The sequence below is a fragment of the Chitinophaga sp. YR573 genome, from assembly GCF_900110995.1.
Classification (GTDB): domain Bacteria; phylum Bacteroidota; class Bacteroidia; order Chitinophagales; family Chitinophagaceae; genus Chitinophaga.
Window position 1 is genome coordinate 1,614,800 of sequence record NZ_FOJF01000002.1, and the last position, 57,671, is coordinate 1,672,470.

A 57,671-nucleotide genomic window follows, 5' to 3' on the forward strand; every position below is an offset into this window, starting at 1 on the left:
TACCAGACATGGCAGCTATAATTCAAAAGCAAAACTGAATGTGGATGTTTCCGGTGGTGCTGCCTGGGCACCTAAATTATGGGACCTTACCACTGGCCCGCAACATGCGGAACTGGTGAATGAGTTTTATACAAACTCACTGGCAGATGCTACTGCGGCAGGTGACGCTGTCGGAGTTACAAAGTATACGAACAAGCCGTTCAGGGCACTGACTGATAACCCAACAGGATCTCCTGCTCCCAGGGGGTTGCCGCAGGACCAGAAAACCTATGACCGCCTGCATGAGATCTTTCATACTGCTCCTTTACAGAATTATAACGTGTCACTTTCGGGTGGTAATAAAGAAACCAGGTATTACCTGGGTGGTGGTTATTCTAAACAGGAATCCACTTTACGCCCTATCAATTTTGAGCGTAACAGTTTTAAGCTAAACCTGGACCAAAAGGTAAACGACCGCATCACAGTGGGTACCAGCAACAGTTTCTCCCGCACATTCCGTAAACAGGGACGTTCCGGGGATGGCCCGCAGGGTGGCCTCTTACAGGCGGCATTACATACACCTACCTATCTGCCGGAAGTGAACGCAGATGGCACACCCGCCCGCTGGGCCGGGTTTGACAATGTACAGGTACTGATCAATAACTATGATGTACATACGACCAGTTTACGTTATATCGGTAACCTGTATGTAGACGCAACTATATTACCTGATTTAAAATTCCGGAGTACTGTCAGTATAGACTACAACAACTATAATGAATCTGAATACTGGAATAATAAAACACAGCTGGGAGCATCTCCTACGAACGGACTGGCTACTTCTGCTATTACACAGAACACGTCATGGATCAATGAGCAAACGCTTTCTTACCGTAAGCATATAGGGGAGAAACATTTCTTTGGGATACTGGTGGGTAATACGGTACAAAGTAATACAGAGATACTGACCTCTGCTCAGGGTACAGGCTTCCCTAATAACTCATATAAAGATATTTCTTCTGCGGCTATACGTACTTCCGGTCAGACCTGGACAAAGGGAAATCTGGCCTCTTTCTTTTCCAGGGTTGATTACAATTATGCGGGTAAGTATTACCTGGAAGGAAGTATCAGGGTGGATGGCTCTTCTAAATTCGGGGAAAATAACAAGTGGGGATATTTCCCTGCTGTAAGTGCTTCCTGGAAAATTAAGGAAGAGAATTTCCTGAAAGATGTGGACAAGCTGAGTGATCTGAAATTCAGGGCGAGTTATGGGCTGACAGGTAACCAGACGGGTATCAATGATTTTGCTGCCCGGGGCTTATGGTCCGGCAGTTACGGGTATCCTGACGGGAGTACAGGTGATCAGCCGGGTACAGGGCCACAGCAACTGGCCAATCCTGATCTGAAATGGGAGAGGACAAGTCAGGCTAATGCCGGGTTGGACCTTGGCCTGTTTAATGGCCGTATAAGCCTCAGCGCTGACATTTATTACAAATACACCAGCAATGTACTGTTACAGCTGCCGGTGCCCGGAATAACCGGTTTTAGTACTTATAACAGCAATGCAGGGGAAATCAGTAATAAAGGATATGAGATCGGGTTGAATACTACCAACATTTCTACAAAGTCATTTACCTGGAGCAGTAACCTGAGTATTTCAGGAAATACGAACAGGATAGAGAAGTTACCTACGCCGGTTTACCAGTACAACCGCGACTGGATCATTATGAAACAAGGCTCTCCTATGTACTCTTTCTGGTTGTATGAGCAGAAGGGAGTAGATCCTAAAACAGGCAGTGTCATTTTTGATGGCGAGCAGGAAGGGAAACTTCCGGTGTCTGCCCGTAAGGTGATGGGGAATGCCATGCCTAAATTTTATGGCGGGTTTAATAATACGTTCACGTATAAAGGCTTTGATCTCGGAGTACTCTTTACTTTCCAGTATGGCAATGATGTGTATAATCTCAACCGCTTCTTTGGAGAAGGAGGTGGTACACGTGATGCTAACCGCGTACTGTTTGCGCATCAGTTGAAACGCTGGCAGAAAGCGGGTGATGTAACAGATGTACCAAGATTAACCGCCTATGGCCTGAATTATACAGTAGATCAGAACAGCCGTTTCCTGGAAGATGGGTCTTTTTTAAGATTGAAGTCTTTGTCGCTGGGATATACTGTGCCTAAAGGCATTACTGAAAGATTGCATATTCAGCAGTTACGTGTGTATTTCATAGGCAGTAACCTGTGGCTGCTCACCAAATATACCGGTGCTGATCCTGAATCAAATGTTACCGGGATACAGACGGTACAGGGGCTTGACCTTGGAACACCACCACAGCCGCGTAGTGTACAGTTTGGATTAAATGTTACTCTCTAAATCATCCTAGATGAAATCATATATAGCAATATTATTAATCACTTTGTCTGTTTTGTCCTGCAAGAAATTCCTGGACGTGCAGCCAAAAGATTCTGTGGAAGATGATCAGACGATCACTGATAAAACGTCTGCGACAACAGCATTACGGGGCGTATATCGCCGTTTGGGTGCGGATAATTATTATGGCACGCTGTTCCAGACTTTTGGGTATCTGCCGGGTGATAATATACAATGGACCGGGTCTCAGTCGGTGATACAACAATTCATTACGCATAATATTTCAGCGGATAATGGCAACCTGCAGAGTGTATGGTCTGCTATTTATGCGACTGTGAACGCGGCGAATCATGTGATCACGAAAGTACCTGGTGTGCAGGATGCCACCTTTACTACGGCAGACAGGAATCAGTTAATAGGGGAAGCGTACTTTATACGTGCTCTCTGTTATTTTGATCTGGCACGTACCTGGGGAAATGTACCGGTAACGCTTACCCCTACACTCAGTGCCACAGATAAATCCGGTATAAAGAACAGTACACAGGCACAGGTGTATGCACAGGTGTTAAGAGATCTGAACAGCGCTGATTCTTTGTTAATACCACCGGCAGCACAGAACCCTGTGCGTGCCAATCAGGAGACGGTATGGGCCTTGAAAGCCAGGTATTACCTGTACCAGAACGATTGGGCACAGGCGATTACTTATGCGTCGAAGGTATTGAGTGATGTGAAGTATTATGCTTTGCAGAAACCTTACAGCGCTTTCTTTTTACCTGCCAGTACAGTGGCTACGAAAGAGTCTGTGTTTGAACTTTCCTATAGTGCTACTTATCCCAATACACATAGAAACAGCTGGCAGCCGCCTGCGAATGGGGGAACCCGTCAGTGGGCCCCTAATGATGCGTTCATTACACTGGTGAATGATGCAACGATTGGTGGTAACAGGAATGCACTTGTGGCTAAAACCTCTGCGGGGCTGTGGTATGGCAATTTGTATTACCGGAGCCCGGCTACAGATCCTGCTTATGTGATCCGTATTGCAGAGGTGTATCTGATACGTGCGGAAGCAGAGGCACAGCAGACTTTATTACCTGAGGCACTGGCTGACCTGAATCTGATTCGTGACAGGGCAGGGTTGTTGGCTTCTACGGCGGTTACACAGGCGGATATTTTGCTGGCGATAGAGAATGAAAGAAGGATAGAGTTTGGACTGGAACCCCATCGCTGGTTTGACCTGGTGCGTACAAAACGTGCAGAGGCTGTATTGGGGATTACGAATACCAATAAGTATCTGTTCCCTATACCAGCCAATGAAATTACGTTGTCTAATGGTAGTCTTACGCAAAACCCATAAGCTATGAATACAAAATATGAAAAAGCCATTTTCAGGGTGGTATTTATCTATTTCCTGTTGCAGGCATTGCCGCTAGACTGGAAGTTCTATAGCTACCTGTTTTCTGTTAACTGGCTGCATTTGCAGTACCAGGATATATTTAACCTGGCACATTATACTACACGGTTTTCTATGGGGGAAGTGGGGTATGGAGATTGGGGGATTTTATTGCTGATTGCGGTAGTGGGTGGGATTATATGGAAAACCAATATTGATGATAAGCTGTATTACTGGTTACGGGTGATATTACGATACAGGCTGGCACTGGCTCTGCTGGCCTATGGATTTATTAAGTTCTTCCCTTTACTGGCACCTTATCCTTCTATTAGCCTCTTAAATACTCCTTACGGGCATTTTAACCGCTGGAAGTTATTCTCGTTGAGTTTAGGGATTGTACCTTCTTATGAACTGTTTCTTGGGTTAGTTGAGATTGTCATTGCGTTGTTACTTATCAATAGAAGAACTGCTTCTATTGGCGCTTTTATCTTCCTGATTTTCTGTGGTAATATCTTCATGTCTAACCTGGCATATGAAGGAGGGGATCAGGTGTATAGCTTATTATTGATCACCTTTGCGCTGGTTATCTTCAGCGCAGATCTGGTACGTATCGTACGCCTGCTTATACTGCGGTTGCCCACAGCACCTCCCAGCTTTCAGCCTCTGTATAGAAATAAGGGAATACGGTATGTATTGAAAAGCCTTTTTATCCTGCTGTTTGTAGTGATATATGGCTTTAAAGCAGGAAGTGGTTCTTCTCAATATCCTGTTAAAAAAGGATTACCTGCGGTAGCAGGTTTGTATAATGTATCTGTTTTTAAAGTTAATAATGATACGATTGCTTATTCAGTCACAGATTCATTACGCTGGCAGAATGTGGTGTTTGAAGAATGGAATACGTTGAGTATAAGATCCAACAGACCGGTATCTATAGATTCCAATAATCAGCATGTGCTTTTTTCTGAAGGCTCTAAAAGACTGTATGAGCTGGAAGGTGCCAACTGGCGGCATTATTACAGTTATACTGTTGATTCTGTTAACAGGTTGTTGCTGTTGAAAAACAGGAATCCGCATGATAGCAGTGAAACATGGGTATTGCGTTATAATCGCCCGGATTGGAAACATATTGTCCTTTCTGGTGTGACTCCTCAGAAGGATTCTATATATGTGGTATTAGAAAGGTTGTCAAAGAAATACCTGCTGGAAGAAGCCGCTAAAGGACGTGATAAGAAACTCCGTTTATAATTTAAAAACTAACAGTATGTCTACAACCATACAAGCTAATCCGGAAGAGGTGATAACAGCAGATCAAATACCTGTTGTTAAAAAAGAATGGAAGCCTTATCAGCTTTTACTTTTCAGGATAGCGTTTATCTTTTTTATTGCCATCTCTGTACCTAATACCTGGGCATGGTATGAACAACTGTTTCTGCTTGATTTACGGCATTTAAATTACAGGGATTTGTATGATATTGCCCGTTTCGGATCGGGAATTAATTTTCTTGGTACAAAGATCTTTGGCAGTACATTACTGGGATATGCGAACTGGATTACCACTGCTCTCATTTCTATTGCAGGTGGTGTAATATGGACTTTACTGCAACGTGGCCGTAAGGAGTATAATACACTGTATTACTGGCTGAGGGTGGTCGTGCGTTATCGTGCCGGTATTGGTATTATTGGCTTTGGGTTTACCAAGCTGCTTCCCGTGCAGATGCCTTATCCTTCTCTTGGTATATTAAATACAAATTTCGGAGATCTTACCGCGCAAAAGATTTACTGGTTATCGGTAGGGATTGTCCCCTGGTACCAGGTATTTGCGGGAGTAGTGGAAGTAACGGCAGGTACTTTGTTGTTCTTTCGTAAAACGACTACGCTGGGTGCTATACTATTGTTTGCAGCCCTGGGAGATATTGTATATGTGAACTTTGCTTATGATGGTGGTGTACATGTGTACAGCAGTTATTTTGTATTGTTAGCTGGTTTCTTATTGATTGATGATGTTCCTGCTGTTTATCGTTTGTTAGTAGAGCAACGTTATACTATACCTGTTAATTATTATCCTGTATTTTCTAAAGGATTGCAGTATGCGCGGGTAAGTTTGAAATCTCTGACGATCTTCGTTTTTCTTATCCTGCTGTTTTATCTGCAACTGGTTAACTTCCTCTACGATCCTTACAAACAGCCTGCTGTAGCTGGGGTGAAACAGCTGCGTGGTAATTATAACGTTACTGAGTTTCGTCTTAATAATAAAGTGATTCCTTATTCTCCACAGGATTCTGTGCGTTGGCAGGAAGCTACTTTTGAGAACTGGTCTACACTTACTTTCAGGGTGAATAAACCTTTACCACTGGACTTGTCCAATGGGGGAGGAGATCCGCAACGGGATGTGAACCGTACATTTGAGATTACCGGTCTTGCCGGTGGGCAGCGTGCGTTCCATTATTATGCGGATGAGGTAAATAAAGTGTTGTATCTGGAAGATAAGTACAAACCCATTCCTGACAGGCGTAATAAAACTGCTGGTGCTGGTGGCGATGGTGGAGCAGGTACTGATGATGTTGTGCCGGAAAAGAAAACGCGTAAAGAAAAACCTTTGGACTGGATACCTGCGGAGGCGCGTAAGAATATAGGAGATGAGGCGTTGAAAATTGATGCACGCGCTTTGACTACACGTCGTGCCAGGGATTATGCGGCGGCGCCTCAGAATGAGGTGCGTAAAAGGTTTGTATTGAATTATACGACTACGGATGGTGCGCATGTTATATTGAGGGGTGTGGATGAGAATAAGGATTCTGTGTATATAGTGCTGGACAGAACCGATAAGAAGTATGCGTTAGCACCGAGTAGTTTGCAGGCAGGAAAATATTAGTATGCGGAGAGGATTTTTATTGATGATGATTTTAGCGGCATGTAATCCTGAGCCATCGCGTTTTGGTTTTGGCAGGGCGGCGACTGTGAGGGAAATAGATTCGTTGAATATTTCTATCACTCCTGATGGGAAAGGTTTACCGGTGGGGAGTGGGAATGCTGCTCTTGGACAGGTGCTATATACTTCCAAATGTGCGGCTTGCCATGGTGCGACGGGAACAGAAGTAAGTAATAACCGGTTGGTTGCTGTGTTTGGAGATACGGTGAAGGCAAAGACGATAGGTAATTACTGGCCTTATGCTACTACTGTGTTTGATTATATCCGTCGGGCGATGCCTTATAATTCACCCGGGTCATTGACGAATGAGGAAGTGTATAGCTTAACAGCTTTTCTCCTTTGGAGAAACGGGATTATTGACAGTACTAAGGAGATTAACGCACATAATCTTGCAGCGGTGGTGATGCCAGCGAAGACTTTGTATATAAATGATGATCGCAGAGGAGGGGATGAAATAAGATGAGTAATAAAATACCACGCAGAACATGGTTAAAGGCTGCTGCAGTAACGGCTGTGGCTTCGCTGGTGGGTAATACACGGGCAGAGCCACAGGATCCTACAAAAACGCAGGGCGCATCTCCGGGGAAGCTGGGTAGCCGTTCGCCTTTTGAGCAACCGGAAAAGAAGCCTTCGGATATTTCATCAAGAACGCCCTTGCAGGACCTGTATGGCACTATTACACCATCAGACCTGCACTTTGAAAGGAGTCATGCCGGTGTGCCGGTCATAGATCCTGAGAAATATGAATTACTGATCCATGGAATGGTAGAACGTCCGATGATATTTAGATTAAAGGACCTGAAACGCTTTCCAGCTTTTTCCAGGATCGCTTTTATTGAATGCTCCGGTAATTTCAGAACAGGCAAAACCACCATGACACCACAGGAAATCTGCGGGCTTACCAGTCAGAGTGAATGGACGGGTGTAATGCTCTCTACGCTGTTCCGGGAAGTGGGTGTAAGTCCCAAGGCCAGCTGGTTTCTTGCAGAGGGTTCAGATGCAGCTGTAATGACACGCAGCATTCCGGTAAGTAAAGGTTTGGAAGATGGTATGATCGCTTACGCACAGAATGGAGAGGCGATACGGCCACAGCAGGGATATCCCGCAAGATTATTCCTGCCCGGATGGGAAGGTAATACCAATGTAAAATGGATCAGAAGGATAGAGTTATCTGATCAGCCATTCATGACCAGAGAAGAAACATCAAAATATACAGAAACAGTAAAAGATGGCAAGATCAGGCAGTTTAGTTTTGATATGGATGCGAGGTCTGTCATCACTTATCCTTCTTATCCTCAGCAGGTAGAAAAAGGATGGATAGAAATAAGAGGCATTGCCTGGAGTGGGAGGGGAAAGATAGATAGCGTGGAAGTAAGTACAGATGCCGGAAAAAACTGGACAAAGGCCATTCTGCAGGAACCAGTACTGGACAAGGCCCATACTTATTTCCGTCATTTATGGCGCTGGGATGGACAAACAACAGAGATCATGAGCAGAGCCATAGATGATACCGGTTACCGGCAACCCACATTACAACAGTTAATCAATGCAAGAGGGACCGACATGGGAGGCTATCATGTAAACCCTGTTACTGCATGGGTATTACAACAGGACGGCACAGTATTATTTAAACCAGAGAAATGGAAATAGATGCGATCGTAGTAGGTGCGGGTCCTAACGGACTGGCAGCCGCTATCACTCTTCAACAGGCAGGCTTGCAGGTATTACTTGCAGAAGGTAAAGAAACTATTGGTGGTGGCATGCGCACCGCAGAACTCACATTACCGGGCTTTCATCATGATGTTTGTTCTTCCATTCATCCGATGGCCACTTTATCACCATTTTTTAAATCGCTGCCATTGGCTGTACATGGCTTGTCTCTGATACAACCAACTATAGCAGCCGCTCATCCGTTTGATAATGGACATGCCGCTGTATTAAAACACAGTATAGAAGAAACCGCCGGACTATTAGGCGAAGATGCTGCCGCTTATCTGCAACTGATAAAACCGGTAGTAAATGACTGGCCATATATGGCGGAAGATATACTGGCGCCTTTGCATTTCCCGAAAGCACCGTTCCGGATGCTGCAATTCGGATTAAAAGCTATGAGGACGGCCGATGCTATTGTTAAGCGGTTTAAAACACCGGAAGCAAGGGGATTATGGGCTGGTATGGCGGCACATTCACTGTTGCCTTTCTCTTATACTTCCAGCGCCGCTATAGGGCTTGTATTAAGCACAGCCGCCCATCTGGATGGATGGCCGCTGATACAGGGAGGTTCCCAGGGGCTGGCAGATGCACTGGCCAGTTATTTTATCTCTATTGGTGGTGAAATACGCACCGGTCTTTACGTGGAAAATGTCGATCAGTTACCACCGGCACGCGCCATTCTCTTTGATACAGGGCCTAAGCAATTGCTACAGATTGCAGGTCATCGTTTCTCCTCTTTTTACAAATCACAGCTGAGTAAATACCGCTATGGCCCGGGTGTATTTAAAATCGACTGGGCACTTGACGGCCCTATTCCTTTTACGGCGGAAGAATGCAGACTGGCGGGTACAGTGCATCTTGGTAATACCTATGAAGAAATAGCCTTAGCAGAAAAAGGTAACTGGCAGGGAAAGATTTCGGAGAAACCATATGTATTACTGGCACAGCAAAGTTTGTTTGATATTACAAGAGCGCCGGAAGGCAAACATACTGCCTGGGCTTATTGTCATGTACCGAATGGTGCTGTTGTGGATATGACAGCTATCATAGAGAACCAGGTAGAACGTTTTGCACCTGGTTTTAAGAAGATGATTATTGCGAGACATGTAATGAACCCACAACAAATGCAGGCTTATAACCCTAATTATATCGGGGGCGATATCAATGGCGGGGCGATAGATATCCGGCAATTATTTACACGACCAGCATTACGATGGTCTCCTTATCGTACATCTGCAAAAGGAATTTATTTATGTTCTGCTTCTACACCGCCAGGTGGAGGGGTACATGGAATGTGTGGTTATCATGCAGCAAGGCAGGTACTCAATGATCTTAGTACCTCAGTTTGATAACATAATCTTCGCGCCAGATGTTGTTGGTCAATAAATACACCTTATCTGACGTGAATATCAGGTGAAGTTAAATTGAAAAACAAATGCTGAACCATATTCCAAAGCTAAATCAGAGAACTAAACAGTCAGATGCAGTGTATTTATGACCAACAACATCTGCCAACCTACGCTGTCATAACAAATTTGATCACTTGCTAAGTGATAGATTTTGTTATCTTTATCAAGACTTACCTTATCCCAAATATATATGAGTCTTGCTAAAAATGCTTTCTATAGTGCTGTGCAGCTGTTACCGATAAAAATGTTGCAAAACGGAGGTTTACTACTTCCATACCATCACCTTGTCAGCAATAAGGATGTACCTCATATCAAACATCTCTATCCTTTTAAAAACATTCGTGCTTTTGAACAGGACCTGGATTATTTACTGAAACATTTCACACCGGTTACATTACAGGACGTTATTACAGCTGTTACATCCGGACAACCTTTACCAGCAAGGTCTTTCCTGATTACATTTGATGACGGGCTGCGTGAGATTACAGAAAACATCGCGCCGTTGTTATTAAAGAAAGGTGTACCTGCTGCGTTTTTCCTGAACAGCGCTTTCCTGGATAATAAAGAATTGTTTTATAAATTTAAAGTAAGCCTGATCATTGAGGCTATACAAACAGGTAACCATAGTGCTGCTGCATTGGCCAAACTCAGTACTATACTGGGAAATCAGGAAGAACTGATTCCTGCAATAAAAAGAATCTCTTATCATAACAGGCAACTGGCAGAAGAAGTGGGAGCTGCACTGGAAATATCCTTTACGGATTATCTAAAGCAACAACGTCCGTTCATGACGCTGGATGAAGTGGGAAAGCTGGTGCAGCAAGGGTTTGCGATAGGGGGGCATAGTGTGGATCATCCGTATTACAGTCAGCTTACGCTGGAAGAGCAGCTGACCCAGACAAGAGATTCCGTCAACTTTTTAACCGAACATTTTCATATACCATATCGTGCTTTTGCATTTCCTCATACCGATGCAGGCGTAAGCCGTACTTTTTTCGAAACCATATTAGAAGGACCAGATCCTATAGACGTAATTTTTGGCACAGCAAATCACAAACGGGATATTTCACCGCGCATATTACACCGCTTCAACTGCGAGCGTCCTGCAGTATCAATTGGTGCAGCAGTTAAAGGAATATTGTTATATAACCGTTTACAGGAGCTGAGAAATAAACAAGTAATAGTAAGATAATATTCGAATTATCATTTTTTAACTGGTTGTAGTATCCAACATATTTTTGGCCAGTTCAATATATATTATTAAATTCAATAGATTATTTAATACTTTATATTTGTTTTTTTTATTAAAAAAGGAATATCTATCCTATTTTTGCCACGGACGACAAGAAGACAATAAGGACAATTAGAATTACGAAAACATTAGGTTATTGTAAAACGCTACTAAATTTTAACCAGCATTGAAAAACCAAACTATTGCCAGGCTACTTATATGTGCCGGCGTCCTAATGTGTCTGCTTTGTCCATATCGAAGCAGAGCGCAGGGAGACCAAACAAAGATTACCGTAAACTTAGCCACCGGCGTAACGACCGGTGCATGGCTACACCTACCGGATGATTACAAGACCACATCTACCAGTTACCCACTCATCATTTTTATTCATGGAGTAGGAGAAGGCGGCACAGACGTTAATGCTGTACTGGCTCATGGTGTGCCTAAGATCATTGCGAAGGGTGCGAACATGCAGTTTACTGTAGGCGGAAAATTATTTAAATTCATTACCGTTTCACCTCAAATCCCAAATGGCTGGGCCAGTGAAACTATGATCCAGAATGTACTTGATGATATTAAATCCAGGTACCGTATTGATGATTCACGTATTTATCTGACCGGACTTAGTGCCGGTGGTTATGGTGTCCTGAACTATGTAGCATCAGGCACGAACTATTCAGACAATCTCGCAGCGATTGTGCCCGTATCTACAGCTGCAATTGATGCCAGCAAAGAAGCTGGCCTTTGTGATGTAGCCAGCAGCAACCTGGCCGTATGGTCACTTTGCGGTGGCTCTGATAGTTTCATTGACAATCAGACCACTTACACTACGAAGATTAACAGCTGCAATCCTAAATACAAAGCTATTACTACTACCTATGCAGGTGGAACACATAGTGATAATGTATGGGACAAGGCATATGACGCAACGCATACTTATCAGTCTCCCAATATCTATGAATGGATGCTGCAGTACAGCAGGGCTAATGCAGGTAACACAATTCCTGCACCGATAGCCGCTGCTACTGCCAGCAACATTATACTTCCGGTAAGCAGTACTATCCTGAATGGTTCCGGTTCAAGTGCATCCGGCAGTACTATTGCCAGTTATGCATGGAGCCAGGTATCAGGCCCTTCTACGGCTACTTTCAGCAGCACTTCAGCGGCAACCGTTACTGTCAGTAAACTGATTGCAGGCACTTATGTGTTTAGCCTTACAGTGAAGAATGCGGCAGGTACCAGCGCCAGCACACAGGTGAGTGTGGTCGTATCTGCTGCTGCAGTAATAATTCCTGCTCCTGTTGCAGCGATACTCAATGCCAGCATCGCTATCAAACTGCCGGTAAGCAGTACTACACTGGACGGATCGGGTTCTACCGCATCCGGCAGCACTATCGCCAGTTACACATGGAGCCAGGTTTCCGGTCCTTCTACTGCAACATTAAGCAGCACCAGTACTGCAACTATCACTGCCAGCAATCTGGTGGCTGGTACTTATGTATTCAGTCTTACCGTAAAGAATGCGGCAGGTGGCACGAGCAGCACACAGGCTACCGTAGTAGTAAGTCCGGCAGCAACCACTACACAGCCAGCTACAGGAACCACTGCGTGTGCTTTCTGTAAGTACCTGATTAAACCGGGTGCTGATGGTGGTGCATACATTAATGGTGCAACCATGACGGTGAAACCAGGTGATACTGTTTGTATACAGGCAGGTAACTATTCTTACATGCAGTTCTATAATTTTACCGGTACAGCAGCCAAACCAATTGTATTTATCAATTGTGGCGGACAGGTAAAAATAGGGAACGGCGGTAGTTATGGTTTCATCTTCAATAACGCGAAATACTTTAAGGTGAGCGGTGCCGGTAGCAGCGACAAATATGGTTTCAGTATTAACGGTGTTAGTAAGAGACTGAATGTGGGTGTTGCTATGGGTAAAGGATGTACCGATTACGAAGCAGAAAGGATGGAAATAACAGGTAGTGAAGTGGGGATGATGGCGAAGGTAAATCCTGATTGTGAAACAGCTAACCAGTATCCGTATTTTGCTATCCGCAATGTAAAATTGCATGACCTCTATATTCATGATGTATCAGGAGAAGGTATGTATATTGGGAATACTGCTCCCAATGGTACAGAAGTGACCTGTACAGATGGTACAGTGAAGAATGTACTGCCTCCCCGCATCTATGGCCTCAGAATCTACAATGTAATTACTGCCAATACCGGATGGGATGGTATACAGGTAGCTTCTGCACCACAGGATGTAGAGATTCATGATAATAAAGTCTCCAACTATGGTACTACCAACATGGGTAGCCAGCAGGCAGGGATTATCCTGGGTGGAGAATCCAATGGTAAAGTATATAACAACACTGTCATTAAAGGTACCGGTAATGGTATCGAAGTATTCGGTACCGGCCTTTGTTACGTGTATAATAATATAGTGAGCGATGCAGGATGGGATGGCACCAGTGTCAGACAGGATGCTATATTTATCGATGACAGACCTACCAAGAATAACTATGTGCCATTGCAGGTATATGGTTTCAATAACACCGTAATTAATTCAGGAAGGGATGCTATCCGTTTCCAGAACAGCTTTGGCACAGTAGCTAAAGGCAACCTGTTTTATAATAACCTGCTGGTAACACCAGGATCATTATCATCAAGAGGCACACTTTCTTATCTGTCTTTCGATGCGGGTATGGATTATATTTCTGCAAACAACCTTAATTATGGAGATGTAGCCACCGTTAAATTTGCAGATGCTGCGGGTAAGAACTTCCACCTGGCTTTGGGATCTCCTGTAATAGACAAGGGGAAGGACCTGAGCGCTTATTTCAAATACGACATCGATAATGAAGCAAGACCACAGGGAGCAGGATATGATGTAGGTGCGGATGAATATTCTTCCGGTACCGTAACGAATGTTGCTCCGGTAGCCAGCGCAGGTACTGATATCACCATCACTTTACCTGTTGCCACCGTTACGCTGGATGGTTCCAATTCTACTGATCCTGATGGAACGATTGCTTCTTATGCCTGGACACAGGTATCCGGCCCGGTGACCGCTACTATTACAACCGTTGCTGTTGCGAAACCGGTTATTACCAAACTGGCTACTGCAGGTGCTTATGTTTTTAAGCTGACAGTTACTGATAACAAGGGGGCTACCGCTACAGACCAGGTAACTGTTACTGTAAAAGCAGCTACTGTTGTTGCCAACAAAGCGCCGGTTGCGAGTGCGGGTAGTAATATCACCATTACTTTACCCACTTCCCAGACTACTTTAAACGGTTCCGCTACAGATGCAGACGGTACCATTGCTTCATACGCCTGGACGCAATTGTCTGGCCCGGTTACGTCAACGATTACTTCTGCTACTATTGCCAAACCGACCGTGAGTAAGCTGACTACAGCAGGTACTTATGTGTTCAGACTGATCGTTGCAGATGATAAAGGCGCTAAAGATACCGCACAGGTAAGTGTGATCGTAAAAGCGGCTACTGTTGTTGCCAATAAACCTCCGGTTGCGAGTGCGGGTACTAATATCACCATCACTTTACCAACATCCCAGGCTACTTTAAACGGTTCCGCTACAGATGCAGACGGTACCATTGCTTCATACGCCTGGACGCAATCTTCCGGCCCGGTGACGTCAACGATTACTACTGCTACTATTGCCAAGCCAACCGTGAGTAAGCTGACTACAGCAGGTACTTATGTGTTCAGACTGATCGTTACAGATGATAAAGGCGCTAAAGACACTGCGCAGGTAAGCGTGATTGTAAAAGCGGCGGCCGTTTCGAGCAATAAAGCGCCGGTAGCAAATGCAGGTGCTGACGTAACCATTACCCAGCCACAGAACAATTCCGATGCAACAGGAGCTGCTTCTACTGATCCTGATGGCACTATAACAAGTTACAAATGGACACAGGTATCAGGCCCTTCTACGGCTTCGATCGTAAAACCCACTGCGGTGGCTACCGACCTGAACCAGTTAACAACCGTAGGTACGTATGTGTTCCGGTTAACGGTGACAGACAATAATGGTGCTACATCTACAGATGATAAATCGATTATTGTAAAACCAAATCCGGCCAATGTACTGGTGGCAAATGCAGGTGCTGATCAGACAATCAGTTATCCCAGTACTAACATGGTAACATTGGATGGTTCTTCTTCCTATGCTACAGGTGGATACGTATCTGCCTACAACTGGGTACTGGTGAGTGGCCCTGCCGGTTCAAATATTCTGAATCCAGCAGCACAGCAACCTGTTGTTACTTTTTCCGCAACAGGCACTTATGTGTTCCGTTTAACAGTAACAGATACGTATGGTAATACAGATACAGATGATGTTACCATCATTGTAGGCAATAAAACCGGTGTTGCCGGAGTAACAGTAAGTTTACAGGTTTATCCAAATCCTGCGACTACCACCTTGCATGTAAGACTGACGCTGGCAGAAACAAGCAGGATCATTATTAATATTTACACCAGCACCGGTACTATGAGAGGTACTTATGATCTTGGTACCGTATCAACAGTTTCCAAAGATATAGATGTAAGTAGTTTTTCTTCCGGTATCTATATTATGCAAATCTCTGACGGGAAAACAATGAACCTGTCCAGTAAATTTGTGAAGGCCAATTAATAACCTATGCTACCCGAAAGATCCGCCGGGGTTACCCCGGCTGGATCACTTTCGGAATAATCAGGAGGCTGTCCCGGGTAAACGGGGCAGCCTCTTCTCTGTGACATAGGTTTGAATGGCAGAGTACTTGGTTTTTAATTTCAGGAAGTGTTTTTCATACAGTTCGTATGACAGATATGCTACACCACAGGTAGCAATCAGGCCCGTCAACGGGTACAATATTTCATATACCGCTACATTCGGCGCATGACCAAATACCTTCATGAAAACAATCAGGAGCAACTGGCAAACGGGTGCATGAAAAAGGTAGATACCATAAGAAACCTTTCCCAATACTTTGAGCAGAGGATATTCCAGGTGCAGTATACTATTGGGGGCCACCGCCATCAGCATCAGGTAGCCGAAAAGCGCTGCGTGAATAAAGTGATCGTAATAATACTTACTGAGAATAGGTACTTTGATAACAGATAACATTACAAGAACAGTAATGATCAGCATGAACCATTGTATACCCGGCTTCAGTATGGCGTCGAATAATTTGCTGTAGGATTCCCTGTTGAACAGCATGTATGCAGCAAACATTCCCATCCCGAACAATTCCAGTTTATCAAACAGCAATACGTAGTTGATACCAAACAGCTGCAGTACTGTAAATTTAGCAGGGAAGAAATAAGGCAATACCAGGCAGAGTGTCTTACACAGGAAACCTATGCTTAACATTACCACGAATAACAGCTTCAGTCTTTTCCTGAACAATATCAGTAACAAAGGCCATATCAGGTAGAATTGTTCTTCTATACAAACAGACCATGTTATTTCAAGGATCCCTTTGTTATAAGGGAAAAATGCCAGCTGGATATTTACCGCAAATAATAAAAGGAACAGCAGGTTGGTGAGGATAGTATGACTATCACCGAGTGCGGCTATTCCCAGTTTATGCATGATAAAAGGAGAGAGTACGGTCAGTATAATACCATAGGCAAGATACAAAGGCCATATCCTCAGTATTCTCCTGATATAAAAGTTCTTAAAATTAATTCCCCCCGTTTGATCATTTTCCTTCATCAGCAGATAGCTGATCAGGAATCCGCTGAGTACAAAGAAAAGGTTCACACCTACACGACCTGCGTCTTCCAGGAAATGACTTAAGAAGCGCCAGGAAGATACACCGTCTTCAACTTTGAAATACTGCATATGATGCATGACCACCAGGAAGGCAGCCAGGAATCGTATAGCATCTAAATTTTTAAAATGTACTCTCATTGGGGGGATGTAAAAATTAATATTACTTTTTATACTGAAGCATCCATTCGTAAATGTTCATGCCATATTTCCTGTACGCCGTATCGTATTGTTCTTTCCAGCTGTGATGTGCAAAGCCATCCAGTACTGTTACTTTAGCCAGGTTAGGCTTGTAGGTATTAGTGCTGTCTTTGTAGCGTTCACAATTTTCCAGGAAATGCAGTTCTTCTGTACCCGCCAGATACCAGCAGGGGATATTGGCATCAGCCACCAGTTTGAACTGTGTAAGATTTTTATCGTCAATAGATGCAACTGACATCGGCACTGCTGCAGCGAAACGGGCAGAGAGGGCGGCGTTATCAGTGATTGCCATTACACTTGCCCAGCCACCGGCGCTATAACCTGTAAGATAGATACGGGAACGGTCTATACGGTAGCGTTTCTCCACATCATCCAGCATGCGTCTTATCTCATCCGGTTTTAATCCCCAGTTCGGAGCCTGGGGAGCCACTACTATAAACTTGTATAATTTGCCATCTGCCGGATTTACGGCTTGCATTTTCTCACCGTTGTTAATCCAGTAGGGGATACCTTCCAGTAGCAACTTTTGCAGGTTGTTACCCGATTTGCTTTTTCCGTGCAGAAAAATAATCAACGGGTAATCTTTTTTCGTTTTTGCATATTCATCGGGCAGGGCAAGTAAGGCATGTACTTTACCCCATGCCGTAACATTCACCATAATACTGTCCATATGACGTTGAGCAAATGCAGTGGAGGGAGCCTGCAGCCACCAGATAAAAAGCAGTATTAAAAAAGCACGAATTGTTTTCAACATGATAATCAATTAATCTTAATAATTACTGGGCGATAACATCCTCCAGTCTCACACCGATAATCTCTTCTATTTCCAGTTTAACATTGCTTAAATCCCTTTCCAGTGACAGTTTTTTGTTTCTGTCGTCGTTATAACGCTGAGACGTGCTGGTATACGATTCGTAAGAAATACTACCGCTTGCCAGTTTGGTTTCTGCTGTCTGAAAAGCTGTGTAATCATCTTCAGTGATCTCGTTCTGTAAAGTCAGCATTTCTTTGGTCATCAGGTAATCGTGGTATTTAGAGAGTACCATTGCTTTCACCTGACGTCTTGCTACTTCCTGTTCTGCTGTAGCGATGTCCACATTTTTACGGGCAACTTTTACATCACTGCCTTTACCTACCAGGGAACCTAATGGTACATTGATACCCACGTTCCACAGCGGATAATAGATCTGGTTACGGATATCGGTAGTGCTGCTGCTTTTGTATGTTTTCAGGGTCACCTCATTAAGGTTGGCACTTAATGTTACATAGTTGAGCCAGTTAGCGCCTGCCTTGTGTAATTCGGCTACGGTTTTATCTCTTTCGTAGTCTCTTACTTTTATGGATGGATTGTTGTATGCCAGTTGTACCAGTTTGTTTTTGATATCATCTTGTGTAGCATCTTTCACTGGCTTGGTTGTTTGTGCCTTCAGTCCTAAGGCAGCAATAATTAGCAGAGATGAGCAAATCAAGTTCTTTTTCATGTTGTTGTTGTTTTTAATCTTTTAGCAGACGTTGTTTATGAGGTTTGTTCGAAATTTTTAAGTTTTACGATGACGGCCATTGTGCCATAAAAGAAAAAGGCGCCGGGCAGCTGACCTATTGCCACCTGTGCATATTGTGCGATCATATAGGCAAACAGGCCGGCTACAATGCCCACATAGATCGTCCTTATTTCTTTGGACTTGCTGGCGTAGTAATTACGTACGCCTACCTGCAGCATGGTAAAGAACATGAACAATGTGTATGCGAGACCAATAGGGCCGGTTTCCAGCGCTGCACGCAGATAACCACTATCCGGCGGAAACCCTGCCAGGGGATGCCCCGGATTGTATTGTAATCCTAATACGCCACTGGTAGCTACACCACCACCTAACGGGTGACTGTGCATATAAGGCCGGATCATTTCACGGTTATTGTCACGTACGTTCATCGATTCATCATCAGTGAGCTGGAACGATGTACGTACACGGTTGACGGTATTATTACTGTAAAAAGGACCAAAGATCAATGCCACGAAGAACAGTATAAAACCTGCCATAAAGAGCAGTGTTTTACGGTTGGTGATGGTCATTAATGCGTAGATACAGAGTCCGGCAGGAATGATAAAGTAAGCGGTACGGGTACCGGAATATGCCATACCCAGTGTCATGAATATAATGCCGAATATAAGCAGCCAGCGCCGCTTTGGCCTTTCTTCATTCAGTGCTGCAACTATTCCGTATACGATGCTGATAGCCATCAGGATGCCATAAGCAGTAGGATCGGAGAGGAAGGAAAACTTACGGATCTCACCACCCTGGTAATAGAGTTTGTACCTGATAGGATCACTCATCACCCAGTCGTTTTCAAAACCCAGTAATCCGAACCATTGCTGAAAGCATCCGTATATTCCGGCGAGGATGGAAAGGAATAACCACAGTTTCATAAAATCCTGTACATCTTTTTTAGTGTTAAAGACGTGCAGCCCTACGAAATAGATCATGACGAAATTCAGGAATTTCCTCATGGTGAAAACCCAGCCTGCTACCGAATACATAGATGGATTGAATAGTTCAATCATCAGGAACCCGAAATTAATAATATAGACGTAGGTGATAGGACTGTTGAAGTATTGCCATAAACGTTGTTTATGGATGGTCTTCTTGTAATAAGCGCCTATAAATGTTACCGCAAGCAATACATCCACCACTACACCCGTGGGTACGTCATCATTTGTGAAGCGCTTGAAGTAGAACATGAAGAAGGAAAACACCATTGTGATAATAAATCCCATTCGTGTATTAAACAGGGCTATCAGCGTAAGGGCGGCTCCTATCAGTCCTGCAATGATGATGAATCCAAAGCGGTAATCGCCAAATCCTATTACCAGACTAAATACTACTGCAATCAGTAGCATGACAGCATATGCCAGAGGAGAGTCCAGTAATCTGGCTCCTTTAAACCACTTCGTTTTATGTGAATAAGCTATGCTCATAATATCATCTTGTTTCAGAAAAACACTACTTTCAAAAAAAGGAAGATCATGGTGAGTGCGATGAATGTCAGCACGATGATTTCCAGTATCCGGTCGTCCGAGAATCTGTTGTCTGTCATAATAATGCGTTTTGCAAATGTTTTCCCATTTCAGCTACACAATTCTCCCAGGTGTGGGATAAGGCAAATGTTACCCGTTTTACCCTGATGCTGCTTTGTGTGTCTTCCTGTAATGCAGCGGTGATCCTGCCGATGTACTCTTCACGGTTAGCGCAGAGGTATACGTAAGGCGCAAACATCTGCATGGCGGCGGTATCTGTTGCCACTACCGGTTTACCCAGTGCCAGGTATTCGTCTATTTTGCGCGGGTAGTTCCCGATGGTCATATCGTTGATCACCTGCGGATTGATGCATACGTCAAAACTGTTGATGTAGGCTGGCAGTTGTTCCGGTGGGCGATTACCCGTGAAATGGACATTTGGCAGCTGGTGTAATTTGCTTTTACGGAAGGCCTCATCTTCCGGTCCTACCAGAACAAGGTTCCAGGAGGGCATTTGCGCTGCAATATCTTCCAGCAGGGTAATATCAAGCCTTGCAGCCAGTAACGCCCCTACGTAGCCTATAATGGGCCTTTGTATAGCCTTTACATCTTCAGGTGTTCCCGGTACCGGTGCTTTTAGCCAGTCGAAGTCACAACCCTGTCCTATATCAAAAGACAGTTCGTTATGCTCCTGTGCGTATTGTGCCAGGTAAGCCGAGTTAGCTGTTACGATGGTAGACTTCTTCATCAGTGCTGCTTCCAGCCGGGCCCCATGCTTTTTGAAATAGGGCTGACTGGTAAGTTTATCTCTGATGTAATAGATGGTTTCCTGTACACCATCCAGTAACTCCGGAAAATACACTGCACGGAAAAAGTCGTTATCAATGAAAAGAAGGGTGTCTTTAAATCCCAGTCTTTTTGTTGCCTGGTTGATTTCTTTAGCCAGTCGTTTATTGTTGATATAATTAAAGCGGTCGAATATACCCGGGAAAGGGATCCAGTTGATGGATTCGAGAACGGTCCTCGGGTCCAGTGTCCACAAAGTATCATTCACCGGGTTGATGTCGTTGGCTTTACCATGCAGGCTGTTGAGACGGGTCTGCACCATTTCATCTTTTGGTGTGCGTAGTGCAGAGATCCTGTCGAGCGCACGGTTTACATACAACACACGGTTGTGACGTGACATTTCCAGTGCCATGTTCTTACAGTTGCTGCCGATTTTTATATCCCAGGCCTGTAAGCCTACTACAATAATGTCCCTGTTCCTGATCATCGTGTTTTCCATTTTAAGAAGTAACGTTGCTGAACAACAGATAACATTTCAGGATAGAACTGCAGGCAGTATTTGAATACGTTCAGCAGGTTTACATTCAACTTACGGTAAAGGATCACCTGTGTGATGATGAAACAGATACTGTAGGAAGTCATGGTGCCATAAGCCGCGCCCATTAATCCCATCTGACGGGTAAAATACATGCAGATGAAGATGTTGCAGGCAGCTACTATTGTATTGACAAGAAAGTTTGTTTTAGGTGCACCGATAGAATCCATGATAGTTCCGAACTGTTTGATAAAGGGAAGGAACAGACCATAGAAAATTGTTACCTGCAGGATAGGTACTGCATCCAGGTATTTATGTCCGGCGATGATCGTTATAATCAGTTTGGGCAGGAGCATAATCACGAGACTGGCAGGTATGGCAATACCCAGTATGGAGCCTACTGCTTTTTCGTAGTAGTACTTTACCATCTCCATGTTACCGTCTTCCATCATCTTCGCTGTCTTGGGGAAAAGGATATCTCCCAGTACCTGTGAAGGCACATCCACCAGGTTGGAGATGCGCAGGCAAACACCATACAATGCTACGGCGGAAGTAGACAGGTAAGATGAAATGATAAACTGGTCTGTATTGCGGAAAATGGAAGAGCTGATGTTTGTACCGAATACGAACTTTCCAAAGTGCCATAGTTTTCCTAACCATGCTTTGTTGAGTTTCATATTACGATAGAGGAACTTCCTTGCAAAGAAGGCAGATACCAGTGTGCCGCATAAAAGTCCTGCATCAAAATAACAGATCAGGTAAGTGAGTGAAATGTTACCTATGAACAGGAGATGGAATACAATGAGCAGGAAAGAGATTCCCTGTCTGCTCAGGTAACCCCAGAAGATACCTCTGAAGTCCGCATTCGCGTTCTGTGTCCATTCAAAGTGTGAGAATGGAATGAGCAACAGTAAACCTGGCAGGAAGAGATACATCACCATGGCAAGCGAAGGCGCTTTCAGTAAGATACTTACCGGATGCATAAATACAGCTATCAGCAATCCTATCAGCAGGGTGATGCTGATATTGAGGTAGAGAGCCGCAGATTGTATATGTGGATGTTCCTCTGCCTGATGGCCATTGATATATTTAATCACTGCATTTTTGATCAGTGATTGTCTGACGATTTCGATGATACCCGTGTATACAAGAAACAGATTCCAGACACCCATGTCGGATTTAGTCAGTGAGCGGGTTAATACCAGCACGCTTCCTATACCGAACAGTAGTACTGCGATTTTCTGTAATCCGCTGTATATGCCGGATTTCAGCCAGTAGGTGTATTTTGGGTCACTCATTTTAGTTGGTTCGTACTGTTTTTAATTGCACAGGCCTTTCCAGGCTATACAGCCACCATGCGCCGATGCGCATTGCAAACTTGTATAGCAGTATAGGGATCACTACGGCAAAACACAGGCAGATCAGCAATAATGCCGGTAACCAGGTAAGGCCAAAGACTTTCACAAGTACCATGCGTACCGCAGATGCTACCAGCACATGTGATACATAGATGTACAATGAATGAAAACCAGCAACGCGTAACAGTTTAAAGCTGTCGTAACGTTGCAGGATAAATGAAATATTGATCATGAATGCACATCCCACCAGAGCGATTACTGCAAACAGTAAGGGCTGGTGTTGTTCTACAAACAGGTTATCCTTCATGGCCAGGTTGCTGTACAGGAAGTAATATTGTCCGATTACAAAGAAGGGCAGGAGACAGGCGAATAATTTCCAGGAGCTGTATACCGGGTATTTACTGCTGTCCAGGATCTTATCTGCTACCAGCTCTCCGATAGCGAAGAAGAGGTAGAAGTGACAGATGTCATAGAGAAAACCCAGGTCTATCTGCTTAACGGAAACATAATCGGAGAATATGTACAGTATAAAACCTATGATCAGTTGATGCCAAACTTTGAAGTGCAGTTTTTCCCTTGTAAGTATATAGATCACTGTTACATTAAACAGTGCGTACAGGTACCAGAACTGATCAATCATCCTTGGATATAATATCACATATCCGTAATCTATCCAGCTGCGGTTGGCATTTACATATTTCCCCAACAGCAATTGCAGTGTGATCTGTATAACAGACCATAGCAGGTATGGGTATAAAAGGATACTCACCTTATTGATGATTAAACTTTTCACTCCCCTTTTAGCCAGGCTTTTTGCGATGAATACACCAGACAGAATGAAGAACAGCGGCATCCTGAAACTGTAAAAGATAATGTTCGCATGCTCCAGCCAGCTATACTGAGCCGCTTCTACACCAGAGCGGGATATACCTTCAAAGATATGACGGTATAGTACCAGTATAATGGCAATGCCCCTTGCATAGTCTATCCATGCAAGGCGATTACCTTTAAGATTTGGAAGCGCGGCGCTCATTATATATCGATGTTTTCTGGTTCAACAAAATTGAGGATAGCGCCACCTAATTTCTCATTGAGGTTTTGCAGGAAGATAATAGTTTCCTTATCTGTTTGTTTCACACTGGACCTGGCAGAAATAACAGCGATAATAATTTCTGCATATTTCATCAGTTCCTTACTATCTGAACGATCATTCAACGCAGCACCTTCCATCAGGATATAATCATACTGATGAGTGAGTGTTTTCAGGTATTCCAGCATGTTGCCCGGCTTCAGTATTTCTGAAGGGGTGTATTCTCCGCCTTCGCATCCAATTACAAACACACCAGGCAATGGTGATTCAGTTACCAGTTGTTTGATTGAGTCTGCATGGAAATCTTCTACAGAAGAACTGAATGATTCCAGTACGGGTTGTGCACCGAAATCGCGGGTCAGTGAATTATTTGGAAACTGCGTATCGATAATGAGTACGCTCTTTTTACTGAGGCTTAAACTGTAAGCCAGGGCTTTGATGATAGTAGATTTCCCTTCGCGTGGTTTGGCGCTGGTGAAAAGGAAAATCTTCTTGCCACTGTCTTCCATTTCAAAGCGCAGTTTTCTGAGCAGTTCACGGAATATCGCAGTATTATGTTTTTTCAGATGTGGATCGGTGAAGATCTGTTCCAGCGGAATATGTTTAAAGTGGATGCGATTCACTACACCAAGGAGTTTCAGTTCCAGTACTTTCATGAACTGAGTAGGTGTTTTGATAGAAAGGTCCACATACTCCAGGAAGATGATGGCGATACAACAGAAAACCAGCATGGACATACCTGCCAATGCGATGATGATGAGTCGTTTTGATGGCTCCGGTTCTACGGCAGGCTGACCAAACAGGATCTGATGGAAGTTATCCATTGGTGCGACCTTGTTATTTACAGCGGCATCGTAACGGGATTTGATGCTTTCATATTCCTGTTGTGCCAGTTCCACTTCTTTCTGTAAGGCGAGGTTGTTGGCGCCACGGGAAGCGGCAGCACCCATGCTGCTGTTCAGCTGGCGGATCTTCTGTTCGTAGGCCTCTATATTCTGTGCGCTGCTTTTTACCTGTAGTTCCAGGTCGCTTTTCTTCTGCTGTAAATCAGCCAGTGTGTTACCACCTGTAGCCGTAGTGGGCGCAGCAGAAGCCATTGCAGTGAGCTTTGTTTTATAATCGTTTTTCAGTGTCTGGTACTTAGCGTACAGCGTTGCATCATTACCGCCCTTGTTTACATAATCGGAATAGGCTTCATTCATCTGCGTACGCAGGGTAGTCAGTTCCGTATTCATCGCAGAGGTAGAGGAAGAGGTCTGACTGTTACTCTTACTCATTTCCGACAATCTCGTATTGATCTGCTGTAAAGTAAGCAGTGCACTATTGTTTAAGCTCTTTTCATCTGCCAGCCTGTTCTCAAAGTTACTGATCTGTTCCAGTTTGCTGGAGCTTTCTACGGATACATCGAGGGTACCCATTACTTTAATATTGGCAATCTTGGCATCCAGTTCATCTCTTTTCTGATCTACTAGTTTCTTCAGCGTTTCAATGTTCTGAACGGTTAGCTGGTTTCTGCTGGACTCATAGTTACGCAGGTATTCTGTACATACCTGGTTTACGATATAGGCAGACAGTTCCGGATTGATAGAACGGTATTGAATATCGATAAAGTCCGTACGCTGCACACGGCCTGCATATAATACATAACGCAGTGTTTCCAGATCATACCTGTAGATCTTCAGCAATTCCTGGATCTTTCTTTCTTCCGGGTCGTAAGAGCTAAGCAGTTGTTCTTCGTTGTACTTTTTATTGAGAATGGTAATGGCCTTTGCTCTGTCGAGCTGACGGTAGATGTTATTCTTTTTGTCTTCCACGCTTAGTACACGAAACGCTTTATCCGGATTTTCCAGATCGTGCAGCATCAGGTTATAAGAGGTCATCCCTAAAACACGGGGTGATTTCAGTGCTTCGATCACGTTATTGAATTTCACATCTATCTCATAGATATTGAAACTTTCTTCTTTTAGTTTCACCTGATCACTCATGGTAAAACCGGTAGCAATTTGTGCAACAGATTTGTATAATTTCTCTTGTTCAAGGGTTAACAAAAATGCCGCCAGTACAGCCATTAGTGTACTAATAATAATAAACCATTTTCTTCGCATTAATGATTTAAACAAATAAATCAAGTCCATATTGACGGTTACTTTAAAGTGTAAAATAATCTAATCTGAAAAACCCGAAAAAATCCGGTTTGCACCGGACCTTTTCGGTAAAATTTAAAAATTAATCAATTAAGAATGGTTACCAGTTTTTTATCAGTTTAACAGTTTTCAACAAATTATCTCCTTCCATTACTTTCAGCAGACAAGGTCCACTTGGGATTTGTGAAGTTCCAAGATCCAGTGTTATTCTCTGAGATCCTGATACACCAGGTACTACCTTCGTGTAGATAAGTCTGCCGTTCATATCCAGGATGGAAACGGTTAAGTTTCCGCTGGTTTTACCGCTGTTGTTAAGATCCAGTGTTACCTGGCTGTCGAACGGATTCGGGAATACTCTGGTAATGGTTACATTACTTACTGCATTCTTTAACAGGCCATTTGTCAGTAACGGATTTGCATTTTTAGCCATCAGCAGCGACTGATCAAGCTGGCTGGCTTCCGGTGTGTAAGCCTGTATTACCAGGGCACCGATATAGCCGTAGATAGACGCTCCGCCAGCCATTACTGTAATCAGCACCTCACCATTTGCATCAGGAACTACCTCATTGATCTGCGCGGTATTCATTGTATTATAACCGGCATTCAATGATACTGTAGTTGTATTAATGGTATAGTTGCTGGTCCTGTCACCGCTTCCGTCCCTGCTGGCAAAGAATACGAAGTTGTATCGTTTTGCCAGGTTCAGACCTTTGATGCGTAAGCGACCCTGTTCATTAATATCTACCCAGTAAGTGCTGCGCAGAACGTTATCAGGATAAATACCGGAGTTATTGCCGGTGTTCATACCGAAAGGATTATCGCCGGTGAAAGCTTTGTCGATCACCATCGTCATACCTGTATTGTTCCAGTTGTCATCTTTCAGATCCGGGAATTCAAGTCCCTGAGCAGGTATGGAGTTTGTGTTATTCCATGGAATAGCTGCAGGATCGAAAACGTTACAGTTGATGTACACTGCACTGATGAAGGTAGCAGCAGTAGCTACATTGGTGAAGTCCGATTTAGCAGTGTCTTTCAGTGCACGTACTTTGTAGTAGTAACGTGAATCTGTACCAAGACCCGCATCAGCAAATGTGTTCACGTTATTGGCAACAGTTGCCCGCAGCGTGAAGTTGCTGTTATCAGTAGAACGCCATACTTCAAAGCCTGTTTCGTTGTTTGAGTTGTCCATCCATTTCAGCTGAATGCTGGTCTTGGATGAAGCCACAGCAGTAGCATTACTTGGACTAAGTGGCGTACCATTATCTGTGTAATACTGGATAACAACGGCATTGATATATCCGTAAGCAGCACCAACAGATTGTTTAACGGTGAAGTTGATTGCACCGGTGCTATCTGCAGCAATACCATTTATCTGTACGGTATTGGTGTTGTTATTAGCAGCATTCAGTGTTACAGTGTTGCTGCCAACGGTAAAGTCTGTATTCTTGTTATCATTACCTGTACGGCTGTTAAAGAATACCAGGTTATACCGGTAGGTAGTTGGTAATCCCGTGATGCTTATTCTTCTGGCAGTAGCTTCACTGGTATAGTAGTTTCCTGCAATTGCGTTATCAGGATATACACCACTGTTATTGCCGGTAGTTGCACCAGCTGTGTTGGTACCGGTGAAGGCATCCAGCAACTGGATCTTGAATGGTGTAGCTACACCGATTTCATTCTGCAGATTAGAGATGGCAGCACCCACACCCGGATAAGAGTTAAAGTTATTCCATGGTGCATCAGCAGGCAATGTCTGGTTAAAGTGTACATACACAGAGGTCAGGTTCTTATCCCTTACATACAGGCTGAACGTTCTGGTAGTACTACCACCATTGTTATCATTAACAGTAACATTGATGTTGCTGTATCTGCCTATGTTACCTGCTGCGGGGATGATTTTGATAGTACCTGTACCATCTCCGTTATCTGTCAGTTTAGCAAATGAAGGCAGATTGGTTGTTTTTAAGGTAAGGATATCACCAGCATCATCAGTAGCACGCAGATTGATAGTTACTGTATCGTTATTCTTCATTGTTACTCCTGCAATACTATCCAGTTTAGGATTGTTATTACCGGTAGTAATCGTTACAGTATCAGAGTAAGCGGAAGCTCCATGAGAGTTGATTCCCCTGATAGCGTAGAAGTATTGTTTGTTTGCCTTTGCAGAAGTATCTGTATAAGCAACAGCATTTGCCGGAGCTACAGGAGTCAGCAAAGCATAAGCGCCAGCCCTGACGTCTGCACGGTATATTTCGTAACCTGTTTCGTTAAATGCTACGTCTTTCCAGCTAAGAGCTACACCAGAAGCAGCGCTTTGTACTGCCAGGTTGGTTGGACGGGCAGGAGGGTTGCCATCATCATAACCCACTTTCACTACCATCGCATTGATGTAAGAATATACAGAGCCTGTACCATTCTGCAGATCGATGCTGATTTCGTTATTAGCGTCTGGTGAAACATTATTAATAGCGACTGTATTTGTTTTGTTAGATGCTGCCTGTAATGATACAGTAGTAGTACCAATTGTATAGTTGGTCATACGGTTATCTGTAACATCTCCACGGGAACCGAAGAAGGTGAAGCTGTACTTGCTGGTGCTGTTCAGACCATACAGTTTGAATGTCTGTTTGGTAGTGTTGCTCCAGTAAGCAGTTTTCATCACGTTGTCCGGATATACACCAGTGTTATTACCAGTAGAAGCACCATAGTAGTTGGAACCGTTACCGATAGCAGACCAGTTGCTCACGATCTTGATACCTACAGTGGTAGCCACACCGCTCTGATCCAGCAGGTTCGGGAACAGATCGTTCAGAACAGGCTGTTTGTTGGTGCTGTTCCATGGAGAGCCGGGAGGATATGAACCATCGGAGAAGTTCACATAAATAGTACGGCTTGGATCCACATCCACCACGGTGATGGTGAAGTTTTTGGTATCGATACCACCACGGCCGTCATCAGCCTGTAATGTTACATTGTAAACACCAGCATCGGTATAACCAGGAGCCAGGTTTACTATACCTGTGTTACCTGAAGGAACAAAGGTGGCAAAGGCAGGCAGACCGGTTGTTGTCCAGGTCACTGTTTCTGTGTTCGCGTCTGTAGCAGTAAGGCTTACAGAAGAGGTAGTGTTCTCGTTCAGTGATACATTGGCAACATTGGCGATTACAGGAGAATAGTTATCATTTACTGATAAAGTGAAAGATGTAGTGGCAACACCGCTGTGCTGATCGGTTGCTGTTACAGTGATATTCGGATAGGTACCCTGGTCGGAAACGGCCGGGTTGAATGTCAGTGTAGCAGCACCTGCACCAGTATTTGCGAATGTAGCAAAGGCTGGCAGATTAGTAGCAGCCAATGTGAGTGTTTCTCCGTCAACATCGGTAGCGGTCAGGTTCAGAGACAGTGATGTACCATATCTTACTGAACGGCTTACCAGTTGGGTAAGAACCGGAAGGTTGTTCAGGGTAGTGGTAACATTACCAGGACCGAATATTGAAGTACCACCTGCGTTCTTCGCACGTACTTTATAGAAATAGGTAACATTTGCGAACAGGCTGGAGTCTGTGAAGCTGGCCTGTGCGGTAGCGTTCGCACCTATTGTTGCGTATAGTTTATAGTTACTGCTGTCATTTACAGATCTGAAGATCTCAAACTGTGTTTCATCTGTAGAATTATCATTCCACACCAGCAGGATCTTTGAAGAACTGAGAGGGGTGAGTGCCACCTGTCCGGGACGGTTAGGCACTGCAGGCATTGGCAATGTGGTTGCAAGCATTTTCGGATTTCCGAAAGTACTGTCAGCCATGAGGCGTTTAGTCATACCCGGGCCTGCATAACTGGCAGATAGTGCATAGCTGCCTGTTCCCTGGAAGTATGTTATATAGATCGGGTACCTGCCTTTGGTAAGTGTTTTGGTACCGGAGCGTTCAGTTGTAGCCTGGGCGAAGTTATTATTTACTACAAGGTTGCCTGAAGCAAAGCCACCTATATACAATGCACTTCCATCATCAGAAGCTGTGTAGAAGGTGTAAGTTCCTGTTGCAGGAATATTAATGTATCCAGAGAACTTAAGCGCGTAATTGGTTTCACGGTCTCTTACATCCAGCGTTGTATTACTCACCCAGCCTGTTTTAAGAGGAGTGATGGAGTTGAAGCTAGGCAGAGAAGTCCAGTTACCTGGGTATATTCCATATTGGAATCCACCGCTTTCATTGAAGTTTAAACCGGAATCGCCATACTTATTGATCGCTTTCAGGCGATAATAGTAAGTGGTTTGCGCTACCAGGTTGCTGTCAGTATAAGCAGTTTGATTTGCAGCTACTGTTGCAATGGAAACGAATGGACCGGTAGAACTGGTAGCACGGTAAATCTCAAAACCAGTTTCGTTATTGCTGCTGTCTGCCCAGGTGAGTCCTATCTTATTATAAGATAAAGCTGTTACCAGGAGATTACCGGGAGTTTTAGGCACGGTTGGAATTGCAGGTACTATTTCTTTATAGTAGTCGGCAATGATCTGTGTTTTACTGGTGATACCATTGGCGGTATTCTTCCATGAAACAGTCAAAGCCTGTGTACCTGTACCTTCAAAGAAAGCTATCGCTATCTGGTGCATACCAGCAGTGAGGTAGGTGGTACCTTCTCTGTCCCGTGCACTATGTACACCATCATTATCTACCAATGGGGTAGCTGCTGCATTGTACTTGGTATCAATCCACAGTCTGCTGCCAGCATCTGAATTGGTAACGAAAGTATAATTCCCGGAAACAGGGATACGGATATATCCTTCCCATACGAAGCCGAAGTAATCGTCCTGTGTACGTACGCTAAGATCGGGTATGGCAGAATAACCTGTAGCATCCGGTGTCATTGCATTAAAGTCCGGTAATGTAGTCCATGTACCGGTATAATACCTGTAAGCCAGTCCGTTAATATATGCGCCTGAACTTACCTGGTTGCTGCGTGCTGAAGAATTGCCCGCTGCATCCCTTGCTTTTACCACAAAGGTGTAGATGGTATCATTCTTCAGACCGTAAACGGTGAAGTCGGTAACGTCGTTATCAACAGTATATGATTTAAGACCGTTGACATAGATATCGTATTTGTATACGCCTACATCATCCGTAGATGGTCCCCAATCCAGGGATACTGCAGTAGCCTGAGTACCGGTTACCACAAGGTTGGTCGGTGCTGTTGGTGCTGATGCATCTACCTGTGTTTGTGTATTTGCTTCATTACTTAAAGCAGCCGCGCCGGTGCCATTCACCGCACGTACAACGTAGAAATATTTTGTATTGGCGTTTAGTCCGGCATCTGTATATGTTACCGCATTGGCAGCAGTAATATTCACCAGTGTGTAAGGTCCGCCAGCCGTTAACGAACGGTAGATCTCATAACCGGTTTCATTATACGTAGTATTTGGATTGTCTGTCCAGTCGAGCGTAACCGCCACTTTGGAAATAGCACTTGCAGTGAGTCCTACAGCCGGTGAAGGCGCGTTGGTACCATTGGCAGGTATTACTGTAAAAGGAGCAGAGAACGCGCTGGAACAGCCGTATTGTTCAGTTACTTTCGCCTGGTATTGACCGGGAGTGCTGGCATCCAGTGTTTGTCCGGTACCCAGCGTAGTGGTATCACCTACTTTCTGCCAGAGGTAAGAAGTATATCCTGATGGCAGTGTCAGCGTAACAAATGTTTTACCATCAGTAGCCGGGATTACGTTACTCATTAAACCGGAAACAGTGATAGGAGGTGTTTGAGTAGCCGCCTTTATTTTTACTACTACCGGGGTAGGAGACCATGGAGACCATGTTGTGCCTCTTTTAATTCTTGCATCGTAAGTACCGAAGTCGGTTACCACTAATTCATTTGAATTGGCACCGGGAATGGTTACACCATCCTTGCGCCATTCGTATCCGTCGAAACCTGCTGTGAGGCCCAGTGTGGTATTCACTGTTTCGCCGGGGCAGAATTCATAATGACCATTCTGCGGCCATGGATTTGCTTTATGCTGTCTGGTAAGGTATGGGTAGAAATCTGCTTCAGCCCATGCATTATCCCAGATACCGTGGCCTCCGTTAGGATATATTGTTTCCTTTACGTTAGCACCTGCTGCCAGTGCAGCAGCCATAACGGCTGCTGTGGTGTTCGGGTGAGGATTGTTATCTAATCCGCCCTGGAAGATCCACATCGGGATGTATTTAAATACGTCCACCTGGTCTTTGTATGCGATAGAACATCCACTGATAGGAAGATAACCTGCAACAGTTTTGGGATATGTAAACATGAATTCCCAGGTAGCTGTTCCACCACCGGAAAGACCATTCACGAAGATCCTGTTCTCATCCAGTTTATTACTCTGGATAAGAGTATCGAGTATCTGCTTAACAAACGCATAATGCGGTGCTCCGAAGAAGCCCGTAGTACTTTGTGGTACAAGAATAAATCCATCAAATTTACCATTGTCAACAGCAGCACAGAAGCTGCTGCCACCATGATAAAGAGAATACTCATTATCATAAATACCGCCGCTTTCACCGCGGCCATGGAAAAAGATAAGGATGGGATAAGTCTTACCGTCATTAACACCCTGCTGATATGTTTTGGGAAATTTCAGCCTGAACGGCATGCCGTTGATGTAATAACATTTGTAAGAGTCTTTATTCGTGAAATTCACGGCAGTACGCAGTGTGCGAACCCACTTACTAATAGTACCCCATGCCGGGGTTTCTGGGGGATTATTGGGATTGTATGTTACAACAGCGTCGCCTGAGTTAAAAACCTGGGCGACTGAGGGGCTGCCGAATCCCATGATTAATAATAGACAAAAAGTGTAAAATTTACTCATATAGATAAGCATTACAGTTATAGACTGATGAATAACTTACCCAGTATGTCTGGCGCTCTACGGCACAATAAAAAACGACTTTGCCAACTCAATACTGAGCGGCTTCTCTAAGGAATTCGGTTAAAAAAATCAGGTGTGGTTTTAAAAGAGGATGTGGTAGTGAGGTTAAAATTCGCTGCTAAGGTATTGAAAAAATTAAATTAAGCAAATGTTTTTTAATACATTAACAAATCGTTTGTAATTATTACTTCATACTGCCCGCGATTATTTTTTTTTCGTTTTCGACTGCTTTCCTGCTGCCGTGTAAATAATATCCGATGAAGGTATACCGTACAAACAACTGGTAAGTGGCAAGCGCAACGAGTACCGGTATAATGAAGCAGAGCAAAGGTTTCAGCGGCCCCCATAGCGTCGTGTTCCCCATCCATATCTGTACTGCATCTACAATTGCAACATGTATAAGATACACCCAATAGGAAGCATCTGAAAGGTACCGCATAACAGGTGATTCTGCATTTATATAGCGTAAAAAGACGCCTAAAAAACCTAAAACTAATGTTACTGTCGTTAACGTCATTAACAATTTAATCTGCCAGTCTGCAGTAATTATTGCTTTTCCCGTATTGGGGAAGTAAGCAAAATAGTATACAACTAATGCACAAAATGCGCCCGTTATCATAAATAACAATCCGTATTTTTTTAATGGTGCAAAATACACTTTCATATTACGGTGCAGTAACCAACCGGCATATACAAACAGACCGTAGTATAAAATATAAGATACGCGGGGTTTAAGTCCGGGTGTATATTGTATATACGGTGAGTCGAACAGCATAAGTGTCAGGAAGGAGATAATAAGGAGCAATGGCAGCATCAGCGCTGGTTTGATATGTATTTCCAGATCCTTTACCAGTACGATACGCCACTTTATGATAAAAATCCCTATCACGTAAAACAGCAGCAGGTAATACAGGAACCATAGATGCAGCGGGCCTCTCCAGATAAAAATGTCGTGTATGATAGTCAGAAAGTCATTTGTGGTAAAGTGTGTACCGTGGCCTGTTACCGTATAAAATACATCCGGCAGGTAAGTAAGCGGTAATATGAGGAACAGACCAACGATAAAAGGTACGAGTATGCGCTGTGTACGGTGTTTTATAAATGCAGAAACGCCTATACGGTAATATAGCAGGCGGAAGAAAAAACCTGCAATCAGGTAAAACAGCTGCATTCTGAAGGTATGGATTGAAAAGAAGATCAGGTCGTAATTGCTGCTACGGTACAATGGATCCTGGTACATCCCTTCAAACGGTTTTACCGTATAAGCCATTACAGCATGCAGCACTACGCCGAGGAACATTGCCAGGGCTCTTAGCGCATCCATGCTGGAAATACGGGTAGTATTGGCTGAAGATGACATGGGTAACTATTTAATCATATATTAATATAGGTTGTTTCCCGCTGTGCTTTTTCCCACACGGAGGACTGTTGTTTCCGAAGGTACCTGAAGAAGCCTTCATATATCGCTACATTCATGAATGTAAAATAAAACGGTATATAACAAGGCTTGAATTTTATATTCTTAGCGGCCAGGAACCATCCCCCTAATGCTAACAGGTAGAATCCTATCTGAGCAAAGAAGATGAGACTATAGAACCAGCCGGCAGCGCTGAAAGTCAGTATAGCAGCAGATATCAGCAACAGAGAGAGACTGAGTGGACTCAGTGTCCAGCGAAGCACCCTATGTGATATATACTGGAATGATAACAACGGATAACGGAAAACGTTCAATAAACTTTTCAGCATAACGATAGACTGGAATCCACCGGCGCTGATCCTTACTTTGCGTTTATGTTCTTCTGTAATAGAGGTAGACGGCCTTTCCATGGCATATGCATCAGGCGCATAGGCGATACGGTATCCCTGCTGGTTGATCTTTAATGAAATAATGAAGTCGTCCAGGATAACAGATGTGTCAACCGGGGCAAACAGGCTGGTACGTACAGAGAATAGTTCTCCGGCTGCACCTACGACCGTATAAAAGGCGGCATCCAGTTTTTTCAGCAGGGATTCATATTTCCAGTAAACACCTTCTGTAGCGGCGGCATTATCTCCATCAGTGGTTAATACTTTCTTTTCTCCGGCAACACCTCCGGTCTTTTCATCCCGGTAATGTTTCACAATATTTTTTACGGCGGCGGTATTTAACAAGGTATTTGCATCACAGAAAATAACGAAAGGAGTCCTTACTATTCTCATCGCTCTGTTAATCGCTGCTGTTTTTCCTTTGCGTTCGTATTCGTGTAATAATGTAATGCGCGGATAATTTTGGACAACTTTTTCTGAACCATCTGTGGAACCATCTGTTATAAATATGATCTCCAGTTTTTGTTCGGGGTAGTCCAGTGCTAATGTGTTCTGAATCTTCTGGTCTATGAATGCGTGTTCATTATAAGCTGCAATAATGAGGGTGACAGTGGGCTCAAAGACAGTGTCATCCTGCTTCTCCCGCTGCAGCATGCGCTTACAACGCACTAGTAGTGCTAACAGTAAGCCATATCCGAAGTAGTTGTAAAACAGAATACTAAGACTTATAAAAAATATAATTTTAGACAGTAGCATAATATGTTGGGGGGACATTACAGCAACAAACTTAAATAAGAATTATTATTGCTTCGACAGATGCGTGTACAGAAAACCACTTTTTGATATCGTTCACAGAACAATTCATACCGTTTACGAAGAATTCTTGACCATTTACCAGATTAATAATATTATAAAATAATTATTATTATACTTTTACGCAGGATTTCGAATAAAAGCCATCAAGTATTTAGGGTTACGTTAAGAAAAAAATCTTTCTGATAATTTTCTTGTACTATTCAGGAATAATAAATATTTTTACCTGAGTTTTGATAAGCCCAACATAATCTTTACCATCTCCTCTGAAATTCAGCAAAACCAATTTATCCTGAAAGAACTATCGTTGCAGTATTTGCGTGTTCCCGCAATTCTGGTTACGACGTTCGCACGGTGATAATCACTTTACCTTATCCTCCTGGAAGATCAAGAAAGAACCATTTACCCACTTTGTAACATATTGTTACGAATGGAGAGTTCATGGATTTATTATTTTCTTAAACTGGAGTTAAATGAAGAAGAAGACAATTTTAGTAGTGGATGATAGTGCCCCAATGAGGATTTTACTTGAAGCAATGCTTGGTCATAAATATAAAGTTTTTGCGGCTACAGACGGACTGGTGGCTACTATGTGGTTATCTAACGGAAATATGCCCGACATGATTATTACAGATATACAAATGCCAAATATTGACGGATGGCAGCTGGCAAAGAATTTATCAGGTAATGCATTGTATAGCGATATCCCCATTATAGTATTAACAGGAATGGACTTAAATAATAATACACCTATATATCCAAATGTAGCACGGGTAATGAACAAGCCTTTTGACCCCGTAAGGCTGATTGAGATTGTGGATCAATACCTGATGGCAAGACAGCCTGTGAGTATAGCAGGTTGATTTACGCCCCAGGAGAGAATACAATAACCATTGTGACTAACGTCAATTAAGTAAACCGAACACATATGATATCAAATTTACCCTTAAATCCACCAGAGGCAAGGAGGAAGGCTGAAACGAAGGTCATTTCCCTGTCATCCAGCACTGTTAAGCGGTATAAGCTATGTATCGGCAACAACAGCTATTTCGACAGGCTGGCAGATGTATCAGAAGAATACGTATTTATAGTACAGAATGCTCAGTTATCCCTGAATGTATTGAAAGATCAGTTATATAATGGAATTATTCCTTCCTTCATTATATATACTGTAGACCATCGTTTGTCCGGCCTTAGTAAGTTTAAGAAATTTCTTCGCTCAAATCCTTTACTCGAGTCTGTACCCCTGTTTGTTTATACAGAAACGATTACACACGAAATAAAACAAGGTCTGCGTAAAGTAGGCGGCATTGATGATATTATTACCCCCGATGTTACCCCTGAAGCTTTTGAGGACAAGTTTAATATTGCCAGAAGCATCCGCGAAATGGCACGTAAAGCGGCTAAGAAAGGTCGTATCTACAGACCTGGCCACTACATTAATTATTCTTTCAAACGTGTGCTGGATATCACTATTGCCGGTACTGCGCTCTTATTACTGAGCCCTGTATTCCTGGTGATTGCCGTAATGATAAAGGTGGAATCAAAAGGCCCTGTTTTTTATATATCACATCGTGCAGGTAACCGTTACCGGATCTTTAAGTTTTATAAGTTCCGTACGATGGTACCTGATGCGGACAAGCAGGTTGCACAGATGATGCAGTCTAACCAGTATGATACAAATGGCGCTGGTCCGGTTTTCTTTAAAGTAACTAATGATCCGAGAGTAACCAGTTTGGGTACCTTTTTAAGGAATACCAGTCTGGATGAAATTCCTCAGTTGCTCAACGTAATTCTGGGAGATATGTCGCTGGTAGGTAATCGCCCGCTGCCATTATATGAAGCAGCTACGCTTACTACAGATGATTTTGCGGGTCGCTTTATAGCTCCTGCAGGCATCACCGGATTATGGCAGATCAAGAAACGTGGTAACAAGGATATGAGTGTGAAGGAAAGGATCAGCCTTGATATAAATTATGCTGAAAAGCATTCCGTGCTGTATGATATGTGGATACTGGCAAATACACCAGGTGCCATGCGGCAGAAAAATAATGTATAAAATTTAATCATCACCGAATACTATATGAGTTTCAAGAACCAGACACCATTGGTGTCTATTATTGCCCTGAACTATAACCAGACAACTGTTACGTGCGAGTTCCTGGAGTCTACCAAGAAGTTAACCTATAGCAATTTTGAAACAATTGTTGTTGATAATGGCTCTAAAGTAGATCCTACTCAGCAGATCGAAGCTGGTAATTATCCAAATATCAGGCTGATACTTAGTCCTGTTAATCTTGGATTTACAGGAGGTAATAACCTTGGCATAGAACAAGCCAAAGGGGATTACATCTTCATTGTAAACAATGATACTGAAGTTACGCCAGACCTGATAGAACATTTGTTAAGTCCGTTTTTTGAGGATGCTGCCATTGGTGTAGTATGCCCCAAAATCCGTTTTTATTCTCATCCCAATGTGATCCAGTATGCCGGCTTTCACAAAATGAACCTGCTTACCGGACGTACCTGGGCAGTAGGAAGTAAGGAAGAGGATAAAGGACAACACAATGTTTCCGGTACTACCTGGTGTGCACATGGTGCCGCTATGATGGTGAAACGTGAAGTGATTGAAAAGGTAGGCAGGTTTGCAGATAAATTCTTTATCTATTACGAAGAATCTGACTGGTCCGCACGCATTTTACGTGCAGGATACAAGATCTATTATAATGCAGACGGACTGATTTTCCATAAAGAGTCTATCACTATGGGGAAAGAAAGTCCGGTGAAAGCATACTATCACACGCGCAACCGTATCCTGTATATGCGCAGGAATACGAACAAGCTGCAGCTGACTGCTTTCCTGTTCTTTTTCAGTTTTCTTACATTCCCCAAAGCTGTTCTTACATATGCGATGAAAGGACAGTTCGAACATTTAAAATCATTTATAAGGGGGACTTCCTGGAATCTAACCAATTCAAGTTATTCACCTGTTTAAATAATACACTATGACAAAGATAACATCACTCGTTACCGGCGGAGCCGGATTTATTGGCTCACATGTTGTAAAACATTGTCTTGCACTGGGACATGAAGTTATTGTGCTGGACGATCTGAGCGGCGGATTTGAAGACCACATTCCTGCAGGAGCTGTATTTGTGCAGGGTTCTGTATCTGATGAGAACCTGGTTACAAGCCTGTTTGAAGAATACCGTTTTGATTATGTATATCACCTGGCTGCTTATGCTGCTGAGGGGTTATCACATTTTATCCGCCGGTTCAATTATAACAATAACCTGATCGGTAGTATCAATCTGATCAACGAGTCTATAAAACATAAAGTAAAATGTTTTGTATTCACTTCTTCTATCGCTGTATATGGCGCAGGCCAGTTACCAATGCGTGAGGAAATGACGCCAATGCCGGAAGATCCATACGGTGTATCTAAATACGCTGTAGAACTGGACCTGAAAGCTGCACACGAAATGTTTGGTCTGAACTATGTAGTGTTCCGTCCACATAACGTATACGGCGAAAACCAGAACATTGGTGATAAATACCGTAACGTGATCGGCATCTTCATGAATCAGATCATGCAGAAACAGCCCCTCACTATATTTGGTGATGGTGAACAGACCAGGGCTTTCAGTTATATCGATGATGTAGCTATTCCCATCACGAACAGTGTGAATATTCCTGCTGCTTACAACCAGGTATTTAATATTGGTGCTGATAAACCTTATACCGTGAATGAACTGGTGAAAGTGGTAGGTGATTGCTTCGGTGTTACTCCGGATGTTAAACATCTGCAGGCACGTAATGAAGTAATGCATGCTTATTCCGATCATACAAAAGCACATGGTGTATTTGGAGAAGGAAGTGGTGTGAGTTTACTGGATGGTATCAAACGTATGGCTGCATGGGCTGCTAAAGTTGGCGCACGCAAGAGCAAGGAGTTTGAAAACATCGAGATCTACGAGAAACTGCCTCAGGGCTGGGAAAAGAAACCACAGCCGGAAACAATTCCTGCATAATGCGGAGTGATAAAAAAATAAAGGTATTACAGGCTATCCGCCAGGGTATGGTGGGTGGTGGGGAATCCCATGTACTCAGTCTTGTAAACGCGCTGGATAAGGCTCTTTTTGAACCGGTAGTACTGTCTTTTACAGATGGTCCCATGATCACGCGCTTACAGGAAATGGGCATACGCCATTATGTAATACCCTCTCTCAAGCCTTTTGATGTATCGTGCTGGATGCAGGTGAAATCACTGATCCGGGAAGAAGAAATAGATATTGTACATGCGCACGGGTCCCGTGCCGCAAGCAACCTTTTTCTCCCTGCAAAATTAAGTGGTCGTCCTTTGCTCTATACCATACACGGCTGGTCATTTCATGATGACCAGCCATATCTGCAAAAGCAGTTGAGGGTATGGTCAGAAATGCTGCTTACCAAAGGTACCCGGGCTAATATTTCCGTATCAGCCTCTAACAGGGATACCGGTGTGAAGCATTTTCCGGGCTTTAGATCGACGGTTATTAATAATGGTATAGATCTGGAACGTTTTAATCCGGATGTAACACTGACCGACGTACGAAAAGAACTGAATATTCCGGCACATCATACCGTAGTAGGGTATATCGCCAGGATTACCGTACAGAAAGACCCTATTACGATGGTACATGCCTTTAAGGCAGTACTGGAACAGCAGAAAGATATTACACTGCTGGTAGTAGGAGAGGGCGATATGCAGCAGGAAATGACAGAGACCGCACAGATGCTGGGCATCAGTGATCATGTAGTATTTTGTCCATTCCGCCCGGATGTACCGGAACTGCTACAGGCTATTGATATTTATTGTCTGCCTTCTTTGTGGGAAGGTTTGCCTATAGGCCTGCTGGAAGCAATGGCGATGCGTAAAGCCGTTATTGTTACAGCGGTAGACGGCTCTAAAGAAATTGTAGCCGACGGGCAGAACGGCCTGTTGGTACCAGCCAGAGATCCGGCACAACTGGCTGCTGCAATCATACGCCTGCATGTGGATGTATTGCTGAGGCATTCATTGCAGCAGGCAGCCGCAGAAACAGTGAACCTCCATTATTGTGTACAGGGCATGACCCGTCAGGTGGAAACATTGTACCAGGGCGTGCTGGATCATAAAAATTAAATCATGACAACTACACCTGCTTTAACATACGAATACGACCGGATCGCGGACCGGAAGCGACTGGATTTTATCAGTGACGCTATCAGCGGCAAAGCACAATCCCAGGCTAAAATACTGGATGTAGGTTGCGGCAATGGCGTTATCAGCCGTCATCTCGGTAAACTCGGATTTAATGTGCTGGGTATCGATGTAAGTGAACAAACTATTGAACGCGCCCGCACACTGAATACACTACCGAATGTACAGTTTGAAGTGATCAGCGCTGAACAGCTGGTAGCACAGGGTGATACCTTCGATGCTATCATCTGCAGTGAAGTGCTGGAACATCTCCAGGACCCATCCTCCTTACTGAAAGTATTACATCAATCTCTGAAACCAGACGGATTACTGATCGTAACCGTACCTAATGGCAGCGGACCACGTGAATTGTTTGTGACCCGTCCTGTACTGAAAATGCGTGAGAGCAATAACTGGGCATGGAAAGCAGTGGTGAAGGTAAAAACTGCTCTGGGATATACCGGTACCACCGTACAATCCGCAGCAGATAACCTGGACCATGTGCAGTTCTTCAAAAAATCAGATCTGGAAGTATTATCCTCTGAGAATAATTTCAGAATAGTACGTTTTGGTAAAGCGAATTTTATAGAGGATGTATTTCCTTTCTCTTTTGCTGCCAAAAAAATCCGCAGCCTTCAGTGGCTCGACTGTAAAATTGCAGATGCACTGCCATACCGGTTTACCGGAGGATTCTTTTCAGTTTGGGAAAAAGCTAAATGATTATGCTTACAATTCTATTAGCCATCTTTATAGCTGTACAGCTTTTGCTGGCAGCCTACCTGCTGCAACCGGCTTTTTTATTACTGGTGTATGGTTGTAAAAGAATAGCAGCGCTGTTCGTTAAAAAGCAGGAAACAGATGAATCTGATACTGCTAAGAATTTCTCTTTTGCAGTGATCGTCACTGCCCATAAAAATCTGGAGCTGGTACCCCCGCTTGTTGACTCCGTGCTGAAACAAACTTACCGTCACTTTAAGGTATATGTAGTGGCGGATGGTTGTGAGCAAACTGATATTGGGTATAATAACCACCCGCAGGTAAAAGTACTTGCCCCCGAAGTACCACTCAATGCAAAGATCCGTTCTATTGACTATGCGATCAACAATTTTGATCAGTCGCATGATGCGCTGATCATCCTGGATGCTGATAACCTGGTACATCCGGATTACCTGTCTGTACTGAATAAATATTTCAATAAAGGATACCGCGCTGTACAAACAAATATGCTGGCGAAAAACAACGATAGCATCTATGCAAAACTGGATGCTGCGGGTAACTATTTCAGCAATTTCGTAGACAGGCGTATGCGTATGGAGCTGGGTTTATCTGCCAATATCTGGGGCCTGGGTATCGCTATTGAAACAGCTTTATATAAAGAAGTGATCTATCGTAATTTCCTGGGTGGATTTGATAAAAAGATCCAGGCAGATATTGTTAAGCTGATCCCTCAGCTGGCATATGCAGAAGATGCGATGGTGTACGATGAGAAAATAGATAGCGGAGATGCATTGGAAACACAGCGTACCCGTTGGATCAATGCCTACTTTAAATATTTCAAATACGGCTGGGATGTATTTGCAACAGGACTTAAACGCGGTAACTTTAACCTGCTGTTCTTTGGGTTCAACTTATTACGTCCCCCCTTATTTTTACAGATCAGTGTTGCCGGAATATTTGCATTACTTAATTTCTGGATAGCACCCACTCTTACTATTGCATGGATTGCCATCTTCATCATTTTCCCGCTTTCCTTCCTGGCAATTGTTGCCGTAATGAGTACGGATAAAGGGGTGGTAAAATCCCTGTTATATCTTCCACTTGTTTTTTTAAGACAGATAAGAGCATTCCTGCATATCGGGAGGGCTAACAAGGCATTTCTTCAGACACAGAATAATAAAGTGATTTATATTGAAGACCTCCTGAAGAAATAAGTATCTTTGGGATCACCGCTCCATCTTCTGATGGGGCGGTTTTCATTTATAAGATACTGAACCATGGAACACAAAATTAATCTCGCCTTACAGATCCTACCATCTGTGCCCAGTGAACAGGTATATGCTGTTGTAGATGAAGCCATCGCCGTGATACAGGCATCCGGGCTTAAATACCGTGTATGCCCTTTTGAAACAGTAATAGAGGGCACTTACGAAGAAACCATGGAGGTTGTCCGTAAGGCCCAGGAAGTATGTTTTAAAGCAGGCGCTTCGCAACTGCTGGTATATATTAAAATGCAGATCAAAAAAGATATGGATGTCCATATCGAGGATAAAACCGGCAAATACGACTGATTACGTTTCAATGTCGTTTTAATTTAGCTCCGTTAGGAGCTCCGTGTTTGTAGTAAAAACTAATCTTCTCTTTAATAGACTCCGTAGGAGTCCCCTAAATCGCGAATGTTAGGGGACTCCTACGGAGTCTGTGTTTGTTGTTTATTCGTTTTCTACAAACACGGGGCTCCTAACGGAGCCTATTATGTTTTGTTACAAAATTGGAGCTTAACTAAACGACATTGGAGCGCATTTGCTACCCAAATACCAGGTAAGCAATTCCTAACGTAAAGAAGATATTGAACACCTGTGCGATGATAAACGCCAGTGCAGGCCGTCCATTCTCCATTTTAAAGATATCGGTGAACTTTGTTTCCAGCCCTATGCAGGTGAATGCCAGCGCAAACCAGTATGTCTGTAACTCTTTTAAAGAGCCCTTGGCTGCTGCTACCAGCGGTGTTGGTAATATAAAGGAGAAGAATACGGATGCCAGTACAAAACCCAGTACGAACTTGGGAAAACGTTCCCATATTGTTTTTAATGTAGGCTTTTCGAAGTTCGCTTCCTTGCGGGAATAAGACCAGTAAAGAGAGATCAGAAAAGCTGCCAGCCCCAGTAATACGTTCTGGGAGAATTTCACCAGTGTGGCATATTTCAGGGCTTCTTCACCCAGCATAGTACCTGCTGCTACTACGGCTCCTGATGTATCGATGGTACCACCCAGCCAGGCGCCTGCTACTTTGGGGGACATATGCGCCCATATAGCGATGTAAGGCATGAATAACATCATGGGAATGGCCACTATCAGTACCAGCGAGATGACGTGTGAAAGCTTTTTGTTATCACCTTCAATAGCTCCGGCAGTGGCAATAGCTGCTGATACCCCGCAGATAGATACCGCACTGGATATCATCATACGGAATTCATCATCCAGCCCCAGTTTACGGCATACCCAGAAGCTGAAATACCATACGGTAAATACAACGGCTACGGACTGTACGATACCTAACGCTCCTGCTTCCAGAATATCTTTAAAGATGACGTTGCATCCCAGGAGTATCAGACCGATTTTGATGTATAGTTCTGTTTGAATAGCAGGTTTCATCCAGCCAGGTACTCCGATGAGGTTACTGATCAGTAAACCCAGTATAAGGCTGAACAATACCACCTCAATTCCAAAACTTTTCATGGAACTGTTATTCGCAATCAGCTGTGCTATTAACGTAATGAATATAACGGCAAGGAGAGAAGGGATGAGTTTAAGTAGCTGCGTGTAACCAACCAGCAGTTTTGCAACAAAGAGACTGGCCAATACCCAAAGGAACAGGATACCCATTTGTTTCCAAAGTACAATGTTACCCAATTGGGTACTGAAGGTACCCGCATCCGACCAGACAGTAAATTTAGGCAATAAAGGTTTTAGCCCCAGACATACGAGGCCAATCGTTACAAAAGCAATAATAACTGCGATCCAGTCTTCATGTAGTGGTTTCTTAGGCATGATTTAATCAAAGTATAAGTGACGGTGGTAACGCCCAATATACGCATGATTTTTTATCAATGAAAGAAAATATACCCTATAATGATCGCGCATACTACTCCTACAAAATCGGCTATTAAACCACAGGTAAGTGCGTAACGGGTGTTTTTGATATTTACAGAGCCAAAGTATACGGCCAGTACATAAAAGGTAGTTTCAGTTGATCCCTGGATGATACAGGCAAGGCGTCCCTGGAAGGAATCCACTCCGTAATGTTTCATTACATCTATCATTAATCCGCGGGCAGCACCTCCACTGAAAGTTTTCATGATGCCTACGGGCAGGGCAGGAACGAAGTCGGTATTGAAACCCATCCATGCAAAGAAAGTTCCGATACCGTTCACGACGTAATCCATACAACCGGTATTACGGAATGCACTGATACCTACCAGCATAGCTACCAGGTAAGGGATGATGCAGACGGAAGTTTTGAAACCCTCTTTAGCGCCTTCAATAAATTCTTCATAGGCATTGATCTTTTTGATCATGGCCATGATGAGGAAAGAAGCGATTACGGTAAAAATGAGTAGTCCTCCGGCCAAACCTGTATATAATGCGAACTTTTCAGGAGGGAATATTTTTACACTTTGAGTAAGCAGGTAAATCAAACCGCCAAGAGCACCCACAAATATGAAGAAAGGCAGTCTGAACAGGTTAATACGCTGAAAGATGGCTACCGCTATCATCCCGGATAAAAAAGAGATCAGGGTACCTATCAGAGCAGGAATGAATATATCAGCAGCATTGGCGGCCCCGCTGGCCAGCCGGATGGCGATCACGGAAGTAGGGATAATGGTAATACCCGCCGTATTCAGCACCAGGAACATGATCTGGGCATTGGTGGCCGTTTCCTTCTCAGGATTAATCTCCTGTAGCTCCTTCATAGCCTGCAAACCAAGGGGAGTAGCAGCGTTATCCAGTCCAAGGGCCGTTGCACTGAAGTTCATCAGGATAGAACCCATGGCAGGGTTGTTTTTAGGGATACCCGGAAACAGCATGGAAAAGAAGGGGTTTACGGCTCTGGCAAACGCCTTGATCATACCTGCTTTTTCCCCTACACGCATAATTCCCAGCCAGAAGGTCATGATGCCTGCCAGCCCCAGGGATATTTCCGCCCCGGTTTTGGCGCTATCGAACATACCAGTCATGACGGTAGTAAAGATGGCTGTATCATGAAACACTATCAGGCGAACGAGCGCTACCACAAAAGATATCAGGAAAAAAGCCAGCCATACGTAGTTTAACACCATATATATAAGTTCAGTTACCTTAACTCAAATCTAATCGCAAATATTAAATATTTAAAGTACAATTCCTGATATATATAATATTATCGTTTATAGACCCGCTTCGTGAAAGCGAAAAAAGTATTATCTTCGCGCAAATTTTTTAAAATGGCGTTACAAGCAGGAATTGTTGGATTGCCGAATGTAGGGAAATCGACATTGTTTAATGCGGTAAGCAACAGTGCCAAGGCACAGGCCAGCAATTACCGTTTTTGTACTATAGAACCTAACGTTGGATCGGTAGATGTACCGGATGCACGTTTATATAAACTGGAAGAGCTGGTAAAGCCAAACCGTGTGGTTCCTACTGCTATTGAATTTGTGGATATTGCCGGCCTGGTAAAAGGCGCCAGTAAAGGTGAAGGTCTTGGTAACAAGTTCCTTGGAAATATCCGCGAAGTAGATGCTGTGGTGCATGTGATCCGTTGCTTCGAAGATGATAATATCTTAAGAGAAGAGGGCGCTATTAATCCTGTTAGTGATAAGGAAATCATTGATACCGAACTGCAGCTGAAAGATCTGGAAAGTGTGGAAAGAAAGGTGGCCCGTACTGAAAAGATGGCAAAGACCGGTGGAGATCCAAAGGCTAAAAAAGAGTTTGAAATACTGAAACAGTGCCAGGAGCACCTGGAAAAAGGCCGTAACATCCGTGAACTGGGATTGAGCAAGGAAGACCGTTCTGCTATTGCAGACCTGTTCCTGCTGACTGAAAAACCAGTATTATATGTAGCTAACGTGGATGAAGCATCTATGCACACTGGTAACAAGTACTCAGAACAATTGAAAGAATCTGTGAAAGCGGAAGGTGCGCAGGTGATCATCATGAATAATAACATTGAAGCACAGATCTCCGAAATGGAAGATCCGGCAGATAAGGAACTGTTCCTTTCTGAGTATAAGCTGGAAGAGCCAGGTTTGAACCGTCTGATCCGTTCTGCTTATGACCTGCTGAACCTGATCACTTACTTTACTGCTGGTGTGCAGGAAGTACGTGCCTGGACTATCCAGAGAAACTGGAAAGCACCACAGGCTGCCAGTGTAATTCACTCGGATTTTGAAAAGGGATTTATCAAGGCAGAGGTGATCGCTTACGAAGATTTTGTTAAATATGGTTCAGAAGCCGCTTGTCGTGATAACGGACGTCTGCGTATAGAAGGTAAAGAGTATATTGTGGCAGATGGAGATGTGATGCACTTCCGCTTCAACGTATAAAATAACTAAAGATACTTCAGTGCTTTATGCAGCTGAGGGTTACAACAAATCAGACGTCCCGGGTGTAGTGCCCGGGACGTCGTCTATTTAGGGAAGTTCTTATTTGAATATTTCGTCAAACAGCAGTGATACATAATAAATGCCACCTACTGTCGGATTACCAAAAGATGTCTGGTAATAGTGGTTCAGGATATTAGATCCACCCAGTTTGATAGTAGCTTTTGCTTTAGGCATCTTGTAATTCACCTGTGCATCTATTGTTCCGTAAGCAGATACATTGCCGGTTACAAAACTTGCATTCCATAGAAAAGCATCCTGCCAGCGATACGTTACATTAAACCCGATATTCTTATACACGTTCCTGTTAGCCAGTCCCAGATTAAAACGGTATTTAGGTGTGTTAAAAGAAGAGGCTAATCCTGCGGATTCTTTTGTGATATCATTATAAGATACGTTACCGGACAATGTCCAGTTACTGATCAGGTAATCCAGTCCTAATGCACCACCCTGCGTTACTACATCGGATGGATTGTTCACGTATGTAGCGAAGATATTGGCGCTGTTAAGTGCGGGGTCCTGTGCCAGAGGTTTGGTTGGCTGGATCAATACCAGGTAGGAGAGGAAGTTATTATAAGAACTGTAATAGTAATAAGCATCTATCAACAGCCTGTTTTTTATCAATCCCTTGTACCCGATTTCCCATGCTTTCACACTCTCTGGTCTGAATTTTCCGAAAGTATATGTCTGTAACAAAGCAGGATTACCGGTAGCAGCATATTGTTGCACACTGGCTTGCGTATACCCTTTGTTGTTATACAGGTCGTACTTTGTCAGCATTCCCGGTAAACCTCCTATCAGCCTGGTATTATAACGGATTGGAAGATCTATGTACTGGTCCTGGTTGGTAGGGTTGCGGTAAGCTGTCTGGAAGGATAAACGGATATTATGTTGCGGTGCAACGGTAAATACAGCGGAGATACGAGGCGTAAATCTGCCATCGAAATTCTCGTTCTTATCATAACGTACAGACGCGGTTAATTTGATACGATCGTTCACCAGTTTTTTACCTGCCTGCACAAAACCTCCATATTCATCTATCTTAATTCTTCCGCTGGCATCATCGAAGATGGTACCATCAGAATTTAAAGAATAACGACGATAAGACGCGCCAGCCTGCAGATCAAAGATTTTTACATGATCTGAGAAATTGTAGAATCCTTCATAATGATAAAGGTTTGTTTTATCATTAAACTTAGCGCCATTCCTGCCTGTACCGAAACCGATATAACGGCTGGTGATGGCATCCTTAGCTGTGTTGAAGGTGGCAGAACCTGGCTGTAAACGGGCACGGTCTGCATATCCTCTGGCGATAGCATGCGCTTCTGCATCTGTTTTAACACCTGGTGCACCAGCGAATACGCCGGCTCTTGCCTGGTTGTAGACGGTGGCATATTCTGCAAACCATCCGCCTATAACATTCCCGTTGGCATCTGTAACAGCGCTGGGGTTATAGGTTTCATTCAGCAGGGTGCCGAGTGCAGTAGCATTGTATGCTTCTCCGGAACGTTCCTGTGTAGTGTAACCACGTAAGAAGAAGTTCTTTCCTCTCAGTTCCAGTTTATATTGTCCAAGGTTGAATTTACGCAGGGAGTAACGGTCGGAACCAGTATACACGGTAGTACCGGAACCCCAGTTGCCCTGTACAATCGCTTCTATTTTGTCTGTGATTTTGTAATGTAATGCCAGTCCTGTTTTCAGACTTTTAGTACCATAATCCACCAGGTCTTTTTCATTGTAACCGGTACGTGATACAGATACACCGTTCAGCAAACCAGCGGAAGCGCCAAATTTAGTATTGATTTCATCCCCATATACATTCACTCCATCGTAATTAGGATCTGTAGTATGAGAATAACCGGCTTTCGTTTTCAGGTTCAAACGGTCGAAGTTGGTAGAATCCCGTGCCTGCCAGTCGTCCGCCTGCATATAGCCAAAGTTCACTTTAAAAGCGAAGCGGCCGAATGCTTTGGCATAACGCAACATTACATCGGGAATAAAACCAACGGAGGACTGCTGTACAGTGCCGAGATGATTCATACCCGCTTGTAATTTCACGCTTAGTCCCTGGTATTCAAAAGGATCTTTACTGGTCATGAGTAAAGTACCATTCATGCCACCTGCACCATACAATGCAGAAGAAGCACCAGGTAACAGTTCCACGGAAGCCAGGTCCAGTTCAGAGACCCCAACGATATTACCTACGGAAAAGTTAAGTCCGGGTGCCTGGTTATCCATTCCATCCATCAGCTGGTTGAAACGGGTGTTACCGTTGGTATTAAATCCACGGGTAGTCACCGCACGGAAGCTCAAACTCTGTACGCTGGACTCTACGCCCTTTAAGGAAGGTAACGCATCGTAGAAGCTGGGAGCAGGTGTTTCACGGATGGCGGTGAGGTTCAGCTTTTCAATAGAAACAGGAGAGCTGAGGATACTTTCTGATACACGACTGGCGGCAACAACTACTTCATTGCCAAGTATCTCTGTAGATGCCAATTTTACGCTAACATCCGAGGAGCTGCTGACAGCTACCACCTCATTGGAGAATCCTACAGATGAAAAAATGAGCGTAACAGGAAAAGGACGCGTTGTGTTCAGTTTAAAGTGACCGGCTCCGTCTGTGACGGTACCAGATAAGGTACCTTTGAGGCTGACACTTACACCGGGCATAGGTTCGCCGGTTGCTTTGTTTGTGACTGTGCCCGTGATAGTGTTTTGTTGCTGAGCATTTGAGGTAACAGCAAACAGGGTAAAAAATAATAGAAGGTACAAACTTGATTTTTGTAGGTAATTCCTCATACTGTGGTGATTTTGGTGACCTTATTAGGTAATATAGTACTAAATATAAGCAAAAAAAGTCCACGGCCATGACAGACCGCAGACTTTTCAATATTATATTACCTTTAAGGCTAATCCATCTTCTGACCTACTTTCCTGTAACCCAGGTAGAAGAACAGCGGGAATACCAGCAGTGTTAATACGGTCGCAGTAATCAAGCCACCTATCACCACAATTGCCAGTGGTTTGGATGTTTCAGAACCGATACCTTTTGACAGGGCCGCCGGTAATAAACCGATAGCTGCCATCAAAGCTGTCATCACCACAGGACGTACCCTTGTACGTACCCCGTCGCGGATAGCTACTTCCAGTGTATGCTTGTTGAACTCATGCTTTTTCACCTTCTGCATGTTGTTCTTGAATACAGAGATCAGGATTACCCCATTCTGTATACAGATCCCAAAGAGTGCTATGAAACCGATACCCGCAGAGATACTGAAGTTTGTACCGGAGACCAGTAACGCCGCAATACCACCAATGATAGCAAAAGGTACATTCAGCAATACCATCCCTGCGTCTTTCACATTACCAAACATCACAAACAGGATAAGGAAGATGAGCAACAGACTGATAGGCACCACCTGCGTCAGACGTTTGGTAGCACGTTGCTGGTTTTCAAAGTCACCCGCCCATTGCAGCTCATACCCCTTGGCCAGTTTTACCTGTTTGTCCACCTTCGCCTGTGCTTCTGCTACCGCACTACCCATGTCACGACCACGGATAGAGAACTTCACAGCGGTATAACGCCTGTTATCATCCCTGAAAATAATGCTGGGTCCTGTGAGGGTTCTGATGGTAGCGATGTTCTTGATAGGAACACGCGCACCACGGAGCGTAGGCACCATCAGGTTACTGATAGCTTCAGCGTTGTTACGGTATTGCTCTTCATACCGCAGACGCAGCTGGAATTTACGTTCGCCTTCATAAATCTGTGTTACCGCTTTACCACCAATGGCCATTTCAATGATCGCATTGGCATCGGCAGTAGTAACACCATATAAAGCCATCTTATTTTCATCCAGTTCTATACGCATTTCCGGCTGACCGATATTCTTGATAACACCCAGATCTTCCACACCTTTGATATTCTTCATGATATCATAGATCTCATTCGCTTTACCTTCTGTATAGACGAGGCTATCTCCATACACCTTTACGCAAAGCGATCCTTTCACACCAGATACGGCTTCTTCCACGTTATCCATGATAGGCTGGGAGAAGTTGAGGTTGATACCCGGGAATACGGAGAGTTTCTTCTGCATTTCATCTACGAGTTCCTCTTTTGAGATGCCACTTTTCCATTCTTTCTTAGGATAGATGTCTACATGGAACTCTACGTTATAGAAACCGGTAGCATCTGTACCATCGTTCGGACGACCTGTTTGCGACATCACCTGTTTCACTTCAGGGAAGGAGAGGATAATACGCCGCATCTTATTTGCCAGTGTCTTGGATTCATCCAGTGACACACTCAGCGGACAGGTAGCACGGATGTAGATCGCACCCTCATCTAATTCAGGTAAGAACTCACTACCCAGGTATTTGAACATGAATAAACCAATGACTACTGCAATGCTGGCAAAAATCAAAGAGATACGTTTATGATGATACGTCCAGGTGAACATTTTCATCACCCCGTTGGTAATCCCTTCTACAAAAATGTTGTGTTTTTCCTTCACATTCTTGCGGAGCAGGATACTGCTTAATAACGGGATCAGTGTAAGTGTGAGGATCAATGCACCCAGTAACGCAAAACCTAATGTCCAGGCCAGCGGAGAGAACATCTTACCTTCCACTTTCTCAAAGGAGAATACTGGTAATAAACCGGCAATGATGATCAGTTTAGAGAAGAAGATAGCCTTCCCTAATTCACCACCGGTATTTTTGATGATACCCAGTTTGGACAGCTTGTTAAAGCGTTCCATACCGATTTTGTGCGACTTCTCATCGAGTAGTACGAAGATACCCTCGACCATCACGACGGCACCATCTATGATAATACCAAAGTCGATAGCGCCCATTGACAACAGGTTGGCAGACATCCCCCTCAGTGTCAGACATATAAATGCAAACAAGAGTGCGAGTGGTATTACAATAGCCACGATAACGGTTGTACGCCAGTCGGCCATGAACAGGAACACGATCACCGTTACAAAGATGATCCCTTCCAGCATGTTATGCAGTACCGTATGTGTCGCAAATTCAATCAGGTCACTACGGTTGTAGAACGTATTGATTTTCACATCAGAAGGCAACACCTTTTCATTCAGGTAGGCAATCCTTTCCTGTACACGTTTAATTACCTCACTTGGGTTTTCGCCTTTACGCATTACGATGATCCCTTCCAGTACATCATTCTGTTTATCACGGCCTACCTGTCCGAGACGGGGCAGGGCAGAGACATCCACCTGGGCAATATCTTTTACGAGGATAGGGGTACCATTAATATTATCTACAATGATATTCCCTATTTCTTCCGAGTTGTTGAGTAAGCCGATACCACGTACTACATAGGCCTGTGAGTTATCGACGATCACATCACCCCCCACATTGATATTACTTTTGGAAATAGCGCTGTATACGTCCAGTGGTGTGATATCATAAGAAGCCAGCTTCTGTGGGTTTACGGTGATCTCATATGTTTTCACCTCACCCCCAAAGCTCACCACATCACCTACACCCGGTACATTTAACAGGCGGCGTTCAATCACCCAATCCTGTAATGTTTTTAATTCTCTAACCGTTTTCGTTTTGCTTTCCAGTGTATAACGGAAGATCTCACCTGTAGGACCGGTAGGCGGTTGTACGTCCGGGTCTGCACCATCCGGTACTTCCACATCACGTAACAGGTTATTTACCTGCTGACGGGCAAAAGCATCATCCACATCATCATCGAAAATAACTTTCACTACGGACAGACCGAATACCGTTGTAGAACGAACGGATGATTTCTTCTGTACCGGGTTCATGGCTATTTCAATAGGCACTGTTACAAACTTCTCTACTTCTTCCGCACTTCTGCCAGACCATTGTGTAATGATAGTAATCTGTGTATTGGTAACATCCGGGAATGCTTCAATGGGAATATTCCTGAAAGCGATAACGCCCCATACGATTAATACAACCGTAGCAAACCCTATAAAGAGCCTGTTCTTTAGGGAAAAGGCTATAATACTTTTTATGATTTTTTGCATAAGATTCTGCTTGGCTATTGAACATTTAGAGCATCGTAAATAAATACCTGTGAGCTGGTCACTACCTGGTCTCCGGCCTGTAAACCAGAGATAAAGGCTTTGTCATCAATTCTGCGAAGCACTTTGATTTCGCGTATTTCCAGTTTAGATGCCAGCTTCACCACTACATACTGTTTGCTGTTGTCCATTACGATAGCACTGGCAGGGATACTCAGCAGACTTGCAGAAGGTTTGGTATTTACCTTGATGGTAGCAAACATTTCGGGTTTCAGTTCATTACTGGCATTAGACATGCTGATACGAACTTTCATGGTACGGTTAGCAGGGTCCAGTACATTATATACCTTGTCTATTTTACCGATGTAATCTTTCTCAGGATTAGCCAGTGTGGTTACACGTACTTCATCACCCAAACGGATACTTGAAATGTCTGCCTCATACACGTTAGCGATGATCCATACAGTAGAAAGATCAGCTATGGTGAACAGGTTGGTATTGTTATCCTGACGAACTTCTGAGTTATTGGAAATATTCTTTTCGATCACATAACCGCTGATAGGAGCCGTTAAGGTGTAGGAAGAGCTGTTACCACCGGTGATAGAAGCGACGCTTTTAGCACGGTTCTGTTCAGACACGGCCTTTTTATAATCGATCTGTGCGCTTAAGTAATCCTGTTGAGTAGCCAGGTTACTTTCGAACAGTTCTTTTTTAGTCTCCATGTTTTTCCTGGCAAGGTCTACGCTGGATTCTGCCAGGGAAACATCGTTGGTGATACCGGCAACTTCAGAACTCTGCAGTACGGCCAGTACCTGGCCCTGTTTCACGTAATCACCCATTTCCACCTGAACGGTTTTGATTTTACCACTTACAAGTGCATATACTTTTGCTTCTTTGCTTTCGTTGGGTTCTATTTTACCATTCAGTTTAATAGATTCGGAAGGCTGTTCAAAAGTAGCAGGAGCGGTTTGTACATTCTTGTACAGGCTATCGGAAATAGTCGCGTCGTCTTTAGGCGCTTCAGATGAATGAGTGCCGCAGGCAGTAAGCATATATGCAAAAGCAAGCGGAGCGATATATATAGTGAAAGGTTTCATGATCATTTTTCAGTTATAATTAATTATTGAACAAGGTTTTACCTACAGCAAAATTCAGTGTTTCTATAGCCTGCATACGGTCGTTCTGCAACTGGTTGAGCTGCAAAAGATTTTCTTTATAGGAATCATAGAAATCTGTGAGTTCCAGCAGGCTGATATTCTTTTTCAGGAAGTTGTCTGTAATGTTTTTCAACAGCTGTTCAAAGTCTTTACGGAAACCGGGATCAATAGATTCCAGCATTTTATCCGTATTCAGTGCTTTGGAATAAGCTGTTTGTACCTCATTCTCTACGGTCATCTGTTGTTGCTGTACCTGCAACTTAGTCTGATCAATACCATATTTCGCAGCCTTGATATTACCCTGGTTCCTGTTGAAGAAAGGGAGGTCTATACCTACGGTGAGGAAGGTGGCGTTATTCACGAAACTGCCTCTTTTATCGAAGTCGGCACCCAGGGTGAGGTCTGGTACTGCCACAGCTTTCTGTAGTTTGTAGTTCTGTTCGTTATAGAGCTGACTGTTTTTTGCCAGTGCAAGGTCCTGCCTGTTTTCATAAGCGCTGTCTATCAGGCTTTGCAGGCTGGTTTGTCTTACAGATGGAATGCTGGCCACAACATCTGCCGGCATATCCAGTGCATACCATACATGATTATTCTGCAGTAACAGCTGGATTTCAGCTTCCAGGTCGTTCACCTGGTTCTGCATGGTAGTCCTTTCTGCTTTTAAGCTATATAATAATGAACGGAGACGAACGGCATCTTTCAGTGTAACCAGTCCTTTCGTTTGCAGGTCCTTATAAGTAGCATCCATCTTTTCAAGAGAAGAGATCTGCTCTGCATAAGCGCTCATAGAGTTCTGCAGGAAATAAGCCTGATAAAAGTTACTGCGGAGAGAGAAGCGTAAGGTACGCAGCAGGTCGAAGAAGGAGTTTTCGGCCATAGCAGCATTGGTCTGTGCTATTTTCACCTGTTTGTTCCTTTTACCTGCCAGGGAAATCATTTGTTGAATCCCTACTTCGTACTGGCCTGTACTGTTACTGATATCGAACCATTTTTTCTGGTCCGGGTTGTAGATATTACCACTCAGCTGCAGGTTTGGGTTGTTGTACAACTTCGCCTGTATGATCTGGGCGCGGGCGATAGATACATTGTATTTCTCTGCGAGTAACTGAAGGTTCTTATCCAAAAACTGTTTTTCAGCGTCCTGCAGCGTGATATGCAATGTATCCTGTGCATGTGCCGATATTCCTGTCATCAATATGAACAGGCAGCAGGCAAAGATCTTTGCTACATTCCGGGTGAGGTGTAAAGGTTGAGAATCCCGACTATACATCTATTTTAATTTTTAATACAATTTTAAAGCTGGTGTATACTGATCAAACAATATCTGCATAGATTAGTTCATTAGCTTCTCCGCGGAGCAGCCATCACTGATCAGTTATATAATTGAGTTGATAGAAGTGGAAAATTATACTTCCGGCGGGGGAGTAAGAATGTCGTATGCTACGGAACTTGTTTTTTGCACAGGCAACAGGGGATACGCCACTGCGAGTTCTTTCGTTGTTGGCTCGTTAATGCTACATGCAAGTTGTTCCTTAGGGGAGATATAATAGGAGATACCGGTACTTCCGGTAAAGTAATGAGGCAGATCATCATCCTCATCCTCCCGTGTAATATCCGTATTCCCTAATATCACCTGGTCTACGTATTCAAAGAAAGTATTGATATCGTCTATCTGCCTGCCACGTGCATCATACACATCTTTCTCTTCCACCACAGGGATGAACATAGAAGTGTTGACGTGTATAAAAAGTAATATGTAGGCGATAGTCTTTAACATATAATAACTACACAAATATAGATCGGTAGTATAAGATATCGCTATGGCTTAATGGATTTTAAGACCTTTTTAATCAGATTTTAACGCGGCTGTTTAAGCCAGTCACAGAGGATTTTACCTATTTTTTCGAACTCAATGAGGAAGCCGTCATGCCCGTAAGAAGAGTCAATTTCATGATAGGTTGCATGCGGTAAATGTTGTGAGAGAAACAGTTGTTCTTCAGGCGGACAAAGCAGATCGCTGGTAATTGCGACGATGAAGGAAGGCTGTTTCAGCAGCGCCAGGGTACCTGCAACATCTGTAGTACGGCCACGGGAAATGTTGTGACTGTCCATGGCTTTTGTGAGCAGCCAGTAAGATTGCGCATTAAAGCGTTTCACCAGTTTATCGCCCTGGTAATTAATATAAGAGGTAGCGCGGAAGTTATCGATCTTTTCTTTGTCGGGGTCCGACTGGGTACGTACAAAGGTCTGGTAGTTGCGGTAGGTAAGCATACCGATGGCTCTTGCCGCTTTCAGACCGGTAGCGCCGGCAGAGGCATGATTATCTTTCCATGTGCTGTCTGCTTCAATGGCCAGGCGTTGTGCTGTGTGCACGGCAATGCCCCAGGCACTTTCTGCTGCCCCGGTACTTAAGAGACAGAGACGTCCGATGCGTTCAGGTTCCAGTAATGCCCATTCAAGTGCCTGGTATCCACCCATGGAACCACCTACCAGCAGATGTACCTGTTCTATGCCCAGATGCTGGCGCAGGAGTACATGTGCCTTTACCATATCTCTGATAGTTACCTGCGGAAAGGAAAGATGATAGGGTTGTTTAGTCTGTGGATTGATGGACAGAGGTCCTGAAGAACCATAACAGGAGCCCAGGATATTAGCGCATACGATATAATACTCAGCGGGATCCAGGAATTTACCCGGGCCAACCATTCCAGCCCACCAGTCGGCCACATCAGCGTTGGCAGTCAGTGCATGACAAATCCATATAACATTACTACCGTCTTTGTTAAGCTGGCCGTAAGTGTGATAAGAGATATTCAGTTCGTGCAGTGCATTGCCCGATTCTAATGTAAATTCCTGAATGCTATGAAACTGATGTATTGCCAAATCCCCGAAAAATTTGCGCAAATATAACACAAGAAAGGAGAAAAGGATGTTTTCTCTTCTTATGTTATCTTTGTATGATAAACAATCTGAAATATGAAGATATCACTACAGAGATTAGATGATGCGTTCAATATGGAAGCAGTGGATGAAGCCGGACATAAAGTGCTGATGGATTCTTCCGTTGAAAACGGCGGTAGCAATAATGGAGTAAGACCAATGCAAATGTTGCTGATGGGATTAGGTGGTTGCTCTGCCATAGACGTTGCCATGATCCTTAAAAAGCAACGCCAGGAAGTCAAAGATTTCCGCATCGAAATAGAAGGAGAAAGAGAAAAAGGAAAGGAACCATCCTTATGGGAAAACGCACATGTGGTGTTTCATCTTACAGGAGATATCGATCCGGACAAAGCAGCCCGCGCTGTAGAACTTTCTATGAACAAGTATTGCTCTGTTGCGGAAACACTGCGTGCCGCAGGAGCTAATCTTACCTGGGAAACCAAGGTGAACGCGTAATTACGTTAATTAGGTTGACTTAGTCAATTAATCGGTTTTTCCATTGGTT

At 43.8% G+C, this 57,671-nt stretch carries 38 protein-coding genes (1 of these 38 cut by a window edge); 19 read left to right on the top strand and 19 right to left on the bottom strand.

The window, feature by feature from the left end; all coding sequences use genetic code 11:
- The 9 genes from BMW86_RS26180 to BMW86_RS26220 form a co-directional block, all read left to right on the top strand.
- A protein-coding gene (locus BMW86_RS26180; protein WP_089785611.1) for a SusC/RagA family TonB-linked outer membrane protein crosses the window boundary here: on the top strand, positions 1–2,353 show its 3' portion. 755 nt of this gene lie to the left of the window's left edge; only the last 2,353 of its 3,108 coding nucleotides appear in the window; its start codon lies off the left edge, out of view; the stop codon is at positions 2,351–2,353.
- Positions 2,354–2,363: 10 nt separating this feature from the next.
- Positions 2,364–3,704: a RagB/SusD family nutrient uptake outer membrane protein gene (locus tag BMW86_RS26185; protein WP_089785613.1), complete on the top strand. Its 1,341-nt coding sequence runs from the start codon at positions 2,364–2,366 to the stop codon at positions 3,702–3,704.
- 3 nt (positions 3,705–3,707) lie between these two features.
- Positions 3,708–4,985: a hypothetical protein gene (locus BMW86_RS26190; RefSeq protein ID WP_089785616.1), complete on the top strand. Its 1,278-nt coding sequence runs from the start codon at positions 3,708–3,710 to the stop codon at positions 4,983–4,985.
- 16 nt (positions 4,986–5,001) lie between these two features.
- Entirely contained in the window at positions 5,002–6,612 is a 1,611-nt protein-coding gene (locus tag BMW86_RS26195; protein WP_089785618.1) for a hypothetical protein, read from the top strand.
- Position 6,613: 1 nt separating this feature from the next.
- A complete protein-coding gene (locus tag BMW86_RS26200) occupies positions 6,614–7,132 on the top strand; it encodes a c-type cytochrome (protein ID WP_089785620.1) in 519 nt (172 codons plus the stop codon).
- Positions 7,129–8,319, top strand: coding sequence for a sulfite dehydrogenase (gene soxC, locus BMW86_RS26205; protein WP_089785622.1), 1,191 nt, complete (start codon positions 7,129–7,131; stop codon positions 8,317–8,319). Before BMW86_RS26200 ends, soxC begins: the two co-directional genes overlap by 4 nt.
- Positions 8,310–9,731: a phytoene desaturase family protein gene (locus tag BMW86_RS26210; protein ID WP_089785624.1), complete on the top strand. Its 1,422-nt coding sequence runs from the start codon at positions 8,310–8,312 to the stop codon at positions 9,729–9,731. The genes soxC and BMW86_RS26210 overlap by 10 nt, the downstream gene beginning before the upstream one ends.
- A gap of 250 nt (positions 9,732–9,981) precedes the next feature.
- Positions 9,982–10,983: a polysaccharide deacetylase family protein gene (locus tag BMW86_RS26215; protein ID WP_089785626.1), complete on the top strand. Its 1,002-nt coding sequence runs from the start codon at positions 9,982–9,984 to the stop codon at positions 10,981–10,983.
- A gap of 274 nt (positions 10,984–11,257) precedes the next feature.
- Positions 11,258–15,685 (top strand): PKD domain-containing protein, encoded by a 4,428-nt coding sequence (locus BMW86_RS26220; RefSeq protein WP_089785628.1) that lies wholly within the window; start codon positions 11,258–11,260, stop codon positions 15,683–15,685.
- A gap of 60 nt (positions 15,686–15,745) precedes the next feature.
- On the opposite strand, the gene BMW86_RS26225 is transcribed toward BMW86_RS26220, so the two are convergent.
- The 11 genes from BMW86_RS26225 to BMW86_RS26275 form a co-directional block, all read right to left on the bottom strand.
- Positions 15,746–16,948 carry an acyltransferase family protein gene (locus tag BMW86_RS26225; protein ID WP_089785631.1) on the bottom strand — a complete coding sequence of 401 codons (1,203 nt, stop codon included), beginning with the start codon at positions 16,946–16,948 and terminating at the stop codon, positions 15,746–15,748.
- Positions 16,949–16,970: 22 nt separating this feature from the next.
- Positions 16,971–17,762 (bottom strand): carboxylesterase family protein, encoded by a 792-nt coding sequence (locus tag BMW86_RS26230; protein ID WP_089785633.1) that lies wholly within the window; start codon positions 17,760–17,762, stop codon positions 16,971–16,973.
- A 22-nt stretch (positions 17,763–17,784) separates the two neighbouring features.
- Positions 17,785–18,489 carry a TolC family protein gene (locus tag BMW86_RS26235; RefSeq protein WP_089785635.1) on the bottom strand — a complete coding sequence of 235 codons (705 nt, stop codon included), beginning with the start codon at positions 18,487–18,489 and terminating at the stop codon, positions 17,785–17,787.
- 35 nt (positions 18,490–18,524) lie between these two features.
- Positions 18,525–19,982 carry an O-antigen ligase family protein gene (locus BMW86_RS26240; RefSeq protein ID WP_089785637.1) on the bottom strand — a complete coding sequence of 486 codons (1,458 nt, stop codon included), beginning with the start codon at positions 19,980–19,982 and terminating at the stop codon, positions 18,525–18,527.
- Between the two features lie 115 nt (positions 19,983–20,097).
- Positions 20,098–21,294: a glycosyltransferase gene (locus tag BMW86_RS26245; RefSeq protein WP_255373009.1), complete on the bottom strand. Its 1,197-nt coding sequence runs from the start codon at positions 21,292–21,294 to the stop codon at positions 20,098–20,100.
- On the bottom strand, positions 21,291–22,640 hold the full coding sequence (locus BMW86_RS26250; protein WP_089785641.1) for a lipopolysaccharide biosynthesis protein: 1,350 nt from the start codon (positions 22,638–22,640) through the stop codon (positions 21,291–21,293). The genes BMW86_RS26245 and BMW86_RS26250 overlap by 4 nt, the downstream gene beginning before the upstream one ends.
- 1 nt (position 22,641) lies before the next feature.
- Positions 22,642–23,733: an acyltransferase family protein gene (locus tag BMW86_RS26255; protein ID WP_089785643.1), complete on the bottom strand. Its 1,092-nt coding sequence runs from the start codon at positions 23,731–23,733 to the stop codon at positions 22,642–22,644.
- Entirely contained in the window at positions 23,733–25,925 is a 2,193-nt protein-coding gene (locus BMW86_RS26260) for an exopolysaccharide transport family protein (protein WP_089785645.1), read from the bottom strand. The genes BMW86_RS26255 and BMW86_RS26260 overlap by 1 nt, the downstream gene beginning before the upstream one ends.
- Before the next feature lie 109 nt (positions 25,926–26,034).
- A complete protein-coding gene (locus BMW86_RS26265; protein WP_177189399.1) occupies positions 26,035–32,742 on the bottom strand; it encodes a fibronectin type III domain-containing protein in 6,708 nt (2,235 codons plus the stop codon).
- Between the two features lie 280 nt (positions 32,743–33,022).
- Positions 33,023–34,198 carry an acyltransferase family protein gene (locus BMW86_RS26270; protein ID WP_089785649.1) on the bottom strand — a complete coding sequence of 392 codons (1,176 nt, stop codon included), beginning with the start codon at positions 34,196–34,198 and terminating at the stop codon, positions 33,023–33,025.
- Between the two features lie 14 nt (positions 34,199–34,212).
- Complete coding sequence (locus BMW86_RS26275) at positions 34,213–35,400, bottom strand: glycosyltransferase family 2 protein (protein ID WP_089785650.1); 1,188 nt, start codon at positions 35,398–35,400, stop codon at positions 34,213–34,215.
- Positions 35,401–35,930: 530 nt separating this feature from the next.
- Here BMW86_RS26275 and BMW86_RS26280 point away from each other — a divergent pair.
- From BMW86_RS26280 to BMW86_RS26315, 8 genes are all read left to right on the top strand, one after another.
- Entirely contained in the window at positions 35,931–36,320 is a 390-nt protein-coding gene (locus BMW86_RS26280; RefSeq protein ID WP_089785652.1) for a response regulator, read from the top strand.
- Between the two features lie 65 nt (positions 36,321–36,385).
- Positions 36,386–37,516, top strand: coding sequence for a sugar transferase (locus BMW86_RS26285; protein ID WP_089785653.1), 1,131 nt, complete (start codon positions 36,386–36,388; stop codon positions 37,514–37,516).
- 24 nt (positions 37,517–37,540) lie between these two features.
- Entirely contained in the window at positions 37,541–38,452 is a 912-nt protein-coding gene (locus BMW86_RS26290) for a glycosyltransferase family 2 protein (RefSeq protein WP_089785655.1), read from the top strand.
- Positions 38,453–38,462: 10 nt separating this feature from the next.
- Complete coding sequence (locus BMW86_RS26295; protein ID WP_089785657.1) at positions 38,463–39,488, top strand: NAD-dependent epimerase/dehydratase family protein; 1,026 nt, start codon at positions 38,463–38,465, stop codon at positions 39,486–39,488.
- Positions 39,488–40,621, top strand: a complete 1,134-nt coding sequence (locus BMW86_RS26300) for a glycosyltransferase family 4 protein (protein WP_089785659.1) — start codon at positions 39,488–39,490, stop codon at positions 40,619–40,621. Before BMW86_RS26295 ends, BMW86_RS26300 begins: the two co-directional genes overlap by 1 nt.
- 3 nt (positions 40,622–40,624) lie before the next feature.
- Positions 40,625–41,398: a class I SAM-dependent methyltransferase gene (locus tag BMW86_RS26305; protein WP_089785661.1), complete on the top strand. Its 774-nt coding sequence runs from the start codon at positions 40,625–40,627 to the stop codon at positions 41,396–41,398.
- A gap of 2 nt (positions 41,399–41,400) precedes the next feature.
- Positions 41,401–42,609, top strand: a complete 1,209-nt coding sequence (locus BMW86_RS26310; RefSeq protein WP_177189400.1) for a glycosyltransferase family 2 protein — start codon at positions 41,401–41,403, stop codon at positions 42,607–42,609.
- Between the two features lie 63 nt (positions 42,610–42,672).
- Positions 42,673–42,966 (top strand): thiamine-binding protein, encoded by a 294-nt coding sequence (locus BMW86_RS26315; RefSeq protein WP_089785665.1) that lies wholly within the window; start codon positions 42,673–42,675, stop codon positions 42,964–42,966.
- Positions 42,967–43,201: 235 nt separating this feature from the next.
- Here BMW86_RS26315 and BMW86_RS26320 read toward each other — a convergent pair whose 3' ends face one another.
- Positions 43,202–44,446 (bottom strand): YeiH family protein, encoded by a 1,245-nt coding sequence (locus tag BMW86_RS26320; protein WP_089785667.1) that lies wholly within the window; start codon positions 44,444–44,446, stop codon positions 43,202–43,204.
- A 56-nt stretch (positions 44,447–44,502) separates the two neighbouring features.
- On the bottom strand, positions 44,503–45,735 hold the full coding sequence (locus BMW86_RS26325) for a nucleoside recognition domain-containing protein (protein WP_089785669.1): 1,233 nt from the start codon (positions 45,733–45,735) through the stop codon (positions 44,503–44,505).
- A 144-nt stretch (positions 45,736–45,879) separates the two neighbouring features.
- Between BMW86_RS26325 and ychF the strand changes: the two genes are divergently transcribed.
- The gene (gene ychF / locus BMW86_RS26330; protein ID WP_089785671.1) at positions 45,880–46,983 is read left to right on the top strand and encodes a redox-regulated ATPase YchF; all 1,104 of its coding nucleotides are present in this window, start codon (positions 45,880–45,882) and stop codon (positions 46,981–46,983) included.
- Positions 46,984–47,082: 99 nt separating this feature from the next.
- Here ychF and BMW86_RS26335 read toward each other — a convergent pair whose 3' ends face one another.
- The 6 genes from BMW86_RS26335 to metX all read right to left on the bottom strand — a co-directional run bounded on the left by BMW86_RS26335 (position 47,083) and on the right by metX (position 57,109).
- Positions 47,083–49,839 carry a TonB-dependent receptor gene (locus tag BMW86_RS26335; protein WP_089785673.1) on the bottom strand — a complete coding sequence of 919 codons (2,757 nt, stop codon included), beginning with the start codon at positions 49,837–49,839 and terminating at the stop codon, positions 47,083–47,085.
- A 110-nt stretch (positions 49,840–49,949) separates the two neighbouring features.
- A complete protein-coding gene (locus BMW86_RS26340) occupies positions 49,950–53,072 on the bottom strand; it encodes an efflux RND transporter permease subunit (protein WP_089785675.1) in 3,123 nt (1,040 codons plus the stop codon).
- Positions 53,073–53,086: 14 nt separating this feature from the next.
- A complete protein-coding gene (locus BMW86_RS26345; protein WP_089785846.1) occupies positions 53,087–54,166 on the bottom strand; it encodes an efflux RND transporter periplasmic adaptor subunit in 1,080 nt (359 codons plus the stop codon).
- Between the two features lie 19 nt (positions 54,167–54,185).
- On the bottom strand, positions 54,186–55,496 hold the full coding sequence (locus BMW86_RS26350) for a TolC family protein (protein ID WP_255373010.1): 1,311 nt from the start codon (positions 55,494–55,496) through the stop codon (positions 54,186–54,188).
- Between the two features lie 135 nt (positions 55,497–55,631).
- Positions 55,632–56,003 (bottom strand): hypothetical protein, encoded by a 372-nt coding sequence (locus BMW86_RS26355; protein ID WP_143056700.1) that lies wholly within the window; start codon positions 56,001–56,003, stop codon positions 55,632–55,634.
- Positions 56,004–56,083: 80 nt separating this feature from the next.
- Positions 56,084–57,109, bottom strand: coding sequence for a homoserine O-acetyltransferase MetX (metX, locus tag BMW86_RS26360; protein ID WP_255373011.1), 1,026 nt, complete (start codon positions 57,107–57,109; stop codon positions 56,084–56,086).
- Between the two features lie 93 nt (positions 57,110–57,202).
- Between metX and BMW86_RS26365 the strand changes: the two genes are divergently transcribed.
- Positions 57,203–57,622 carry an OsmC family protein gene (locus BMW86_RS26365; RefSeq protein ID WP_089785679.1) on the top strand — a complete coding sequence of 140 codons (420 nt, stop codon included), beginning with the start codon at positions 57,203–57,205 and terminating at the stop codon, positions 57,620–57,622.
- The last annotated feature ends 49 nt before the right edge of the window (positions 57,623–57,671 follow it).

Bases quoted from the DNA above. Each gene is read 5' to 3' on its own strand.
- BMW86_RS26185 (WP_089785613.1), top strand. From the start codon at position 2,364: ATGAAATCATATATAGCAATATTATTAATCACTTTGTCTGTTTTGTCC.
- BMW86_RS26190 (WP_089785616.1), top strand. From the start codon at position 3,708: ATGAATACAAAATATGAAAAAGCCATTTTCAGGGTGGTATTTATCTAT.
- BMW86_RS26195 (WP_089785618.1), top strand. From the start codon at position 5,002: ATGTCTACAACCATACAAGCTAATCCGGAAGAGGTGATAACAGCAGAT.
- BMW86_RS26200 (WP_089785620.1), top strand. From the start codon at position 6,614: ATGCGGAGAGGATTTTTATTGATGATGATTTTAGCGGCATGTAATCCT.
- soxC (WP_089785622.1), top strand. From the start codon at position 7,129: ATGAGTAATAAAATACCACGCAGAACATGGTTAAAGGCTGCTGCAGTA.
- BMW86_RS26210 (WP_089785624.1), top strand. From the start codon at position 8,310: ATGGAAATAGATGCGATCGTAGTAGGTGCGGGTCCTAACGGACTGGCA.
- BMW86_RS26215 (WP_089785626.1), top strand. From the start codon at position 9,982: ATGAGTCTTGCTAAAAATGCTTTCTATAGTGCTGTGCAGCTGTTACCG.
- BMW86_RS26220 (WP_089785628.1), top strand. From the start codon at position 11,258: ATGTGTCTGCTTTGTCCATATCGAAGCAGAGCGCAGGGAGACCAAACA.
- BMW86_RS26225 (WP_089785631.1), bottom strand. From the start codon at position 16,948: ATGAGAGTACATTTTAAAAATTTAGATGCTATACGATTCCTGGCTGCC.
- BMW86_RS26230 (WP_089785633.1), bottom strand. From the start codon at position 17,762: ATGTTGAAAACAATTCGTGCTTTTTTAATACTGCTTTTTATCTGGTGG.
- BMW86_RS26235 (WP_089785635.1), bottom strand. From the start codon at position 18,489: ATGAAAAAGAACTTGATTTGCTCATCTCTGCTAATTATTGCTGCCTTA.
- BMW86_RS26240 (WP_089785637.1), bottom strand. From the start codon at position 19,982: ATGAGCATAGCTTATTCACATAAAACGAAGTGGTTTAAAGGAGCCAGA.
- BMW86_RS26245 (WP_255373009.1), bottom strand. From the start codon at position 21,294: ATGATCAGGAACAGGGACATTATTGTAGTAGGCTTACAGGCCTGGGAT.
- BMW86_RS26250 (WP_089785641.1), bottom strand. From the start codon at position 22,640: ATGAGTGACCCAAAATACACCTACTGGCTGAAATCCGGCATATACAGC.
- BMW86_RS26255 (WP_089785643.1), bottom strand. From the start codon at position 23,733: ATGAGCGCCGCGCTTCCAAATCTTAAAGGTAATCGCCTTGCATGGATA.
- BMW86_RS26260 (WP_089785645.1), bottom strand. From the start codon at position 25,925: ATGGACTTGATTTATTTGTTTAAATCATTAATGCGAAGAAAATGGTTT.
- BMW86_RS26265 (WP_177189399.1), bottom strand. From the start codon at position 32,742: ATGGGATTCGGCAGCCCCTCAGTCGCCCAGGTTTTTAACTCAGGCGAC.
- BMW86_RS26270 (WP_089785649.1), bottom strand. From the start codon at position 34,198: ATGTCATCTTCAGCCAATACTACCCGTATTTCCAGCATGGATGCGCTA.
- BMW86_RS26275 (WP_089785650.1), bottom strand. From the start codon at position 35,400: ATGCTACTGTCTAAAATTATATTTTTTATAAGTCTTAGTATTCTGTTT.
- BMW86_RS26280 (WP_089785652.1), top strand. From the start codon at position 35,931: ATGAAGAAGAAGACAATTTTAGTAGTGGATGATAGTGCCCCAATGAGG.
- BMW86_RS26285 (WP_089785653.1), top strand. From the start codon at position 36,386: ATGATATCAAATTTACCCTTAAATCCACCAGAGGCAAGGAGGAAGGCT.
- BMW86_RS26290 (WP_089785655.1), top strand. From the start codon at position 37,541: ATGAGTTTCAAGAACCAGACACCATTGGTGTCTATTATTGCCCTGAAC.
- BMW86_RS26295 (WP_089785657.1), top strand. From the start codon at position 38,463: ATGACAAAGATAACATCACTCGTTACCGGCGGAGCCGGATTTATTGGC.
- BMW86_RS26300 (WP_089785659.1), top strand. From the start codon at position 39,488: ATGCGGAGTGATAAAAAAATAAAGGTATTACAGGCTATCCGCCAGGGT.
- BMW86_RS26305 (WP_089785661.1), top strand. From the start codon at position 40,625: ATGACAACTACACCTGCTTTAACATACGAATACGACCGGATCGCGGAC.
- BMW86_RS26310 (WP_177189400.1), top strand. From the start codon at position 41,401: ATGCTTACAATTCTATTAGCCATCTTTATAGCTGTACAGCTTTTGCTG.
- BMW86_RS26315 (WP_089785665.1), top strand. From the start codon at position 42,673: ATGGAACACAAAATTAATCTCGCCTTACAGATCCTACCATCTGTGCCC.
- BMW86_RS26320 (WP_089785667.1), bottom strand. From the start codon at position 44,446: ATGCCTAAGAAACCACTACATGAAGACTGGATCGCAGTTATTATTGCT.
- BMW86_RS26325 (WP_089785669.1), bottom strand. From the start codon at position 45,735: ATGGTGTTAAACTACGTATGGCTGGCTTTTTTCCTGATATCTTTTGTG.
- ychF (WP_089785671.1), top strand. From the start codon at position 45,880: ATGGCGTTACAAGCAGGAATTGTTGGATTGCCGAATGTAGGGAAATCG.
- BMW86_RS26335 (WP_089785673.1), bottom strand. From the start codon at position 49,839: ATGAGGAATTACCTACAAAAATCAAGTTTGTACCTTCTATTATTTTTT.
- BMW86_RS26340 (WP_089785675.1), bottom strand. From the start codon at position 53,072: ATGCAAAAAATCATAAAAAGTATTATAGCCTTTTCCCTAAAGAACAGG.
- BMW86_RS26345 (WP_089785846.1), bottom strand. From the start codon at position 54,166: ATGAAACCTTTCACTATATATATCGCTCCGCTTGCTTTTGCATATATG.
- BMW86_RS26350 (WP_255373010.1), bottom strand. From the start codon at position 55,496: ATGTATAGTCGGGATTCTCAACCTTTACACCTCACCCGGAATGTAGCA.
- BMW86_RS26355 (WP_143056700.1), bottom strand. From the start codon at position 56,003: ATGTTAAAGACTATCGCCTACATATTACTTTTTATACACGTCAACACT.
- BMW86_RS26365 (WP_089785679.1), top strand. From the start codon at position 57,203: ATGAAGATATCACTACAGAGATTAGATGATGCGTTCAATATGGAAGCA.